This window comes from Actinokineospora sp. PR83, assembly GCF_021056305.1.
Taxonomy (GTDB): domain Bacteria; phylum Actinomycetota; class Actinomycetes; order Mycobacteriales; family Pseudonocardiaceae; genus Actinokineospora; species Actinokineospora spheciospongiae.
In genome coordinates this window covers 1-43980 of the sequence record NZ_JAJCXD010000036.1, presented here as the reverse complement: position 1 = coordinate 43980, position 43980 = coordinate 1, and the positions used below count along the sequence as shown (strand labels likewise).

Below are 43980 nucleotides of genomic sequence, written 5' to 3'. Positions count from 1 at the left end.
CCGGCCACCCCGCTGAGCGCGGGCGGCGCGGCCACGGGCGTCGGCGAGGCGGGCCCCGGCAAACCCGGCGGGATGCCCAGCGGCGGCGCGACCCCCGCCGCCGCCTCGGCGGGCGCGGGCGGTCGCGGCATGGGCGGGATGATGGGCGGCATGCCCATGGGCGGCGGCATGGGCGCCCAGGGCGGCAACAACGAGCACAAGGCCAGGACCAAGGTCGCGGGCAACCCGGAGGACATCTTCGGCAAACCCGGCCGAGCCAGCCCCTCCGTCATCGGCGACGACCCCGCCTGACCCGCTCCTGCGGGTCGCCCCAGCCCCCGCGGGCACCGCAACCCGCGTGGGCGGTCCCGGCTGGGCGCCCCCGCCTGAGCAGCCCCCGAATCAACCCAAGCACAGGGCACCGACGAGGAAGCCGAGCCGGGTCGGACTTGTCCACAGCCCGATCGATGAAGCCCCCGAATCAATCCAAGCAGTCCGCACCGACACGAAGCGCGGCCGGAACCCGGCTGTCCACAGGAGCCGGGCCAGACCAAGCTGGGCCAGGGCCTGTCCGCAAAGCCGCTCAGCCACCCCGCCAACCACCAGCCGGGCGGCCAGCCACCCCGAGCCGTCAGCGGCGCAGCTGCCGACCACCCCGAAAACCGCCGGCCCGGTGACCAACTGCCCGGGTGGGTGGATGTGCTTGGGTGGGGGAAGCGATCATGTGCAAGCCTGCCTGGGCAGTGGGGCACTCTTTTCGCCCCACTCGGTCACACCGGGCACATGATCGCTGTAGGGGCCCCGCCCGAGCAGATCCACCCACCCGGGCACCACCGACAAAATCCCGGCGCTTGGGCCGGCAGCACACGGCAAGATCCCGGCGAAGTGGATCCCGAGCACCACCGACAATCCGGCCCTTGAAGCCACGCCCTAGGCCATCCCGCGCAACTCGTCCTTCCCGCCACCCCGGTTCCGCCGGACCGTGTGCACGACGAACAGCGTCAGCAGCAGCAACAGCAGCCCGCCCGCGGAGCCGATCAGCGCCACCTGCATCGGCGCCCAGTTCTTCACGATCGGGCCCGGGAGCTCGGCCTTCATGTTCAGCGGCTGGTCCGGCTGGATGCCCTTCTCGGCGGGGATCGCCGCGGTCAGCGCCGCCAGCGGGTTGATCATGCCGTAGCCGATGCGGTTGTCCCGGCCCCCGGGCGCGGCCGGGTGGATGGCGGTCAGCTTGATCCGATCCGACACCTGCTTGGCGCTCAGTTCCTTGCGGTGGGAGCGGATCAGCGCGGCCAGGCCCGCCACGTACGGGGCGGCGAAGCTGGTGCCCTGGATCTCCTGGCTCTTGCCCTGCACGATCTGGAGGTTGACCAGCCCGTCGTTCGTGGTGGGGTCCAGGGAGATGATGTTGGTGCCGGGGGCGGCGACGGTGACCCACGGGCCGGGGACGGAGAAGTCGGCCGGGTCGCCGTTCGCCTGGATGGCGGCCACCGAGATCACGTACTCGGAGAACCACGGCGGCAGCACCAGGTGGTCCGGCCGGGTCGGGTCGCCCGCGTTGACGCCGGATTCGCAGTCCTGGCCGTAGTTGCCCGCGGAGGCGACCAGGACGACGTCCATCGTCTCGTAGGCGTAGCGCAGGGCGGCCTGGAGGTTCTTCTCCGACGGCTGGATCGGCCGGTCGGCCGGGCGGCAGCTGTCCACCGACATGTTGATCACGCGCGCGCCCTGGTTCGCCGCCGACACCACGGCCTGGGCCAGCGTCTCCAGGGTGCCCGCGGGCTCGGCGGGCGGGTCCGGGTTGGCCGCGGTGGGGCGCTTGCCCTCGTAGTTGGCGCTGGACTGGCGGATGGACAGGATCTCCGCGCCGGGGGCGATGCCGACGAACCCGATCTGGCCGTCCGCGGGCGGGTGCGCGGCGATGATGCCCGCGACCTCGGTGCCGTGCCCGTCGCAGTCCTCAAGGCCGTTGTGGGCCGCGATGACGAAGTCGCCGCCCCCGCGCACGGTGAGGTAGTCGTGCTTGCGGACACCGGTGTCGATCACCGCGACCGTGACGCCCTCGCCGCGGGAGAACTGGTGCAGGTCGTCGAACTGCATCTCGAGCTGGCCCCACGGCTTGTGCTTCAGGTCGAACCGCTGCCCGGACGCCGGGGCGATGCACGCGGTCTTCGGCGTGTAGGTCGTGTCCGGGCCCCCGACCTTGGGCACCGGCCAGTTCGGCTCCAGCGGCGGCGGGACCGCCTTGGTGTCCACCGGGGACGGTTTGCCCGCGGGCGGTGGCTGCTGCTGCGCGGACGCGGGGACCGCGGGCAGCGCCAACGCGATCGCCGCGGCGCCGAGCACCGCCCCGATCCGCCGCGCCCGCATCAGAGGCTCACCTGCCGCAGGCTGCTGTAGAGGTCCATCACGGCCAGCGCCAGCGGCAGCACGACCGCGATGCAGATGGCCTCGAAGACCTCCACCGTGCGCCGCAGCGGCGGGGAGAAGCGCTGCTCGGGGAACACCACGCCGAGCACCATCGCCGCCGCCGCGATCAGCACCAGCGCGCCGAACACCCACAGCAGCCGCTCGAAGCTGTCGGCCTCGACCAGCCAGCCGACGAGGATGCCGACCGCCGAGAGCATCCCGGTGGCCAGCAGCGCGATCGCCTGGCTGCCGTTGGCGTAGGTGCGGGCGCGCAGCAGCAGCACCAGCGTCGCCACGACGCCCAGGATGACGCCCCAGACCTTCGGGGAGCCCGCGCTGACTATGGCGCCGGTGGCCGCGGCCGCGCCGCAGCCGATGATCATGCCGGTCATGTACTCGTGCGCCAGGCCCGCCCGCCGCTCGATGGAGCGGTAGTCGGGGAAGCCGGTGTCCTCCTTGAGGTCCTCCGCGCTGCCGGGCACGTTCGGCAGCGGCAGCCTGGCGAGCTGGATGGTCAGCCGGGGCAGCACCGACAGCGCGCCGAGGGCCACTGCGGCCGTGCCCGCGCCGATGCCCGCCGCCGGGTGCGCCACCAGGGTGGCCACCGCGAACGCGGCCACGCCCAGCAGCGCGGCGGTGCCCGCCGCGACGAACGTGGTCACCCCCGCACCGATCAGCATGATCGACGCCGAGGCCACGATCAGCACCAGCGAGCAGGCCAGCAGCAGGCTGGCCCGGCCCGGTTCGCCCGGCACGATGTAGAGGCCGCTGACGAACGCCATCGGCAGCCCGCCCGCCGCCGCGACCAGCACCCCGGTCGTCGGCGCCTGGTACGCCTTGGCCAGCACCGCGCCCAGGGCCACCAGCACGACCGCCGCGGCGCCCGCGGTGATCGCCGGGGCCAGGTTGTCGCCGCCGGACAGGGGGCCCGCCATCAGCACCGCCAGCGCGCCGAGCACCAGCGCCAGCGCGCCCGCGATGTGCCCGATGCGGTTCGCGGTCTCCTTCGTCCACGGCCGGTAGCTGTCCGGCGCGGACTCGGCGATCGCGTCGACCACGTCGTCGTACAGCGGCGGCGGCGGGTTCTCCGCGCGCTTGCGCAGTTGCAGCATGTCCCCGTCGACCACGCCGAGCGCGCCCAGCGTCCGGCTGGGGTCCAGCGGGTTGTCGCCCAGCTTGGCCAGGCACCAGCCGCCGTGCCGGGCGCCGCCGTCGGAGGTGGTCTCCTTGGCCATCTCCAGCAGCATCGGCAGCAGGTCAGCCACCGACACGTCCGCCGGGAGGGCGACGTCGATGCGCGTCCTCGGCGCGACCACCGTCACCCGGCTGAACACGGTCGTCCCCGTTGCCAACGCCTGCTCCCTCGAGTTGTCCACAGGTCTGGCCGGACCGACCCCGGTCCGGCGCGGATCGGTCCTAGTATGGCCGCACCGACATCGCCGGGTCCGGCGGTTCCGCAGAAAGTCGCCGAGCACGGGGGTGGGGCGAATGCCCGCAGGGGTTGGCTACCGCGCGCTGGCGGTCCTGGCCGTCGTCGGCGCGGTCGCCATGGGCGCCTTCCTGTTCGAGCTGACCGGGCGGCACCCCGCGGGCGTCCTCCCCGGTCTGGTGTACCTGGTCGCCGCGGTCGTGCTGGTGTGGACGCCGAGCGGGCACGAGCTGGCCGACCGGGTCGCGCTGGGGCTGGTGCTGGTGGTGGCCTCGATCGTGATGATGGGCGTGCTGTTCTTCTTCGGCGGCCGCAACCCCGGCTCGCTGCTGTCCGGGGTGGTCTTCCTGCTGGCCGCGCTCGTCCTGCTGGTCGGCTCCGAGGTGCGGCCGGGGCGCGGGTTCACCCCGCCCGCGGTCCTGCCGGTGCTGGCCGTGCTCGTCGCCGGGGTGATCACCGGGTGGGCGTTCGTCACCGACGACGCGGACCCGGGCGCGCTGGTGCACGGCAGCCTGCTGCTGGTGGCCGTCACCGTCTTCCTGGCCGGGCGGCGCGCGCGGGGGCCGGGGCGGTTCGCCGTCGGGGCCGCGGTGTGCGCGGTGTCGGTCGGGATCGTCTACTTCCTCGCGGTGTCCGGCGGCGGGGTCGTCCCCGTGGTGCTGGGCGCGGTCTTCCTGGCGGCCCTGGTGGGCTCGCTCCCGGCGGTCCGTTCCGCCGAACCGACCGGGCCGGACCCGGCGGTTCGGTAGTTTCACCCCCCAAGCCGCAAATCGAGTCGAAGAGGTGTCCGCCCGGTGAGCACGCTGCAGTTCAAGCGTTCGCCCCGCCTGTCCGCGCCGCGGCAGCCCGGCGGGGAGGTCCACCTGGAGCCGCCGCCGGAGGTGCCCAGGGTCATCCCGGGCAACATCCTGCTCAAGATGCTGCCCGCGGTCATGATCGTGGCCTCGGTCGGGATGATGGTCTTCATGTTCATGGTGGGCGGGAAGAACCCGTCCTCCCTGCTCTTCGGCGGCATGTTCCTGATGTCCACGATCGGCATGATGGCCGGCGGCATGGGCGGCCGGGGCGGTGGCCAGAAGAAGGCCGAGATGAACGAGGACCGCAAGGACTACCTGCGCTACCTCGGCCAGATGCGCGACCGGGCCCGCGAGGCATCGCTGGACCAGCGCGCCTCGCTGGAGTGGACCCACCCCGACCCGCAGGCGCTGTGGTCGATCGCCACCAGCCGCCGGATGTGGGAGCGCCGCCAGGCCGACCCGGACTTCTGCCACCTGCGCGCGGGCCGCGGCTCGCAGCGGCTGGCCACCCGGCTGGTGCCGCCGCAGACCGGCCCGGTCGACGAGCTGGAGCCGATCGCCACGCTGGCCCTGCGCCGGTTCGTCCGGGCGCACTCGATCGTCCCCGAGCTGCCCATCCAGGTCGCCGTGCGCGGGTTCGCCGCGGTCGGCATCACCGGCGACAAGGACCGGTGCCGCGCCCTGGCCCGCGCGCTGCTGGCCCAGCTGGTCACCTTCCACACCCCCGACGACGTGCTGGTCGCCGTGGTCACCTCGGGCAAGGCCAAGGCCGAGTGGGAGTGGGCCAAGTGGCTGCCGCACGTGCAGCACCCGAACCTGCTCGACGGCATCGGCCAGTTGCGGATGATGGCCGGGTCGCTGGCCCAGATCGAGGACTGGCTCGACGACGAGCTGCGCGACCGGCAGCGGTTCACCCGCAACGCCCCGCCGCAGCCGGACCAGCCGCACGTCGTGGTGGTGATCGACGACGGCGAGGTCACCCGCGAGGAGCAGATCATCCTGGAGGAGGGCCTGGTCGGGGTCACCCTGCTCGACCTGTCCGAGTCGCTGGGCAACCTCACCGCCCGCCGCGGCCTGCGCCTGGTGGTCGAGGGCGACCGGCTCGGCGCGCGCAGCGCCAGCGGCGTGGAGTGGTTCGCCTCCCCGGACCAGCTCAGCGTGGCCGAGGCGGAGGCGCTGGCGCGCAAGCTCGCCCCGTACCGGGTGGGCGCCGCGGCGGCCGACTCCGGCGACGAGGAGCCGCTGCTGTCCAACCCGACGCTGCTGGAGCTGCTGGGCATCCCGGGCGACCCGATGACCTTCGACGTTCAGCAGGCGTGGCGGCCCCGGCCGGTGCGCGACCGCTACCGGGTGCCCTTCGGCGTCGGCGAGTTCGGCCAGGCCGTCGAGCTGGACATCAAGGAAGCGGCGATGGAGGGCATGGGCCCGCACGGCCTGTGCATCGGCGCAACCGGTTCCGGCAAGTCGGAGTTCCTGCGCACCCTGGTGCTGGGCATGCTGGCCACGCACTCGTCGACGACGCTGAACTTCATCCTGGTCGACTTCAAGGGTGGCGCCACCTTCCTCGGCCTCGACGGCGCCCCGCACGTCGCCGCGACCATCACCAACCTGCAGGGCGACCTGACCCTCGTCGACCGCATGAAGGACGCCCTCGCCGGGGAGATGAACCGGCGGCAGGAGGCGCTCAAGAACGGCGGCAACTTCAAGAACGTGTGGGAGTACGAGAAGGCCCGTGAGAACGGCGCCGACCTCGACCCGCTGCCCGCGCTGTTCATCGTCGTCGACGAGTTCTCCGAGCTGCTCTCGGCCAAGCCGGACTTCATCGACCTGTTCGTCGCCATCGGGCGGCTGGGCCGGTCGCTGCAGATGCACATGCTGCTCGCCTCGCAGCGGCTGGAGGAGGGCAAGCTGCGCGGCCTGGACTCGCACCTGTCCTACCGCATCGGCCTCAAGACCTTCTCCGCGGCGGAGTCCCGCGCCGCCATCGGCGTGCCGGACGCGTTCGAGCTGCCGTCCATCCCCGGCTCGGGCTACCTCAAGTTCGACACCAGCACGATGCACCGGTTCAAGGCCGCGTACGTCTCCGGGCCCTACCGCCCGGCCGGGATGCAGGCCGCCGGGCCGGTCGCGGCGGTCTCCGGCGACCGGCGGGCCAAGCTGTTCGTCCCCGACTACGTGGAGATCCCCAAGGAGCCGGAGAAGCCGCTGGCCCCGGTGGTCGAGGAGAAGAAGCCCGAGGGCGGCACCGAGGTCAGCGAGCTGGACGTGATCGTCAACCGGCTCGTCGGGCAGGGCCCGCCCGCGCACGCGGTGTGGCTGCCGCCGCTCAACGACCCCAGCTCGCTGGACATGCTGTTCACCGTGCCGCTGCAGGCCACCGAGGACCGGGGCCTGTCCCCGGTCGGGTTCTTCGGCAACGGCAGGCTCCAGGTGCCGCTGGGCATCGTCGACAAGCCCTACGAGCAGCGCCGCGACATGCTGTGGGCGGACTTCTCCGGTGCCGCGGGCCACGCGGCGATCGCGGGCGGCCCGCAGGCGGGCAAGTCGATGCTGCTGCGCACGCTGGTCATGTCGATGGCGCTGACGCACACCGCCGAGGAGGTGCAGTTCTACATCCTCGACCTCGGCGGCGGCACGATGGGCACGCTGGACGGGCTGCCGCACGTCGGCGGCGTCGCGGGCCGGATCGACCCGGACAAGGTGCGCCGGATGGTCGCCGAGGTCACCGGCCTGGTCGCCGAGCGCGAGCAGCGCTTCCGCGACCTGGGCATCGACTCGATGACCGACTTCCGCAACCGCAAGCGCCAGGGCGGGCTCAAGGACGACCTGTTCGGCGACGTGTTCCTGATCGTCGACGGCTGGCTGAACTTCCGCCAGGAGTTCGAGTCGCTGGAGATGCAGGTCGTCAACCTCGCCGCGCAGGGCCTGTCCTTCGGCATCCACGTGATCGTGGCCGCCAACCGCTGGGCGGAGATCCGCCCAGCGCTCAAGGACCTGCTCGGCACCCGCTTCGAGCTGCGCCTGGGTGACCCCAGCGAGTCCGACGTGGACCGCAGGGTCGCGGTCAACATCCCCGCGGGCCGCCCCGGCCGCGGCCTGTCCCGCGACAAGCTGCACTTCCTCACCGGCCTGCCCCGCATCGACGGCTCCAGCAACCCCGAGGACGTCGCGGGCGGCGTCCAGGACGCGATCGCCAAGATCAACGCCGCCTGGCGCGGCAGGCACGCGCCGAAGGTCCGGCTGCTGCCCGAGCTGATGTCCTACGAGGACCTGCTCGCCCAGGACACCCGCAGGGACACCAAGCTGGTCCCCATCGGCGTCGACGAGAACGACCTGGCGCCGGTCTACCTGGACTTCGACGCGGAGCCGCACTTCCTGGCCTTCGCCGACGGCGAGTCCGGCAAGACGAACCTGCTGCGCACCATCGTCCGGGGCATCATGGACCGCTACACGCCCAAGGAAGCGGTCATCATCCTGGTCGACTACCGGCGCACGATGCTCGGCTTCATCAACACCGAGCACCTGCTGGGCTACGCGGTGTCGAGCAACCAGCTCACCGACATGGTCAAGGACGTCCGCGGCTCCATGCTCAAGCGGCTCCCCGGCCCCGACGTGACCCAGGAGCAGCTCAAGAACCGGAGCTGGTGGAAGGGCCCGGAGCTCTTCCTCATCGTCGACGACTACGACCTGGTCGCCCCGCAGGGCACCAACCCGCTGCAACCGATCGCCGAGTTCCTCCCGCAGGCCAAGGACGTCGGCCTGCACGTGGTCACCGTCCGCCGCACCGGCGGTGCCTCCCGGGCCATGTTCGACCCGGTCCTGGGCAAGCTCCGCGAGATCGCCAGCCCCGGCATCGTCGGCAGCGGCAACAAGGACGAGGGCGCCCTGCTGGGCACCACCAAGCCCAGCGCCATGCCCCCCGGCCGAGGCACCCTGGTCTCGCGCAAGGTGGGCCAAGCCCTCATGCAGATCGCCTGGATCAACCCGGAGTAACCGCGCACCCCGAGCCCCGACCCCTCGCCAGAGGGGTCGGGGCTCGGCACTTCCCGGGGCACCGGCGCCGCGCCGGGGCGCCCCGGCTGCCCGCACCGCTCTTGTCCGGGCACGTAGGGTGATCCCGGAGCCGAGCGGGGGGTGGACTGTGGCGCTGCGTGTGGCGGTCGACTTCGGGACGTCGAGCACCTGCGTGGCCGTCTCGGTCAACGGCCGGGAGCCGCAGGTGGTCGTCGTCGACGGGCAGCCCCTGCTCCGCTCGGCCGTCTACGCCGCCACCGACGGCACCCTGTTCGTCGGCCAGGAGGCGGAGCGCCAGGCCGCGCTCGACCCCTCCCGCTACGAGCCCCACCCCAAGCGCCGGGTGGACGAGGCCGAACTCCTCCTCGGCGACGCGGTCCTGCCGGTCCCGGCGGTCTTCCGCGCCGTCCTCAGCCGGGCCGTGGCCGAGGCCAGGCGGGTCGCGGGCGGCGCCCCGGTCGACCAGCTCGTGCTGACCCACCCCGCCGACTGGGGCGGTGTGCGCACCCAGGTCCTGCGCCAGGCGGCCGCGGGCCTGGGCCACCGGATCGCCACCGTCCCGGAACCGGTGGCCGCCGCCGTGTTCCACGCCGCGAGCTTCCCCGGCCCGCCGCAGCGCGCCCTCGCCGTCCTCGACGTCGGCGGCGGCACGGTGGACGTGAGCGTCGTGCGCACCCAGGGCCACCGGCACACCGTCCTGGCCACCAAGGGCGACCCGTCCTTCGGCGGCGCCGACGTCGACCAGCTCCTGCTGGAGCACATCGGCGCCACCTCCGGGCACCCCGAGGCCTGGCGCGACCTGGTGGATGGCCGCGACCTCGCCGAGCGGCGGCGCCGCCGGGTGCTGCGCCAGGACGTCCGCGACGCCAAGGAGACCCTCTCCCGGCACCCCTACACCGACGTCCCGCTGCCCTCGCCGTTCCCGGACGCCCACGTCACCCGCGACGACCTGGAGCGCCTCATCGCCGAACCCGTGGGCCGGGCGGTGCGGCTGGTCAGCGCGGCGGTGGAGGAGTCGGGGCTGACCCCGGCCGAGCTGACCGGGGTGTTCCTGGTCGGCGGCTCCAGCCGCATCCCGCTGATCGCCCGGCTGGTGGCCGAGCGCACCGGCGTGGTCCCGGTGACCCTGGACCAGCCGGAGACCGTCGTCGCCCGGGGCGCGCTGCGCGCGGTCGCCCCCGACCCGGAGGGCACCGGCGTGCTCGCCCCCGGCCAGGACCGCACCGTGCCCACCAACCGCCCCCCGATCAGAACCGCCGAGGAGCGCACCCGCCCCGTCCACAGCCCGGGCGAAGAGCGCACCCGGCCGGTCCACAGCCCGGCCGAGGAGCGCACCCGGCCGGTCCGCGGCCCGGCCCACCGCCACCCCTCCGGTCCGCTGCCGCGCCCGCTGCCCACCGGCCCGCGCCCCCCGGGACCCCCGTCCGGCGGGTTCCCCGCCGCGCACCCCGGGGCCGCCGCGGTCCGACCGTCCACCCCGGACAGCGCGCGGGGGGCGCGCGGGCGCACGTGGCTGCTGGTCGGCCTGGGCGCGCTGGTGCTCGCCGTCGCGGTGGCGGTCACCCTGGTCGTGGTGCTCCGCCGCGAGGAGCAGCCGCCCGCCGACCCCGGCCGGGTCATCGCCCAGTACGAGTACCGGTTCGCGCTGCCCGAGGGCTGGACCCAGACCGGGGGCGACCCGGGCCTGCTGCGCACCGAGATCAGACCGGCCGACGACACCGGTGGCGGGGATGCCGTGCTGGTCGAGGAGAAGCGGCTCAGCTTCGACAGCGGCGCCGAGCGGTCCCGCGCGGTGGACAAGCTGCGCAGCGACTACGAGGCGGGCGGCGACCAGTTCACCGACTTCGCCGACGCGACCAGGTTCGCCGACCGCGATGTCGTGCACTACCGCGAACAGCTCGACGCCGAGAGCGCTACCGTCGACTGGTACGTCCTGTTCCAGGGTGCGGCCCAGGTCAGCGTCGGGTGCCAGTACACCGACGAGGGCCGCGACCGGGTCGCGCGGGCGTGCGACGCGGTGGTCCGGTCCATGGTGGTCACCGGCTGAGCCCGGCCACCGGCTGGGATGAGGGGAGCGGGGATGAGCGCGCCGAACGAGGGCTTCGCCGAGTCGGTGGCCCGGTTCCGGTCCGAGGTGTCGGCCGCGGTCACCCGGGCCAGGCGGGCCTCCGCCGAGGCCGGGGACCAGGTGGCCGCCTTCCGCCGGGAGAACGACGCCCTGGCCGCCCGCGCCCGCGACGGTGGCCTGCGGGTCGGGGCCGACGAGCTGACCGACCCGAAGGCCCGCGAGCGGGCCGCCGAGTGGCGCCGGGAGCGCGGCCTGTCGGTCGACGAGTTCCCCCCGGCGCACCGGCTGGTCGTCGAGCGGGAGCCGGAACCGGAGCCCGAACCCGAGCCGGTGGACGACCCGCTGGCCGAGAACGACCCGGTGGTCCTGGAGCGCGACGACCCCGAGCCGCCCAGGCCCGCCCGCCCGGCCCCGCCGGTCCGGCGCACCGACCCCGAGGACGACGACGGCTACTTCGCCGACCAGCAGATCCTGCTCGAGGGCGGCTGATTCCCCCGGCCGCGTCGCGAACGCACATGGCAGCTTCACCAATGTGAAGTCCCGCTATTGCCGCGCGCCCGGCCAAAGTGCCTCTGACCTGCGGGTTCCCCGTTCCGGCATTTACGGGAGCAACTACCTGCGAACAAGTCGCACGCAGACGGAACCGAACCTGGCAGGGTCATCGTCGTAAGCGGCGTACGAACAAAGAACGCGTACGACCCACTACCACCAGGGGGTTCTCCCAATGTCCGGTTACGGAATCACGCCCGAAGAGATGGCCAAGGCCGCTGTCGACGTCGACAACGTCAACGAGGAGAGCCAGAACGCGCTCAAGAGCCTCGGCAGCGCCCTCGCCCCGCTGCACGACAACTGGAAGGGTGGCGCCGCCCGCGCGTTCGCCACGCTGATGGAGCGCTACAACACCGACGCCCAGAAGCTGCACAACGCCCTCGCGGCGATCTCCGAGCAGCTCAAGCAGTCGAACGCGGCGTACGTGCAGCAGGAAGAGGAGTCCTCCTCCTCGATGAGCTCCATCGCCAACGTCCTCGGCGGCTGAGTTCCCGCCCTCTTCGCTCCGCGGTTGATTTCCAGCTTCCAACCCCAGACTTCGCAGACTTAGGGAGAACCACAATGTCCGGCGACATGATCAAGGTCAACTTCGCGGAGGTCGCGAACGCCTCGGCGTCCCTGGCCTCCACCTCCGGCCAGCTCGAGGGCCTGCTCGGCGACCTCAAGGCCCGCCTGGCCCCGCTGGCCGCAGGCTACACCGGTGCCGCCTCCGAGGCGTGGGCCGCCAAGCAGGCCGAGTGGGACAAGGCCTACGACGAGCTCAAGCAGGTCCTCTCCTCGATCGCCGTGGCCGTGCAGCAGTCCGGTGAGAACTACGAGGCCACCGAGAAGGCCAACGCCAGCAAGTGGGGCTGATCGACCGCTGCCCCCTGGTGGCGGGTTGAGTCGAGAACTCCCGAGTGGGGCCCGGAGCGAGAGCTCCTGGGCCCCACTCGGGTTTTTCGTGTGTCCGAAAACACCCGTGCCCGCCCGGGGTGCTCCCCGGTGCCCCGCCACCCGCCCGCGCCACCCGCCCGCCACCGGCGCCGAACCACCGGTCGACGCCCGCTGAACAGCGGGAAAACACCGCCAACAGGGGGCCGTTTTGACCCTCCGGGAGCGACCCGGTATCTTCTTACGTTGTTGTGCGGCGCGGGGCGTGAAGCTCGACTGGTCGAACGCGAGTCGAGTGGCGTTGCGCGCCCCAGGTTGACCAACTCAACCCGGGGTGATGCCCGCACAGGCACCCATGACGCAAGTTGACGATGAGGTAGACCCGTGCCCACGTACAGCCCTAAGCCCGGCGAGGTCGACCGCGCCTGGCACGTGATCGATGCCGAGGACGTGGTGCTCGGCCGTCTCGCCACGCATGTGGCCACGCTCCTGCGTGGCAAGCACAAGCCCACTTTCGCCCCGCACGTGGACACCGGCGACTTCGTCGTCATCGTCAACGCTGAGAAGGTCGTGCTGACCGGCAACAAGCGGGACCAGGCGTTCGCGTACCGCCACAGCGGCTACCCCGGCGGTCTGCGCAAGCGGTCCTTCGGCGAGCTGCTCGACACCAAGCCCGACCGCCTGCTCGAGAAGGTCGTCAAGGGCATGTTGCCGAAGAACAAGCTCGGCCGCGCGCAGGGCAAGAAGCTCAAGGTCTACGCAGGCCCGGAGCACCCGCACGCCGCCCAGCAGCCCAAGCCGTTCGAGATTGCGAAGGTCGCCAAGTGAGCGAGGACGTCCAGACCCCCGAGACCGACGAGGCCCCCGTGGCCGCCGTCGAGACTCCCGAGGCCGACGCGGTCGAGGAGACCCCCGAGGTCGCCGACACCGACGCCGACGAGTCGGCGGAAGAGGCCCCGGCCGAGTCCGACGCCGTCGAGTACGAGGTCGCGGAGGACGCCGACGAGGCGCCCGCCCTCCCGCGCATCGGCAACGAGACCGCGCAGACCGTCGGCCGCCGCAAGCAGGCGATCGTCCGGGTCCGCATCCTCCCCGGCACCGGCCAGTTCACCCTGAACGGCAAGTCGCTCGAGGAGTACTTCCCGAACAAGGTGCACCAGCAGCTCATCAAGGAGCCGCTGGTCATCACCGAGAAGCCGGAGTCGTTCGACATCCGCGCCCGCCTGCACGGCGGCGGCATCACCGGGCAGGCCGGTGCGCTGCGCCTGGCCATCGCCCGCGCGCTGATCGAGCTGGACATCGAGGACCGCCCGGTCCTGAAGAAGGCAGGCTTCCTGACCCGTGACCCGCGGGCCAAGGAGCGCAAGAAGTACGGTCTGAAGAAGGCCCGCAAGGCGCCTCAGTACAGCAAGCGCTGATCGAGGGCTTTCCCGGGAAGGAGCGGCAGGTGCCAACCTGCCGCTCCTTCCTGCGTCTCACACCCCAGCAGGTCCTGGTCCCCAGGGTCGGCGGCCCGACGGCCCCCGGCCCCACCGCAGCGGAGGATGCACCCCATGGCACGCCTGTTCGGCACCGACGGAATCCGGGGGCTCGGCAACCGGGACCTCACCCCGGAACTGGCCCTGTCGGTCGCCGCCGCGGCGGCGGCGGTGCTGGCCCCCCGGGACGGCTCGCACCGCCCGGTCGCCGTGGTCGGCCGCGACCCCCGCGCCAGCGGTGAGATGCTCCAGGCCGCGGTGTGCGCGGGCCTGGCGTCCGCGGGCGCGGACGTGCTCCAGGTGGGCGTGCTGCCAACCCCGGGTGTGGCGCACCTGGTCGGCGCGCTCAACGCCGACCTGGGCGTGATGATCTCCGCCTCGCACAACCCGATGCCGGACAACGGCATCAAGATCTTCGCCGCGGGCGGGCACAAGCTCGACGACGTGGTGGAGGACGCGATCGAGGCGGCGCTGGCGCAGCCCGCCGAGCGCCCCATCGGCGCCGGGGTCGGCCGCATCTACGACATCACCGACGCCCACGACCGCTACGTCGCCCACCTGCTGGCCTCCACCCCGAACCGCCTCGACGGCCTCAAGGTCGTCGTCGACTGCGCCAACGGCGCCGCCTGGGCCGCCGCCCCGCAGGCCTACCGCGAGGCGGGCGCCGAGGTCATCGCCATCAACGCCCTCCCGGACGGCGAGAACATCAACGACGGCTGCGGCTCCACCCACCTGGAGCCGCTGCGCGCCGCCGTCCTCGCCGAGGGCGCCGACCTGGGCATCGCCCACGACGGCGACGCCGACCGCTGCCTGGCCGTGGACGCCGCGGGCGAGGTCATCGACGGCGACCAGATCATGGCCGTGCTCGCCCTGGCCCTGCGCGACTCCGGCGAACTGGTCGACGACACCATGGTCGTCACGGTCATGAGCAACCTCGGCCTGCACCTGGCCATGCGCGACGCGGGCGTCAAGCTCCGCAGCACCGCCGTCGGCGACCGCTACGTCCTGGAGGAACTGCGCGGCGCGGGCCTGGCCCTCGGCGGCGAGCAGTCCGGCCACGTCGTCCTCCCCGGCTACGCCACCACCGGCGACGGCCTGCTCACCGCCATGCGCCTGATGGCCCGCGTCGTGGCCACCGGCCGCCCGCTGGCCGAACTCGCGGGCGTCATGCACCGCCTCCCGCAGGTCCTGGTCAACGTGCGGGTCGCCGACAAGGCCGCCGTCGCGGGCTCCGCCTCGGTCGGCGCCGCGGTCACCCAGGTCGAAACCGAACTCGGCGACACCGGCCGCGTCCTGCTCCGCCCCTCCGGCACCGAGCAACTGGTCCGCGTCATGGTCGAGGCCCCCACCCACGACCTCGCCCAGTCCTGCGCCGACCGCCTCGCCGCCGTCGTCTCCGCGGCGAGCTGACCTGGTGAGCATCGGCCTCAGCGAAGCCCTGATCGTCCTGGTGCTGCTGGTGCTGTTGGTCGGCGGCGTCATCGTGGCCCGCAGGAGCCGCTGACCGGGGGGCCGGGACACCATTCGGCGAACGGCCCACCCGCGTCGCCGTGACCTCGGTACATTTCCCCCGTACGGAACCGAGCAAGGGGGGACAGGATGCCGGACGGGTCACAGCCCTCGGGCGGAACGGAGATGGACCCGGAGGCGGTCTCCGCGATCGCCGACGAGGTCGACGAGTTGGCGCAGGCACTGACCGCGGCCGCGGCGTACCCCACGCCAGCGGAGGGGCTCTCCGTGGACAACTTCGGCGGCTTGCCCGCCGCGCAGCGCGTCGGAGCCGACTTCCTGGAGATGAACCAGCAGTTGGCCACCTCGTTCGGCTACGTCGGGCAGCTGATGACGGCCACCGAGAACGCGCTCAAGGCCGCCGCAGGCCTGCAGGTCGACACCGAGACCCAGGCCGCGGACACCTTCGGCCGGGTGGGCGGGGCGTTCTGATGGGGGGCATCAGCGCCGCGGCCAACGAGATCTTCGCCATCGTCGACGAGCAGCCGCCGGACGTCGACACCAGCGACACCGGTCAGAAGCTGCTCCAGGACCTCCAGCCCCTGCGCGACATCCTCAAGGAGGAGCGCTTCGGGTACGTCTTCGAGGCGTGGGGGCGCAGCAGCTTCAACCTGGCCCCGTACGACACCCCCGCCTGGGGGAAGCTGACCACCGACGTGGACATCACCAAGCTCGACTCGATGCACTTCGGCAACCTGCGCGACATGGTCGGCCGGGCCACCAAGATGGCCGAGGTCGCCACGCACCTCGGCGACGCCATGGGCGCGGCGAACTCGGGCATCGGCACGGTGTGGAAGGGCGAGGCGGCCGACGCGGCGCTGGCCAAGTTCGCCGAGGTCGTGGCGGGCGCCAAGCAGTTCGAGGACACCTACACCACCCTCGCGGGCGCACTGGACGGCCTGTGCACCAACACCCGTGAGGCCGTGGCCGACCTGGGCGGGTTCGCCGCGGGCGACCAGCGCGGCGGGCAGTTCCTCGGGATCTACGGCGGTACCAGCGGCGACTGGTTCGCCGAGATCAAGCGGAACGTCGACGGGCTCAAGACGATCGCCGGGCAGGGCTTCCCCGACCTGATGGCCATCTGGAAGCGGATGGGCGAGGACAGCGACTTCCTCTACGACATGCTGGAGGACCACTACGGCCCGTTCCCCGCCGGGCTCCGGCTCTACGAGGAGATCCACGGCACGGTCCTGTGGCTCAACGACTTCGGCGGCTGGTACAAGAGCACCGTCGAGGAGCTGCGCGCCCGGCTGAAGTCCACTGTGGACTCGATCAAGCAGGACTTCGGCAACTTCAACTCCCTCATCGGCGACCTCGACGCGCCAGCCAAGGTCGGTGAGCCCTCGGCGACCAACCCGTTCGCCAAGATCGCGCCACCGCCCCCACCCGTGGAGAAGCCGGAGGAGGTCGAGCCGGAGGAGAAGCCCGCAGAGAAGGAACAACCCGTGGAAAAGGCCGACACCGGCGGTGGCCCGCCCGGTGGCGGTCCCGGCGGTGGCCCGGGCGGCGGTCCGGGCGGCGGTCCCGGTCAGCAGCAGGTCGAGATGCCGCCCCCGCCGGACGTGTCCGCGATGCCGGAGGACGTGCCGGGCGCGACGGACCCGGCCACGACCGACCCCGCTTCCCTCGACCCGACCGATCCCGCCGCCGACCCGACCGGCGCGGGCAGCAGCCCGCTCAACCCGGCCGTCGGGCAGCAGCAGACGGTGACGATCGCCGACGGCGATCGGCGGATCTCGGTGTCCAGCCCGGACAGCGAGGGTCACGTGACCGTCACCGTCGACGACGGGTCGGGCGCGCCGAAGACCTACGAACTCGACTTCGGCGCCCAAGGGCAGCCGGGGCAGGCCACCCCGGCCGGGGTGGCCCCGGGTGCCGCGCCGATCCTCTCGGCCCTCACCCCCGACGGCGGCCCGGTCGCCGACCAGTCGGGCCGGGCCGGGCAGCCGGACCAGCAGGCCCAGGTGGTCCAGGCGGGTCCGGACGGCAAGGCGCTCATCCAGGACGGCCCGCTGGCGATCACCGCCGAGCAGGCCACCGGGCCCGCAGGCGGCCTCGTGCTGACCGTGGACGACGGCTCCGGCTCGCCGACCACCTACACCGTCGACCAGCAGGGCGCGACGACCGCGGACGCGCAGCAGACCCCGGCCCAGAGCGGCCCGGCCTCCCAGCAGGTCCCGGCCCAGCCATCGGCTGCCCAGGCCCACGCCGGTCAGCAGGGTTTCGCGGGCCAGGGCTTCGCCGCGCAGGACCAGCCGGGACCGGATCAGCAGTACGCGGCGGGCACGCCCACCCAGTCCACCTTCGCCCAGTCCGCGCTCACCGCGGACAGCGGTGAGAGCTGGGGTGCCGCGGGCGGCGCACTCGACACCGACGGTGCCCCGAGCACCGACCAGGACCACCACCGGGACCGCGGTGGTGACGGGTCGATGACCCCCTCCGGTGCGGGCGAGGCCGGGCTGTCCTCCGCAGGCGGCGCGGGTGGCGACCCGTCCGGTCAGGCCGGTTCCGGTCTGGCGGGCGGTGGGGGCATGGGCGGCGGCATGGGTGCGGGCATGGGCGGCGGCGGTGGGGGTGGCCAGGGCGGCGACTCCGAGCGTGCGGGCAGCCAGTGGCGCACCGTGGGCAACCTGTTCGACGACGACGAGGACGAGACAGTCGGTGGCGCCATCGGCGCGGAGTGGGGGCGGTGACGGTGGGCATCGAGCAGAACCCGCTGTTCCGGATCGCGCAGGCCCGGTTCGAGGAGTCCCGGTACGCCCGGCGGGCCGAGACCGCCCGGATCGACGCGGAGTTCGCGGCCCGCGCCGAGCGGCTGGCCGCCGAGAAGGCCGGGCGCGACGAGCAGTTCGCCGCGCTGCTGGACCGGGCCAAGGCCATGACCCAGCGCAAGCCCGAGCCGGAGCAGGGCAAGTGGGTGCCCAAGGCGTCGCGGCAGGTGGTGATGACCTTCGGCGACGAGGAACTGCAGGCGGAGGCGGCCACGCGGACGCGGCCTATCCCAGTCCAGTCCGCGCCGCAGCAGCAGCCGCTGCCGTCCCTGCCGCCGACCGCGCCCATCCCGGTGCCCGAGCCGGTGCGGGAGCCGCAGCCGCCGCGGTACCTGTCCTTCGGGGGCGAGGAGGACGAGGCGGAAGCCGCGCCCCCGCCGCCGGTGCAGCGGCGGCCGGTTCGGCCGAGCAGGCCCGCCGAGCCCGACGACGACGACCTGTCCGGGCACACCTGGATGCGCTGATCCGTCCACCGCGGACGCCCCGCTGCCGAGTCCACTCGGGAGCGGGGCGTTTTGCGTCCGTTAAGGGATCTGCCCGATCCGGAACCCGCTGCGGTCGCGCCGACGTCGTAGGCGCACGAGCAGGTGCGAGGGAAGAGGGCGATCGTGGCGGACGGGTACAGCACCGGGGGTGAGTTGGCCGGGATCGCCGGGCGCATCAAGGGGCAGGTCGAGCCCATCGGCGCGCAGGCGGACCGGCTCGACGACGGGCAGGTCGGTTCGGCCGACTTCGGGCGGGCGTTCGCCGACCGCGGGGGCGCCTACGCCGAGGCCCTGCGCGGGCACCTCGTCGCCGGGGTGCGCGGGTACGCCACCGCCACCAGCACCTACGCCGACCGGCTGACCGACACCCACCGCGACTACACCGCGGCCGAGCAGGACAACAGCTCCACCGTCCGGAATGCGTGGCAGTGATGGCCGAGTACAGCACCTGGGACGAGGTCAAGGCCGTCCTGGACGACCCCGCCGTCTCCGACGACGACAAGGCCCGCATCCTGCGCGCCTTCGCCGACGTGCACGGCTCCTCGCCGTTCCTCGGGCGCGACCCGGAGTTCTGGGACAACGCCGAGGAGATCGAGGACTACGCCGACCGCTACGGCGTCACCGACGACGTCCGCGACCGGATCGGCGGCTTCCCCAGCCGGGAGGAGCGGGACGCGGGTCAGGCGACGCTGGACCGGGAGCTGGGCCGCGCCGAGTGGGACCGGGCCGTCGCCCGGGCGGGGGAGGACCTGGCGGGCCTGCCCGGCCGCACCGTCGAGGGCGGCGGCGCGGGGGTCGGCACCTCCGACGAGATCCTCGAACCCGGCTCGCGCGGCATGGGTTTCTTCGCGCTGTTCCTCCCGCCCTACCGGGACTGGCGCTGCGGTGGTCCCGACCTGCACACCGACTTCGAGAACGTCTACGACGAGCTGAAGTCCATCAACTTCGGCCGGTTCCGCGCCGACGCCGCCACCATGGGCCAAGTGCACGGCGAGCTGACCGAGGCCACCCTCGACCTGAGCACCGCCGCGGGTGACCTGCGCGGCGTGTGGTCCGGCCCGGCCGCCGACGCCGCCGACGCCTACGGGCGCGCGTTCGTCGGGCACGGCCGGGAGGTCGCCGACAGCGCCGGGACCGCCTCGACCCTGGTCACCGAGGCCGTCGCGCACATCGAGACGGCCGTGCTGCACCGGGCGCAGACGGTGTTCGGGCTGTGGGCGGACACCGTGGACGGCCTGACGCCCCAGGACACCTCCCGGGTCATCCGGGCCGCCCGGCGGCAGGCGGACCGCGACGAGCTGCGCGACATGCGCGGCTGGCCGATGTTCGGCGGGCTCGACGACGACCTGTTCTCCTGGCTCGGCTGGATCCTCTGGGGCGACCAGGTGCAGACGATCATGGCCCAGGCGGCCCAGGAGTGGCTCGACGGCACGTTCGTGGCCCTGTTCGACCAGAAGAAGAAGACCTTCGACGAGATCTGCGCCTCCACCAGGGAATCGGTGTCGGAGGGGTGGGCGGCCGTCGTCGACGGGCTGAACGCCGTTCCGGCCGACCCGTTCGCCGACCTGGCGGGCGGCATCGAGGTGCCGCGGCCGGACACCGAGCAGGGGCCGTCGACGCAGGGGCCGGGCGCGGTGGAGAACCCCACGTCGGGGAGCCCCTCGTCGGGTGGCGGCGGTGCCCCGACCGCGCCTTCGTCGTCGGGCAGCCCGTCCGCGCCCGGCGGGGGCGGATCCGGGTCGGGGGCCTCGGGTGGCGGCGGGTCCCCGCAGGCGCCCGCGGTCCCGACCGTTCCGCAGGGTGCGCTCACGCAGCTCGACCAGACGCCGGGTGCGGGCACGGTGCCCCAGCTCGACGACCTGATCACCGACGGCGTGGGCGGGCACGCAGGCGGTGGGGTGGGCAACGCGCTCGACCCGGCCCCGGACACGGTCACCATCACCGACGGGGACGTCTCGTACACGGTGTCCGAACCGGACGCGGCCGGGCGGGCGACGCTCACCGTGGACACCGGGGACGGCAAGCCCACGACCTACCAGCTCGACTTCGGCCCGACCGGCGCCGACGCGGGCTTCGGGCCCGAGCGGCGCGTCGCGGCGGAGGGCGTCCTCACCCCGGAGCCGGGCACGGACCGGATCCGGGTCACCGACTCGCTCACGGCCGAGCGCACCGAGGACGGGAAGATCGTCCTGAGCACCCCGGGCGCAGACGGCGCGGCCCCGAAGTCCTACACCGTCGACTTCCACGAACCCACGTCCGCCGATCCCGCTTCGCGGCTGACCGGGCTGACCGGGCTCACCGGTGGGATGCCGGTGGACACCGCGACCGCGGGCGGTGGCCCCGCGGGCGGTGGTGCTGCCGGTGGTGGTTCCGGCGGTGGTGGCTCGGCAGGCGGCGGCTCAGTGGCGGGTGGTGGCTCGGCCGGGGGCGGTTCCTCCGGCGGTGGGGCTTCCGCGCCCGCCACGCCCGCGCCCGCCGGGCCGGGGTCGTTCGCCGGGGCCATGCCCGCCGAGGCCGCGCCGGGGAACCCGGTGGGGGGCGGCGTCGCTGCCGCGCCCGCCGCTTCCGGTGGGTCGTCCGGGGGCGGTGGCGGGTTCGGCGCCGCGCCGATGATGGGCGGCATGGGCGCGGGCGGTGGCGGCAACGCCGGGGGGACCGACCGCGAGGCCAACCGCTACCTGGTGGCCAAGGACGTGTTCGAGGAGGACTTCGACCGCTTCGCCAGGGTCAAGGGGATGCTGGACCCGGAGTCGGTCAAGTGACCCCCGGCCTGGACGGGGCGCGGGCCCGGTTGGCGGCCGCCGCGGCGGCCGTCCGGGAGGTGCGGCTCCGGGAGGAGGACGCGCTGGCCGAGGTGCGGCGGCGGGCGGCGGCCAACAGCACCGCCGCCGGTGCCACCGCGCTGGAGGCCGCCAAGGCCATCGACCGTTCCGAGAAGGCGGCGAAGCCCACCACGGCGAAGTCCACCGCGCCGCCCCGACCGGAGCCGAAGTCCTACGTGCTGGACCTCGGACCCGACGAGGACTGAGGTCCCACCGGACCGGGGAGCGACCGCTCCCCGGTCACGTGCCCTGGTCGGCGGCCGATGAGGACTGGGTCCAGTGAGGCCGGGGGCGGGTGCTCCCGGTCACGCGCTCTGGTCGACCGGGTCTTCCAGGGTGTTGTCGAAGGTGATGTCGGCCGACTTGAACGGGGTCTCCAGGAGCGGCAGGTAGTCGCGCTGCCCCGCCAGGTGCACCAGGAAGAACGCCGTCAGCAGGGCCTTGGCCGCCTTGTGCGTCGCCGACTCCGCCTTGCCCGCGACCAGCAGCCCGCTCCAGTGCCTGCCCTCGGTGAACCCAAGGTGGCTGGCCTTGGGCAGGGTGCGCACCTGCGCCGGGCCTGCCCACGCCTCGGCGATCAGCTCCGCGTTGGCCACCGGTGGGGCGACGACGTCGCGCCCGCCGACCAGGTGCAGACCGGGCATGGCGCACTCCCGCGCCGCGTCCGTGGCGAACGGGCGGGTCTGGGCCGCGGCCAGGGTGGCCACCGCCCCGACCTTCGGGTTGGCCGCCGCGGCCAGGACCGCGCTGCCGCCGCCGGTGGAGTGACCGGCCAGGCCGAGCTTGCCGGGGTCGACGCTGATCGCGCCGTCGCCGAGGCGGACCCCCACGCAGACGTCCAGGGTGGTCTGCAGGTCCGCGGCCAGGAGCCGGTGCGAACCGAGCGGGCCCGCGTGGGTGGCCGGGGCCGCCGCGACGACGCCCCAGGACGCCAGGTGGCGCAGGAGGCCGTGGTAGCGGGAGGGGGGTTGCAGCCAGCCGTGGCCGAAGGCGACCGCGGGCAGGCCGAGGCCCGACTCCGGGGTGCAGACCAGTCCGGGCATCCCGACGAGCGCCAGGTCACCGCGCAGGACTCGGTGCGGGCCCTGGCGGGACAGCTCGACGAGGAGGTTCTTGGCCTTGCGTGCCATGCGCGCAGCCTATCCGGGTCCCCCCGGCGCGGCCGGCTACCCTGGTCGGGTGTGCGGAATCATGGGATACGTCGGGCACCGGCCCGCGCTGGACGTCGTGTTGGACGGACTGCGCAGGCTCGAGTACCGCGGATATGACTCTGCGGGTGTTGTCGTCCTCGCGGACGGTGGGCTCGCGGTCGAGCGCAAGGCAGGTCGGCTCGCCAACCTGGAAGCGCGGCTCGACGAGGTGGGCCGGGACGGGTTCGCGGGCACCGCGGGGATGGGCCACACCAGGTGGGCCACGCACGGGGCGCCGGTGGACCGCAACTCCCACCCGCACCGCGACGCCACCGGGCGGGTGGCCGTGGTGCACAACGGGATCATCGAGAACTTCGCCGCGCTGCGCGCCGAGCTGGAGGCGGCCGGGGTCGAGCTGATCAGCGACACCGACACCGAGACCGCCGCGCACCTGGTCGCCCTGGCCTACGCGACCGGGGAGACCGCCGGGGACTTCCCGGCGAGCGTGCGCGCGGTGTGCCGTCGGCTGGAGGGCGCGTTCACCCTGGTGTTCACCCACGCCGACCACCCGGACCTGATCGTCGCCGCGCGCCGGTCCTCGCCGCTGGTGGTCGGGATCGGCGACGGGGAGACGTTCCTCGCCTCGGACGTGGCCGCGTTCATCGAGCACACCTCCCAGGCCGTGGAGCTGGGCCAGGACCAGGTGGTGCTGATCACCCGCGACGGGTACGAGGTGACCGACTTCGCCGGGGAGCCCGCGCCCGCGAAGCCGTTCACCGTCGACTGGGACCTGTCGGCCGCGGAGAAGGGCGGCCACGAGTACTTCATGCTCAAGGAGATCGAGGAGCAGCCCACCGCGCTCGCCGACACCCTGCGCGGGCACTTCGTCGGCGGCCGGATCGTGCTCGACGAGCAGCGCCTCTCCGAGCAGGACCTGCGCGACGTCGACAAGGTGTTCGTGGTGGCCTGCGGCTCGGCCTACCACTCCGGCCTGGTCGCCAAGTACGCCATCGAGCACTGGACCCGGCTACCGGTCGAGGTCGAGCTGGCCAGTGAGTTCCGCTACCGCGACCCGGTGCTCGACCGCGCGACCCTGGTGGTGGCGATCTCCCAGTCCGGGGAGACCGCCGACACCCTGGAGGCGGTGCGGCACGCCCGCGAGCAGAAGGCGCGCGTGCTGGCCGTCTGCAACACCAACGGCGCCCAGATCCCGCGCGAGTCCGACGCGGTGCTCTACACGCACGCGGGCCCGGAGATCGGGGTCGCCTCCACCAAGGCGTTCCTGGCCCAGGTCGCGGCGAACTACCTGGTCGGCCTGGCCCTGGCCCAGGCCCGCGGCACCAAGTACCCCGACGAGGTGGCCCGCGAGTTCCACGAGCTGGAGGCCATGCCCGCGGCCGTGCGGACCGTGCTCGGCACCAGCGAGCAGGTCCGCGCGCTGGGCCGCGAGCTGTCCGACGCCAAGGCGGTGCTGTTCCTGGGCAGGCACGTCGGCTTCCCGGTGGCCCTGGAGGGCGCGCTCAAGCTTAAGGAGCTGGCGTACATGCACGCCGAGGGCTTCGCCGCCGGTGAGCTCAAGCACGGGCCGATCGCGCTGATCGAGCAGGGCCTGCCGGTGGTGGTGGTGATGCCGTCGCCGAAGGGGCGGGCGGTGCTGCACTCGAAGCTGGTGTCGAACATCAGCGAGATCCAGGCCCGCGGCGCGCGCACCATCGTCATCGCCGAGGAGGGCGACGAGACGGTGCGCCCGTTCGCCGACGAGCTGATCGAGGTGCCCGCCGTCCCGACGCTGCTGCAACCGCTGGTGTCGACGGTGCCGTTGCAGGTGCTCGCCGCGGAGATCGCCCGGTCGCGCGGCTACGACGTGGACAAGCCGCGCAACCTGGCCAAGTCCGTCACCGTGGAGTAGGTCGTGCGAGGCGCGTGGTCGACCGGCCGCATCCGCGAGGCCGAGGAGAAGGTACTGGCCGTCACCCCCGGCGGCGCGCTGATGCGCCGCGCCGCCTGGGGGCTGGCCGGGCGGGCGCGGCGGATGCTGGCCGAGCGCACCGGCGGGGTGGCGGGCCGCCGGGTCCTGCTGCTCGTCGGCGCGGGCAACAACGGCGGCGACGCCCTGTGGGCGGGCGCGTACCTGCGGCGCCGGTCGGTCGGGGTGAGCGCGCTGCTGCTCGCCCCCGACCGCGCGCACGCCGAGGGCCTGGCCGCGTTCCGGTCGGCCGGTGGGCGGGTGGTGACCGGGGTGGTCCCGGCCGACCTGGTCATCGACGGGATCGTGGGGCTGTCCGCGCGCGGGTCGCTGCGCCCGGACGCCGCCGCGGTGGTCGAGCGGATCAGCGCGCCCATCCTGGCCGTGGACCTGCCCAGCGGCGTCGACCCGGACACCGGGGCCGTCGACGGGCCCGCGGTCACCGCCGCGGCCACGGTCACCTTCGGCGGGTACAAGCCGGTGCACTTCCTCGCCGGTGCCCGCTGCGGCGAGGTGCACCTGGTCGACCTGGGCCTGGAGCTGACCGACCCGGACTTCGCCGTCCTCGACCGCGCGGACGTGGCCGCCGCCTGGCCGCTGCCGGGGGAGTCCGACGACAAGTACACCCAGGGCGTCGTCGGCGTCACCGCCGGGTCGTCGACCTACCCGGGCGCGGCCGTGCTGGCCACCGGGTCGGCGGTGCGCGCCACCTCGGGCATGACCCGGTACGCCGGGTCGGCCGCCGAGGAGGTCAGCAGGCGCTACCCGGAGGTCGTCGTCACCGGCTCGGTCACCGACGCGGGCCGGGTGCAGGCGTGGGTGGCCGGTCCCGGCATGGGCACCGGCAACGCCGCCCGCGACGTGCTGCGGCACGTGCTCGACGCCGGGGTGCCCACGGCGGTCGACGCCGACGGGATCACCCTGCTCGCCAACCACCCGGAGCTGTGGGACGCCCGCGACCCGGGTGCCCCGGTGCTGCTCACCCCGCACGACCGCGAGTTCGCCCGGATCGCCGAACCGCGCGGCATCACCCTGGGCGCCGACCGGGTCGCCGCCGCCCGCGCCCTGGCCGCGGAGCTGAACGCGACCGTGCTGCTCAAGGGGCACGCGACCGTTGTCGCCGGGCCGGACGGGCGGGTGCTGGTGAACCAGGCCCGCTCGCACTGGCTGGCCACCGCGGGCTCCGGCGACGTGCTCTCCGGCATCGTCGGCGCGCTGCTCGCCGCCGGGCTCGACCCGGTGCTCGCGGGTGGTGCGGCGGCCTACCTGCACGTCCGGGCGGGGGAGCTGGCCGCCGACGGCGCCCCCGCGTCCGCGGCCCGGATCGGGGACGCGGTGACCGCCGCCATCCGCGACCTGGTGTGCGACGATGACCGCCGTCATGGCTGATCAGAACCCCGTGCGCGCCGAGGTGGTGGTCGACCTCGACCACCTGCGGCACAACGTCGCCCTGCTCGCCGCCCGCGCCGGGAGCGCGGACACCCTGGCCGTGGTCAAGGCCGACGCCTACGGCCACGGCGCCGTCCCGGTGGCCAGGGCGGCGCTGGAGGCCGGGGCGACCTGGCTCGGCTCCTGCTCCCTGGACGAGGCGCTGGCCCTGCGCGCGGCCGGGATCGACGCGCCCGTGCTGTCCTGGTTGGACACCCCGGGCACCGACCTCGCCGCCGGGGTGGCCGCGGGCATCGACCTCGGCGTGTCCAGTGTGGACCAACTGCGCGGCCTGTCCGGCGCCCGGCTGCACCTCAAGATCGACACCGGGCTCGGCCGCAACGGCTGCCCGCCGCGGGATTGGCCGGAGCTGGTCGCCGCGGCCGCCGCCTCGGACAACGAGGTCTACGCGATCTGGTCGCACCTGGCCTGCGCCGACGAACCCGACCACCCCTCCGTCGACGCCCAGGCCAAGCGGTTCGCCGACGCCCACGACGTCGCCCTGGCCGCCGGGCTCACCCCCAAGCGGCACCTGGCCAATTCCGCGGCGACCCTGCTCCGCCCGGACCTGCACTTCGACATGGTCCGCGTCGGCATCGCCATGTACGGGCTGAACCCGGTGCCGCAGCGCGAGGACCTGCGCCCGGTCATGTCGTTCCGCTCGTCGGTCGCGCTGACCAAGCGCCTCCCGGCGGGCGAGTCCGTCTCCTACGGGCACACCTGGACCGCCGACCGCGACACCACGGTGGCCCTGGTCCCGGTCGGCTACGCCGACGGCGTCCCCCGGCTGCTGTCGGGGCGGATGGAGGTCCTGCTCGCGGGCCGCCGCCGCCCGGTGCGCGGCCGGGTCTGCATGGACCAGGTCGTCGTCGACTGCGGCGACGACGAGGTGGCCGTGGGCGCGGAGGTCGTGCTGTTCGGCGACGGGTCGCGCGGCGAACCGACCGCCACCGAGTGGGCCGAGGCGATCGGCACCATCGACTACGAGGTCGTCACCGGCATGTACCGCCCCCGCGTGGTGCGGCGGTACCCGGGGGCGGCGTGAACCGCGCGGGCTGGGCGGGCCTGGTCGGCGCCGCGGTCGGCGTCGCCGCCGCGGGCGCCACCGTCGCCGTCCGCGTCGCCAGGGGCCGCGGGTCCGCGGAACCGGACCCGGGTGAGCGCCTGGGCGGGCTGGCCCCCACCCGCGAGTCCACGGTGACCACCGCCGACGGCCTGGCCCTGTCGGTGGAGGAGGTCGACCCCGACGACGGCGGCGAGCCCGCGCTGACCGCGGTCCTCGTCCACGGCTTCGCCATGAGCAGGCTCTGCTGGCACTTCCAGCGCCGCGACCTCGCCGCGCTGACCGACCCCCGGGTCCACCAGGTCCTCTACGACCACCGCAGCCACGGCCGCTCCGCCAGGGCGCGGGCCGACACCAGCACCATCGACCAGCTCGCCGCCGACCTCGGCGAGGTCATCCGCGCCGTCGCCCCCACCGGCCCGCTGGTCCTCGTCGGGCACTCCATGGGCGGCATGACGATCATGGCGCTGGCCGAGCGCGACCCGGCGCTGTTCGCCGACAGGGTGCGCGGGGTGGCGTTCATCGGCACCTCCGCGGGCGAGGTCGGCAAGTCCGGCCTGCCCCGGCCGCTGCTGTCGAAGTACAACCCCACGGTCCGGCTCCTCGGCGCCGTCGCGGACCGGCAGCCCCGCCTGGTGGAGCTGGTCCGGTCGGCGGGCGGGCGCCTGACCCGCCGGGGGACGCGCGTCCTGGGCTTCGGCAGCCGCGACGTGAGCCCCGCGGCCGTCGACTTCCTGGTGTCCATGCTCGACGCCACCCCGGTCCGCGTCCTCGCCGACTTCGCCGACACCCTGGGCAGCCACAACCGCTACGCCGCCCTGGCGGGCCTCAAGCACTGCCGGGTCCTGGTCCTCGGCGGCGACGAGGACCGGATGACCCCCTTCTCCCACTCCGAGCGCATCGCCCTGGAACTGCCCGACGCCACCCTGGTCGAGGTCCCGGGGGCGGGGCACACCGTCATGCTGGAACAGCCCGACCTGGTCACCGGGCACCTGACCACCCTGCTGCGCGAGTGCGCCCGCGGTCGCGGCGCGGACTCCGAGGGCGCGGCTCCGACGAGGAAGTGAGGGACCGTGCCCGAGCAGTTGTCGCTGCGCACCCCGGAAGACACGGAAGCCTTCGGCCACGCCCTGGGCGAGGCCCTGCGCGCCGGTGACCTGGTCCTGCTGGCGGGCCCGCTGGGTGCGGGGAAGACCGTGCTGACGCGGGGAATCGCCGCCGGGCTGGGCGTGCGGGGCCGGGTCAGCAGCCCCACCTTCGTCATCGCCCGCGAGCACCCGGCCGGTCCCCGGGGCATCCCGCTCATCCACGTGGACGCCTACCGCCTCGGCGGCGACCTGGACGAGCTGGACGACCTGGACCTCGACAGCGAACTGGTCGACTCGGCCGTGGTGGTCGAGTGGGGCGAGGGCAGCGCCGACCGCCTCACCCCCGACCACCTCGTCGTCCGCCTCACCCGCCACCCCGACGACACCCGCACGCTCACCCTGGAACCGCACGGCACCTGGGTGGACCGCGTCGATTTCCCTTTCCCCCGACCGAACCCGGTCCCCTAGGCTGCCCCCATGCGCGCAGTGATCTTCGACTGGGGCGGCACCCTCACCCCCTGGGTCACCATGGACCACCTGGCCGCCTGGCGCGCCTACGCCGACGTCGTCCACCCCGACGACCCGGACCGGGCGTCGACCCTCGCCACCACGACCCTCGCCGCCGAGGACGCCCTGTGGCTGCGGGTCCGCGAGGAACACCGCGCCTTCACCCTCGCCGAGGTCCTGGAGAACGCGGGCGGCCCACACGACGACCAGGCCCTCGACGCCTTCCGCCGCTACTGGGACCGGGCCACCCACACCGACCCGCAAGCCGCCCCCATGCTGCAAGCCCTGAAGGACAGGGGCCTGCTCACCGGCGTCCTGTCCTCCACGGCCTGGCCCGCCGACTGGCACGAACACGTCCTGCACCGCGACGGCGTGCGCGACCTGTTCGACGCCCGCGTCTGGAGCAGCGACCTCGCCCACACCAAACCCCACCGGGCCGCGTTCGAGGCGGCGATGCGCGCGGTGGGCGTGGACAACCCCGCCGAGTGCGTCTACGTGGGCGACCGCCCGTACGACGACATCAGCGGCGCCAAGTCGGCGGGGATGAAGGCGGTCCTCATCCCGCACAGCACCATCCCGGCGGTCCAACAGGTCCCGGTGGACGTGGCCCCCGACGCGGTGATCCAGTCCCTGTCGGAACTCCCCGACGTCCTGGACACCTGGCTCTAGGACCTGGCAAACCGCCCAGCACCCAGAACCCCACCCCGCGCAGCCGCCGATCACCCAACGAACCGACGGCCAGGCGGCCAGCCACCCGCAACCCCACCAGGCGCAGCGAAAGCCGACCACCCCACCAACCGCCGGCCCGGCTACGAAATGCCCGGGTGGGTGGATGTGCTTGGGTGGGGGTGCCGATCATGTGCAAGCCTGCTTGGGCTGTGGGGCATCTTTTCGCCCCACTCGGTCACACTGGGCGCATGATCGGCGTAGGGGCCCCGCCCAAGCAGATCCACCCACCCGGGCACGCCCCGAAAACTCCCGGGCTTGTAAACCAATACGGCTGAGCAGATCCACCACCCGAGCACGGCCTAACGAGCGGCGATCCCCCGAACCACCCCAAGCTCAACCAGATCCTGCGGCCGCAACCGCAACTGATCGGACAACGCGGCCACATCCTCCGGCACCCGCTTGAGGATCGCCGCGCTCAACTCCGGTGCGATGACGGAGAAGTAGGCGTCCGGCGCGATCCACGTCCGCTCGGGCGCGGCCAGCGCCAGCGCCCCACCGGACCCGCCCTCACCGATGACCAGCGTGGTCACCGGCACCCGCGCCCCGCCGACGACCCCGAACAACTCCGCGATCGCAGCCCCGACCCCCGCCCGCTCGGCCACCGCGTCGTTCGCGGCACCCGGCGTGTCCACCAGGGTCAGCACCGCCAACCCGAGCCGCTCGGCCAGCCGCACCAGCCGGGACGCGGTCCGGAACCCGGCGGGTGTGGTGGCCGTGCCGGTCTGCGCCGCGAAGGCGACCGCGTGCCGCCCCCGCAGCCCGATCCCGCACAGCATCCCCGCGTCCACCCCGCCCGCGCGGTCCCCGCGGATCTCCCGCCGCAGGTCGAAGTAGTCGTCCAGGTACGCCTCCGCCCGCGGTCGGGACGCGGCCCGCGCCCCGGTCACCGCGGCCCACCCATCAGCGGGCAGTTCCACCGACCCCAGAGCCCGGGGCACCTCGGCCGGGTCAGGTGTCCCGGAAGTCAGCAGCCGCAACCACTCCGCCACCACCTCACCCAGCGACTCCGCCGAGCACACCTCGTCGACGTGGCCCCCGGCGAACTGCCCCTCCGCCGTGTACGCCGGGTCGTCGGTGACGGCGGGTGGCCGGACCCGCCGCCCGGCGAACCCCACCTGTGCCCCCTCGACGGCGAGCACCACGTCCGCCCCGGCCCCCAGCGACGCCCACAACCCGCCCGTCGTCGGGTCGCGCAGCACCGAGACCTGCGCGACCCCGGCCTCCCGCAGCAGCACCGACTGCCGGGCGATCCGCTGCAACTGCCGCAGCGACAGCATCCCCTCCTGCATCCGGCTGCCGCCGGTGGCGATCAGCGACACCAGCGGTGTCCGCGTCTCCCTGGCCCGGCGGAACGCGTACTCGATCCGGTCGCCGGTGGCGGTCCCCACGGACCCGCCCAGGAACCGGAAGTCGAACGCCACCAGCACCGCGGGCACCCCGCCGACCCGCCCCACCCCGCAGACGACCGACTCGCTCTCCCCGGACCGCTGCACCGCCCGCACCCGGGCGTCGTCGTACCCGGCCCACCCCAGCGGCCCGTCCACCGCGGCGGAACCGGCCGGGGCGGTGAACTCGGTGAACTGCGAGGCGACAGCGGCCAGGACCTCCCGGGCCCCGCCGTCAGGCACCGAGCGCTCGCTTGGTGACCTTGCCCATCTCGTTGCGCGGCAACGACTCCAGGTACCGCACCACCCGGGGCCGCTTGTGCGGCGACAGCAGCCGCGCCACGTGGTCGGCCAACTCCGCCAGGGCGGGCGGCGGCCCCGCGGGCACCACCCAGGCCACGATCCGCTCCCCGAGGTCGTCGTCCGGTTCCCCGGTCACCGCGACCTCGGCCACCCCCGGGTGCTCCAGCAGCGCGTTCTCGATCTCCCCGGCGCCGATCTTGTACCCGCCGCTCTTGATCAGGTCCGTGGCCCGCCGCCCGACGATCCGCACGTACCCGTCCGCCTCGCGCACCGCCATGTCCCCGGTCCGGAACCACCCGTCGTGCAGCGCCGCCGCGGTGGCGTCCGGCCGGTTGAGGTAGCCCAGGAACAGGTTCGGCCCGCGGACCTCGATCTCGCCGACGGTCTCCGCCTCGGCGAACGGCACCCCGTCGTCGTCGACCAGGCGCAGCTCCACCCCGTCCACCGGCAGGCCCACGGTCCCCGGGCGCCGGTCGCCGGAGGCCCGCACGCTGGTGTTCATCAGCGTCTCGGTCATCCCGTACCGCTCCACGACCGCCAACCCGGTGGCCCGGGTGATCCGCGCGTGGTCGGAGGCGGGCAGCGCCGCCGACCCGGACACCAGCAGCCGTGCCCGCCCGACCCCGGCCGCCACCGCCGGGTCGGCCTCGCAGTCGGCGGCCAGCCGGTGGTACATCGTCGGCACCCCGAACATCATCGTGGCCGGACCGGCCAGCTCGGCCGCGATCACCGCCGAGTCGAACCGGCCGATGTGCCGGACCCCGCCCCCGCGCCGCAGCGGCCCGAGCACCCCCACCACCAGCCCGTGCACGTGGAACAGCGGCAGCGCGTGCACCAGCACGTCGTCGGCGGTCCACTCCCAGGCGTCGGCCAGCGCGTCGAGGTTGCTCGCGATGGCCCGCCGCGGCATCAGCACGCCCTTCGGCGGCCCGGTCGTCCCCGAGGTGTAGACGATGAACGCGGGCGACTCCGGGTCGGCCTCCTCCGGCAGCGGCCCGGATTCGCGCGCGGCCAGGTCCACGTCCACCCGCGCCAGCCCGGCCAGCCCGCCGGACAGGTCCGCGCCGGGTGCCGCCAGCACCAGCTCCGGGGCGCTGTCGGTGCGGATGTGCGCCAGCTCCCGCTCACCGACCTTGGGGTTCAGCGGCACGACCGTCGCCCCGGCCACCAGGGCGCCGACGACGGCCAGGCAGGTGTGCGGGCTCGGGGTGGCCCACACCGCGACCCGCCGGGCACCGCCGAGCCGGGAGACCACCGCCCTGGCGGCGTCGGCCAGCTCGGAGAAGGTCAGGACCTCGTCGCCGAACCGGACCGCCTCGCGCGTGGTCGGGTCGGACAGGGTGGGCAGCAGCACCGTTCGGACTGTAGTGGGGGCCGGGCTCGCGGGCAGTTGCCACGATCACGTCGACGAGGGCACCACTCGGCCGCTAGGGGCGGCCTCGTACCCTTGACGACCGTGCTGGTCCTCGCTGTCGACACCTCCACCCCCGCGGTCACCGCCGGTGTCCTCGACCTGCCCGCGGACGGGCCGCCGACCCTGCTCGCCGAGCGGGTGACCGTCGACGCCAAGGCGCACGGCGAACTGCTCTCCCCGCACGTGCGCGACGCCCTCGCCGCCGCGGGGAAAGCGCTTGCGGAGGTCGACGCGGTGGTCTGCGGCACCGGGCCGGGACCGTTCACCGGGCTGCGGGCGGGCATGGTCACCGCCGCCGCCCTCGGGCACGCCCTGGACCGCCCGGTGCACCCGGTCTGCTCCCTCGACGCCATCGCCGCCGAGGCGACCGGCGACCCGCTGCTGGTGGTCACCGACGCCCGCCGCCGCGAGGTCTACTGGGCCGCCTACGGCCCGGGCGGCACCCGCACCGCCGGTCCGGACGTCGTCGCCCCCGCCGAGTTGGCGGGGCGCCTGGCCGAGCTGGGCGTGACGCGGGTGGCGGGGGCCCGGGTCTTCGACTTCGGCCTGCCGGTGGTCGGGCCCGAGCACCCCACCCCGGTCGGGCTGGTGACCGCCGCCGCGGCGGTGCTGCGCGCGGGCGCCGAGCCCGGCGACCTGACCCCGCTGTACCTGCGCAGGCCGGACGCGGTCGAGCCCGGGGCGCGCAAGCGGGTGACCAGGCCGTGAGCGAGCCGGGCCCCACCGTCCGGCTGGCCCCGCTGCGCCGGACCGACCTGCGCCGCTGCGCCGAGCTGGAGCAGCAGCTGTTCCCCGGTGAGGACCCGTGGAGCGAGCACGCCTTCGCCACCGAGCTGGACTGGGGGCACCACTACCTCGGCGCCTACGCGGGCGATCAGCTCATCGGGTACGCGGGGCTGTCCCTGGCCGGGCGGCCCGGCGACATGGAGGGCAGCGTCCACACCATCGGCGTCGACCCGGCCCACCAGCGCCGCGGTGTCGGCAGGATGTTGCTGCGCGCCCTGCTCGACCGCGCCGACCGAGAGGCCGCCGAGGTCTTCCTGGAGGTGCGCACGGACAACGCGGGCGCCATCGCCCTGTACGAGGCGCACGGTTTCACCACCGTCGGACTCCGCAAGCGGTACTACCAGCCCTCCGGCGCCGACGCCTTCACCATGGCCAGGCCCGCCCGGCTGAAGGAGAGCACGTGACGATCATCCTCGGCATCGAGAGTTCCTGCGACGAGACCGGCGTCGGCGTCGTCCGGCTCGACGGCGACGGTGGCATGGAGCTGCTGGCCGACGAGGTGGCCTCCAGCGTCGAGCAGCACGCCCGCTTCGGCGGCGTGGTGCCCGAGGTGGCCAGCCGGGCGCACCTGGAGGCGATGGTGCCGACCATGCGCCGCGCCTTCGAGGTCGCCGGGCTGGGGCTGTCCGATGTGGACGCCATCGCGGTCACCAGCGGGCCAGGGCTGGCGGGCGCGCTGCTGGTCGGCGTGTCGGCAGCCAAGGCCTACGCGCTGTCGCTGGGCGTGCCCCTCTACGGCGCCAACCACCTGGCGGGCCACGTCGCCGCCGACACCCTCGAACACGGCCCGCTGCCCTCGCCGTGCCTGGCGCTGCTGGTTTCCGGCGGCCACAGCCAGCTCCTGCGGGTGGACGACCTGGCGACCCGGATCACCGAGATCGGCTCCACCATCGACGACGCCGCGGGCGAGGCCTACGACAAGGTCGCCCGCGTCCTCGGCCTCCCGTACCCCGGCGGCCCGCCGATCGACAAGGCCGCCCAGCGCGGCAACCCCAGGGCCATCGCCTTCCCCCGCGGCCTGACCGGCCCGCGCGACGCGGAGTACGACTTCTCCTTCTCCGGCCTCAAGACCGCCGTCGCCCGCTGGGTGGAGGCCCGCGAGCGCGACGGCGAGGAAGTCCCCATCGATGACGTCGCCGCGTCCTTCCAGGAGGCGGTCGCCGACGTCCTCACCGCCAAGGCCGTCCGCGCGGCCGAGCGGTTCGACATCGGCACCATGGTCGTCTCCGGCGGGGTCGCCGCGAACTCCCGGATCAAGGCCCTGGCCGCCGAGCGCTGCGCCGCGGCCGGGATCACCCTGCGCGTCCCCAAGCCGAGGCTGTGCACCGACAACGGCGCCATGGTCGCCGCCCTCGGCGCCCACCTGGTCGCCGCGGGCGTCAAACCGTCCTCTTTGGACCTCTCGGCCACCCCGGGTCTGCCGGTGGGCACCGTGTCGGTCTGAACGCGGCTAAATCCGTTGCGGGCGGGGCGGTCCGCCCGCCATAGTCGTCCACGACAGCGACCGACCCGGGAGGAGCACGATGCGGTACTGCAACGCCGAGCGATTCGGCCAGCACCCACCGGGCTTCCCCGTGACCGCCTGACGGTCACTCGGAAGCCGCCCCCCGGTTCGCCGGCCAGGGCGGCTTTTTCGTTGTCGGTTCACCCCGCGCACGGGCGGGAAACCTTGTCCGCAACAACATCTCGGTCCGGTGCGGTCGACCGGGGGAGCGTTCCGTGCGCCGCGCTCCCGGTCGATTGTCCCCATGGTCCAACGGAGAGGGCGCCGGTCTACGGAACCGGCGGTCCAGGTTCGATTCCTGGTGGGGACGCAGCCCGCGCCTCGCGAGCGCGGGACCAAACACCGAGCGGCCCCGGGGTTTCCCCGGGGCCGCTCGGGTTTGCGGGAACCGGCCTACGAGAACACGACGTCCGCCGCGCGCACGTACGCGACCCGGTGGCCGAACTGGATCTGCACGTACCGCTCACCCCGGACCACGGTGTGCGTGGCCGGGTCGAACGTGGTGGCCCAGTAGTACTCCGACGGCGTCGTCAGGCCCACCGCGTACCGCTGGCCCGCGGGCAGCGAGTACTGCAACGGGGTCACCGCCTGCGCCGGGATGCCCGCCGGGTACGCCGACGCCTCCGGGTACGCGCGGCCGTACACGGGAACAGCGGCCCGCCCGGGTTTCGCGGACACGGTCGCGGCGCGGCCGGGGATGGCGTCGCGGCTGTGGAACCAGCCCTTCCGGCCCAGGTACCAGATCGCCGTCCAGTCACCGCGGCGGTCGGCGACGGCGTACTGCTGGCCCGCGTCGACCCGGCTGCCGATGTCGGAGACGCCCAGGGTGGCGGGGGAGCCGTCCGGGCGCAGGGCCACGTCGTTGAGCAGCGGGGCGGTGTCGCTGGGGGCGCTGCGCAGGACCACCGAGCTGGAACCGCGCGGCGCGCACGGGGCGCCCGCCTCGGTGCAGCCGGTGAAGGCGGGCTTGTTCGCGGCGAAGTCCGGCTTGATCGTGACGACCCCCGAACCCCGGCCCGCCGGGCGGAACGGGGCGCCGAGCAGGTCGAAGTAGTGCGACCAGTCGAAGTAGGGGCCCGGGTCCCAGTGCATCCCCGCGACCGTGCTCGGAACGGTGCCCGGCACGTTGTCGTGGCCGATGACGTGCTGGCGGTCCAGCGGGATGCGGTACTTCTCCGCCAGGTACCGCACCAGCTTGGCCGAGGTGCGGTACATCGCCTCGGTGTACCAGGTGCCCTGGGCGGCGAAGCCCTCGTGCTCAAGGCCGATGGACTTGGCGTTGACGTACCAGTTGCCCGCGTGCCAGGCGACGTCCTTCGTCGGCACGTGCTGGGCGATGTGCCCGTCGGCGCTGCGCAGGGAGTAGTGCCAGCTCACGTAAGTCGGGTCCTGCACCAGCCGCAGCGTGGTGTCCCAGGTGGCCTCGGTGTCGTGGATGACGATGTAGTCGATCTTCTGGCTGGCCGGGCGGTCGGCGATGTCGTGGTTGCCGTAGTCGCCGTCGAACTCCTCGTACGGCGCCGGGATCGACTCGCAGCCCAGGCTGCGCGGGCACTCGACCCCGGAACCGCCTGCGGCGGTCAGGCCCATCCGGCCCAGCACCGAGCGGTCCGGGGTGACCGGGGTGGCGGCCAGGTGCACCCGCTGCCCGTCGTCGGTGGTGCGGTCCGCGCCGGTGGCCAGCACGGAGAAGACCTCGTCGGCGAAGGCGGACGCGGCGCCCGCCTCGGTCGCGCCGCTGTAGCGGGCCACCGCGCCGTACCAGCGGGCGGGATCACCGGTCGGGCCGCCGAGGTCGCGCTGGTGGGCGGCGAGCAGGGCGGCGCCGCCGCGGATGTTGGCCACCGGGTCCGACCGCAGGGTCGCGGGGTCGACGCCGGTGAGCGAGGCGGCCAGGTCGACGGTGCGCAGCGCGGGCGCGTCGGTGTCGAGGTCGCCGGGCTCGGGGAGCAGCGCCGGGCGGGCCGCGTCGCCGCGGGCGTCCTCGGTGCCGTCGTGGTGGTGCCCGCCCGGGTTGGCGGCGCGCACGTCGGTCAGGTGCATCGGGCCGTAGCCCGCGGCGGTGCTGGGGGTGCCGCCGTTGGCGTCCCAACGGGACTCCAGGTAGGACACGCCGAGCAGCACCGGCTCGGGCACACCGAACTCCGCGGCGGCGGCCCGGAACGCGGCTTGGCGCTGGCTGGTGGGCTGGGGCGGTGCGGCGTGCGCGGTGGGTGTGGGGTGCGTCGAGGGTGCGGCGTAGGCGGTGGGCGCCGCCACCCCCGCCACCGCGATCGCGGCGACGGTCAGGGCCAGAGTGCGGGACACGGGGGCCTCCCGGCAGGCAGGGACGGTCGAATCGCCGTTCACTCTCCTGCCGGGAGGCCGCGCCAGTCAATCGTTCGCGCTCTTACGGCCTACCAGGTGGGGCGTTCACACCCGGTTGAGGGTGGGAACGCGGTCCTCCACCACGAAGCTCGCGGCCGTCTCCACGGGGGCGCCCGCCGTCCGCACGTACGGCAGGGTCCGGAAGTCGGCCCGCAGCTCGCCCGCGCTGAACTTCGTGCGCACATACCCGCGGCGGTTCTTGAAGAACTTGAGGTGCGGGTTCTCCGCGAGCACGGTCGCGCTGGTGCTCTCGTCGCCGTCACCGGTCGAGGTGATGGAGGTGGTGACCAGCTCGGTGGCCACCCCGCGCGAGTCCGGCCGGTCGTAGCTCTCCTTGACCTCACCGGCCCAGTGCCGGTGCACGTCACCGGTCAGCACCACGCCGTTGCGGGTGCCGCCCAGCGCCGAGGCGACCTTGTCGCGGCTGGCCTTGTACCCGTCCCAGGAGTCCATGCTGAAGCCCTGCCGCTCACCGGCGGTGAGGTCGCGCTGGGCGAAGAACACCTGCTGGCCGAGCACGTCCCACCGGGCCCGCGAGGTGCGCAGCCCGTCGAGCAGCCACCTCTCCTGCTCCGCGCCGGTGATGGTGCGGGTCGGCTCCAGCCGCTCCCCGCAGTCGACCTTCGTGCCGTCGCCGCAGGCCTGGTCGTCGCGGTACTGGCGGGTGTCGAGCATGTGGAAGGTCGCCAGCGAACCCCACCGGACCCGGCGGAACAACTGCATCTCCGCTCCGCGCGGCCTGCTGACCCGGCGCAGCGGCATGTTCTCGTAGTAGGCCTGGAACGCGGCGGCCTTGCGCGCCGGGAACGCGGGGTCCGGCGCCTCGGGGATGTCGCTCGCCCAGTTGTTCTCGATCTCGTGGTCGTCGAACACGACCAGCCACGGGGCCACCTGGTGGGCGAACTGGAGGTCGGCGTCGGACTTGTACTGCGCGTGCCGCAGCCGGTAGTCGGCCAGCGTCCGCGTCTCCGGTCCCACCACCACCCGCACGTCGGCGGCCTTGGCGGCGTACTCGTACTGGTAGTCGCCCAGGTGCAGGACCAGGTCCGGCTGGTCCTCGGCCAGGCGGCGGTAGGCGGTGAAGAAGCCCTCGCCGTAGTGCGAGCACGACGCGAAGCACATGGTCAGCCCCTGGCCCAGGGCGCCCGCGGCGGGGGCGGTGCGGGTCCGCCCGGTCGCCGACAGGTGCCCGTCGACGCGGAAGCGGTAGAAGTACTCGGTGCCCGGCCGCAGCCCGGCCAGTTCGACGTGGACGCTGTGCGCGGTCTCCGGGCGGGCGAACTCCACCCCGGCCCGGACCACCCGGGTGAACCGCTCGTCGGTCGACACCTGCCACTGCACCGGCACCACCCGGTTCGGCATCGCCCCGTGGCCGTCCGGGGCCAGCGGGTCGAGGGCCAGCCGGGTCCACAGGACCACGCCGTCGGCGGACGGGTCGCCGGAGGCGATGCCCAGGGTGAACGGGAAGGCCAGCCGGGGCGTCGTGCCGGTGGCGGCCAGGGCGGGCAGCCCGACGGCGGTGAGGCCGACGGCGGCGGCACCACCGAAGAGGACGGAGCGGCGGGTGGGGAACATGGTGGGGGACCTCCGGTACGTGGTGGTTACCGGTTCGCCATGCTCGCCCGTGGTCGGTGACCCGCGCCCCACTTCCGGGTGAGGACTTGGTGAGGGTTGGGCGTCGCCCAGGTCATGCGCGCGTACACGGGCTTCTCGGCATGACCTGCGCCGTGGCCTAGCCGGGGTTGTGGTGGGTGTGCCCGGCTGGGTGGATGCGCTTCGCCTGGACTACGCCGTGTGCTCCGGCTCAAGGCCGGTCGTTTGGTGGGGGTGCCCGGCTGGGTGGATGTGTTTGGCCGGGGCCCCTATGGCGATCATGTGCCCAGTGTGACCGAGTGGGGCTGAAGGGATGCCCCACAGCCCGAGCAGGCTTGCACATGATCGCCACCCCCGGCCAAACACATCCACCCACCCGGACATCTGCGTAGCCGGGCTGGCGGTTGCGAGGGTGGCCGGTTAGCGGCTGCGCCGGTGAGGTTTTGGTGACTGGCAGGTGGTTGCGGGGGTGGCTGGTTGTCGCTGCGCCGGTGGGGTTTGGCGTGGCGGGTGGCCGGTTTGTGGGGTTGGCGGGGTGGCTTCGAGGACAGGCCCTAGGTTCGGTCTGTGCACCCGGTGATCTCGCTCCTGCAATCCCGCCGCGCCTCGGGCACCCGCGCCGACGGCCACCGCCTGGCCCTGGCCGTTGAGGGCGGCGGCAGCCGCGGCGCCTTCTCCGGTGGCATGGTCGTCGCCCTGGCGGAACTGGGCTACGCGGCGTGCTTCGACGCGGTGTTCGGCTCGTCGGCGGGCGCGCTGAACGGTGCCTGGTTCCTCGCCGGGCAGGCCCGGCCCGACGTCATGGCCTGGGACGACCCCGCGGTCATCCGCCGCGTCACCAACCCTTGGCGGGCGCTGCGCCTCGGTCCCGTGGTCGACACCACCCACCTGGTCCAGGTCGTCTACGAGAGCATCCCGATGGACTTCGCCGCGATCCTGGCCAACCCCACCACGTTCCACCCGCTGGCCACCGACACCGCCACTGGGGCGGCGACCGACCTGCACCCGATGATCACCGACCAGCGCACCCTGCAACTGGCCCTGCGCGCCAGCACCGGCCTGCCCCTGCTCTCCGGGCCCCCGGTCCGCCTGGGCGGGCGGACCTTCATCGACGCCGGACTGGCCGAGGCCATCCCGTTCCGCACCCCGCTGGCGCAGGGCTTCACCGACGTCCTGGTCCTGCGCACCCGCCAGACCGGCTGGACCGCGGGCCCGCCGTCGCGCCTGGAGGGCCGCGTCGTCTCCCGCTACCTCGACCGCGTCGCCCCCGGCGCCCTCACGTCCTGGGAGGGCCGGGCGGCCCGCCAGGAAGCCGACGACCGCGACCTCGCCACCGACCCCGCCGTCCTGGAGGTCCGCCCCGCCGCCGGGGTGCCGGAGGTCGGCAGGCTCACCCGCGACACGGCCCTGATGACCACGGCCGTCGCGGCGGGCCGGGAGGCCGTGTTGCGGGTCCTCAGCCCCTGACCATGCACACCCGGGTGGCCGGGTCCAGCCCCGCCTCGGCCTCCCGCCGCACGACCTCGCGCAACCCCCCGGTCGGCTCGACGACCCGGAAACCGATTCGCCGGTAGTAGGGCGCGTTCCACGGCACGTCGGCGAACGTGGTCAGCGTGACCCCGCCCCCGTCGTCCACGTGGTCGATCAGCGCCGCCCCCAGCCCCAACCCCCGGAACACCGGGTCCACGCTCACCTGCGCGACGTGCACCCGCCCGTCGACCCGCTCGGCCACCAGGTAGGCCGCCACCACGCCGTCCACCTCGGACACCCACGCCGCGCCCGCGTCGACGAACACCAGCAGGTCCGCATCGGACGGCGGCGCGTCCTCGGCGATGCCGGGCATCCCGACGTCGCGGAACGCCGCCCCCGCCGCCACCTCGATCTCCCGCAGCCGGGGGAAATCACCCACCCCGGCCCGCCGGATCACCCCCGCGCCCACCGCTTGGTCGCCCACGGAGCCGCTATCGCCGAAAGTCACAGCCCCGTTACGCGGAGCTTTCCTGTCCCATCTCGGTGGACCCCGTTGCAGCGTTAGCAGTCGCGTGGGTAGAGTGCTAGATGCACGGCGCCAGTACCGCCCCGGCACCCGCGACGGCGGGGTGGCAGGAGCCGTTGGTGGAGCCTCGTGAGGGGTTCCGCCGCCATCAACCTGCCAACGCTTTCGACGACCCGTGGAGGTCACAGCGGTGAGCGTGAACATCAAGCCGCTCGAGGACAAGATCGTCGTCCAGGCGAGCGAGGCCGAGGCTACGACTGCCTCCGGCCTGGTCATCCCGGACACTGCCAAGGAGAAGCCCCAGGAGGGCAAGGTCGTGGCGGTGGGCCCGGGCCGGATCGACGACAAGGGCAACCGCGTCCCGGTGGACGTGGCCGTGGGTGACGTCGTCATCTACTCCAAGTACGGCGGCACCGAGGTCAAGTACAACGGCGAGGAGTACCTCATCCTCTCCGCCCGCGACGTGCTGGCTGTCATCAACTAAGACGTACCCACACGCTGAACGCCCCGGCGGCCCCGTTCGGGGGCCCGACCGGGGCGTTTCGCGTACAGGAGAGGGACAATGCCCAAGCAGATCAGTTTCGACGAGGACGCTCGTCGGGCCCTCGAGCGCGGTGTGAACAAGCTCGCCGACGCGGTCAAGGTCACCCTCGGCCCGCGCGGGCGCCACGTCGTGCTCGCCAAGAAGTTCGGTGGCCCGATGGTCACCAACGACGGCGTCACGATCGCCCGCGAGATCGAGCTGGAGGACTCCTTCGAGAACCTCGGCGCCCAGCTCGCCAAGAACGTCGCCACCAAGACCAACGACGTCGCCGGTGACGGCACCACCACCGCGACCGTGCTGGCCCAGGCGCTGGTGCGCATCGGCCTGCGCAACGTGGCGGCCGGGGCGAACCCGACCGCCATCGGCAAGGGCATCCAGGCCGCGTCCGACGCGGTCGTGGAGGCGCTCAAGGCCAAGGCCACCCCGGTCAAGGGCCGCGACAACGTCGCCCAGGTCGGCACCGTCGCCTCCCGGGACGCCTCCATCGGCGCCCTGCTCGGCGAGGCCATCGAGAAGGTCGGCGAGAACGGTGTGATCACCGTGGAGGAGTCCTCCACGCTGGCCACCGAGCTCGTCGTCACCGAGGGCATCCAGTTCGACAAGGGCTACGTCTCCGCCCACTTCGCCACCGACCTGGAGGCGCAGGAGGCCGTGCTGGAGGACGCCTACGTCCTGCTGCACCGGGAGAAGATCTCCGCCCTGGCCGACCTGCTGCCGGTGCTGGAGAAGGTCGCCGAGAGCGGCCGGTCGCTGCTGATCGTCGCCGAGGACGTCGACGGCGAGGCGCTGTCGACCCTGGTGGTCAACGCGCTGCGCAAGACCATCAAGGCCGTCGCGGTGAAGGCGCCGTTCTTCGGCGACCGCCGCAAGGCGTTCCTCGACGACCTGGCGATCGTCACCGGCGGTCAGGTCATCTCCGCCGAGATCGGCCTGAAGCTGTCCGAGGCCACCCTCGACTCGCTGGGCACCGTCCGGCGCGCCGTGGTCACCAAGGACGACACCACCCTGGTCGACGGCGCGGGCGCCAAGGCCGACATCGACGGCCGGGTGGAGCAGATCCGCAAGGAGATCGAGGCCACCGACTCCGACTGGGACCGCGAGAAGCTCCAGGAGCGGCTGGCGAAGCTCTCCGGCGGCATCGCCGTGGTCAAGGTCGGCGCGGCCACCGAGACCGAGCTGGCCGAGCGCAAGCACCGCATCGAGGACGCCGTCGCGGCGACCAAGGCCGCGGTCGAGGAGGGCATCGTCCCCGGCGGCGGTTCCGCGCTGGTGCAGGTGGCCAAGGAGCTCGACGGCGACCTCGGCTTCACCGGCGACGAGGCCACCGGCGTGCGCATCGTCCGCGAGGCGCTGTCCGCGCCGCTGTTCTGGATCGCCGCGAACGGCGGCCAGGAGGGCGCGGTCGTGGTCAACAAGGTGCGCGAGCTGCCCTGGGGCCAGGGCTTCAACGCCGCCAAGCTGACCTACGGCGACCTGCTCGCCGACGGCGTGGTGGACCCGGTGAAGGTCACCCGCTCCGCGGTGGCCAACGCCGCCTCGATCGCCCGCATGGTGCTCACCACCGAGAGCGCGGTCGTGGAGAAGAAGGAAGACGAGCCCGCCGACGCAGGTCACGGGCACGGCCACGGCCACGGGCACTGACCCCGGCCGCACGGACGAAGGGCCCGACCGGCGTGGTGCCGGTCGGGCCCTTTCGCGTTCCCGGGGACCTCAGTGCGAGGCCACCGCGAGCGAGCGCTTGTCGGTCTTGATGATCGCCTCGCGCTCGGATTCCGAGAGCCCGCCCCAGATCCCGTAGGGCTCGTGCACCGCCAGTGCGTGGGACCGGCACAGCGACAGCACCGGGCAGGCCTGGCAGATCGCCTTCGCCTTCGCCTCCCGCCGGGCCCGCGCCGGTCCGCGTTCGCCGTCCGGGTGGAAGAAGAACGCGCTGTCCATGCCCCGGCAGGACCCGTCGAGCTGCCAGTCCCACACATCGGCGTTCGGCCCGGGAAGCCTGCGAGTGTCCGCCATTGCCGCCGCCTCCATAGTCACAGGGAATCTGTGTCTGTCCGCCGTCCCGAGTGGAGCGAATTACTCCATTCGGCTCAACGTGTTACACGCTAGAACCGCGCCAATGCTTGTTCAAGGGTGATCGACTCATCGGTTGCGCGGTTCAGCCGATCGGCATTCGCCGGTTGACGCAGCGTGTTCGTCCGTCCGGTTGCCGGTCGTCCGGAGTCACCCGACGATGGGGGAGTGCCGACCGAAACCGCGCCCGGGAGTCCCGGAGAGTCGGCGTCCGGGGCGGAGCCGACGCTGCCGGTCGCCGCCGTCGCGCGCAGGCTCGGCGTCGCCCCCGCCACGCTGCGCACCTGGGACCGCCGCTACGGCCTGGGCCCGAGCGGGCGCACCACCGGCAGGCACCGCCGCTACGCCCCCGCCGACCTGGCCAGGCTGGAGCTGATGCGCCGGGCGCTGCTCAAGGGCGCCGCCCCTGCCGAGGCCGCCGAGTACGCGCTGCGCGTCTCCGCCGACCCGGCCGCGCTGGTCGACCTGGAGCTGCCCGACCCGGACGCCGTCGCCGCCCGGGTCCGCGGCGGGCCGCCCGGTGGTGGGCCCCGGGTGCGCGAGCTGGTCCGCGCGGTGCTGGCCATGGACGACGCCACCGTGACCGCCGCGCTGGCCGCCGCCCTGGCCGACCGGGGCGTGCTGTGGGTGTGGGACGAGCTGGTGGGGCCGGTGCTGGCCGCGGTCGGGGTGGGCTGGACGCACCCGGCCGACGAGGGCACCGAGGTCGCCCACCTGCTGACCGAGTGCGTGCTGACCGAGGTGGTCCGGGCGGCCCCGCCGGTGCGCGGGCAGGCCCGGGTGCTGCTGTGCGGGGCCCCGGGGGAGCGCTACGGCCTGCCGCTGTACGTGGTGCGCGCCGCGCTGGCCGAGCGCGGGGTCGCGGTGCGGCTGCTCGGCGCCGCGCTGCCCGCCCCGGCGCTGGCCGCCGCCGCGGGCCGGACC

37 protein-coding genes, 1 tRNA gene and 1 pseudogene are annotated in these 43980 nt (G+C 73.8%); 30 read left to right on the top strand and 9 right to left on the bottom strand.

What is annotated here, in order from left to right:
• Positions 1-291, top strand: a pseudogene (locus L6E12_RS12710) (hypothetical protein); the annotation flags it as partial.
• A gap of 618 nt (positions 292-909) precedes the next feature.
• Here L6E12_RS12710 and mycP read toward each other — a convergent pair.
• Both mycP and eccD read right to left on the bottom strand, forming a co-directional pair.
• On the bottom strand, positions 910-2349 hold the full coding sequence (gene mycP / locus L6E12_RS12705; RefSeq protein ID WP_236228104.1) for a type VII secretion-associated serine protease mycosin: 1440 nt from the start codon (positions 2347-2349) through the stop codon (positions 910-912).
• Positions 2349-3740 carry a type VII secretion integral membrane protein EccD gene (gene eccD, locus L6E12_RS12700; protein ID WP_236228103.1) on the bottom strand — a complete coding sequence of 464 codons (1392 nt, stop codon included), beginning with the start codon at positions 3738-3740 and terminating at the stop codon, positions 2349-2351. Before eccD ends, mycP begins: the two co-directional genes overlap by 1 nt.
• A 136-nt stretch (positions 3741-3876) precedes the next feature.
• On the opposite strand from eccD, the gene L6E12_RS12695 reads away from it, so the two are divergent.
• From L6E12_RS12695 to L6E12_RS12625, 15 genes are all read left to right on the top strand, one after another.
• Positions 3877-4566 (top strand): hypothetical protein, encoded by a 690-nt coding sequence (locus L6E12_RS12695; RefSeq protein ID WP_236228102.1) that lies wholly within the window; start codon positions 3877-3879, stop codon positions 4564-4566.
• Positions 4567-4611: 45 nt separating this feature from the next.
• Positions 4612-8607 (top strand): type VII secretion protein EccCa, encoded by a 3996-nt coding sequence (eccCa, locus tag L6E12_RS12690; RefSeq protein WP_236228101.1) that lies wholly within the window; start codon positions 4612-4614, stop codon positions 8605-8607.
• 148 nt (positions 8608-8755) lie between these two features.
• Positions 8756-10675 (top strand): type VII secretion-associated protein, encoded by a 1920-nt coding sequence (locus L6E12_RS12685; RefSeq protein ID WP_236228100.1) that lies wholly within the window; start codon positions 8756-8758, stop codon positions 10673-10675.
• Positions 10676-10708: 33 nt separating this feature from the next.
• A complete protein-coding gene (locus L6E12_RS12680) occupies positions 10709-11185 on the top strand; it encodes a hypothetical protein (protein WP_236228099.1) in 477 nt (158 codons plus the stop codon).
• A 235-nt stretch (positions 11186-11420) separates the two neighbouring features.
• Positions 11421-11732: a WXG100 family type VII secretion target gene (locus L6E12_RS12675; RefSeq protein WP_236228098.1), complete on the top strand. Its 312-nt coding sequence runs from the start codon at positions 11421-11423 to the stop codon at positions 11730-11732.
• A gap of 74 nt (positions 11733-11806) precedes the next feature.
• Positions 11807-12100, top strand: coding sequence for a WXG100 family type VII secretion target (locus tag L6E12_RS12670; RefSeq protein WP_236228097.1), 294 nt, complete (start codon positions 11807-11809; stop codon positions 12098-12100).
• Between the two features lie 402 nt (positions 12101-12502).
• Positions 12503-12946, top strand: a complete 444-nt coding sequence (rplM, locus tag L6E12_RS12665; protein ID WP_035290612.1) for a 50S ribosomal protein L13 — start codon at positions 12503-12505, stop codon at positions 12944-12946.
• On the top strand, positions 12943-13536 hold the full coding sequence (rpsI, locus tag L6E12_RS12660; protein WP_236228096.1) for a 30S ribosomal protein S9: 594 nt from the start codon (positions 12943-12945) through the stop codon (positions 13534-13536). The genes rplM and rpsI overlap by 4 nt, the downstream gene beginning before the upstream one ends.
• Before the next feature lie 135 nt (positions 13537-13671).
• Positions 13672-15006 carry a phosphoglucosamine mutase gene (glmM, locus tag L6E12_RS12655; RefSeq protein WP_035290614.1) on the top strand — a complete coding sequence of 445 codons (1335 nt, stop codon included), beginning with the start codon at positions 13672-13674 and terminating at the stop codon, positions 15004-15006.
• A gap of 225 nt (positions 15007-15231) precedes the next feature.
• Positions 15232-15537 carry a hypothetical protein gene (locus tag L6E12_RS12650; RefSeq protein WP_236228095.1) on the top strand — a complete coding sequence of 102 codons (306 nt, stop codon included), beginning with the start codon at positions 15232-15234 and terminating at the stop codon, positions 15535-15537.
• On the top strand, positions 15537-17798 hold the full coding sequence (locus tag L6E12_RS12645) for a hypothetical protein (RefSeq protein ID WP_236228094.1): 2262 nt from the start codon (positions 15537-15539) through the stop codon (positions 17796-17798). The genes L6E12_RS12650 and L6E12_RS12645 overlap by 1 nt, the downstream gene beginning before the upstream one ends.
• Positions 17795-18340, top strand: coding sequence for a hypothetical protein (locus tag L6E12_RS12640; RefSeq protein WP_236228093.1), 546 nt, complete (start codon positions 17795-17797; stop codon positions 18338-18340). The genes L6E12_RS12645 and L6E12_RS12640 overlap by 4 nt, the downstream gene beginning before the upstream one ends.
• Positions 18341-18484: 144 nt before the next feature.
• Positions 18485-18793: a hypothetical protein gene (locus L6E12_RS12635; protein ID WP_236228092.1), complete on the top strand. Its 309-nt coding sequence runs from the start codon at positions 18485-18487 to the stop codon at positions 18791-18793.
• Complete coding sequence (locus L6E12_RS12630) at positions 18793-21123, top strand: WXG100 family type VII secretion target (protein WP_236228091.1); 2331 nt, start codon at positions 18793-18795, stop codon at positions 21121-21123. The genes L6E12_RS12635 and L6E12_RS12630 overlap by 1 nt, the downstream gene beginning before the upstream one ends.
• Positions 21120-21389 carry a hypothetical protein gene (locus L6E12_RS12625; RefSeq protein WP_236228090.1) on the top strand — a complete coding sequence of 90 codons (270 nt, stop codon included), beginning with the start codon at positions 21120-21122 and terminating at the stop codon, positions 21387-21389. Before L6E12_RS12630 ends, L6E12_RS12625 begins: the two co-directional genes overlap by 4 nt.
• A 99-nt stretch (positions 21390-21488) precedes the next feature.
• Here L6E12_RS12625 and L6E12_RS12620 read toward each other — a convergent pair whose 3' ends face one another.
• Positions 21489-22313 carry a dienelactone hydrolase family protein gene (locus tag L6E12_RS12620; protein WP_236228089.1) on the bottom strand — a complete coding sequence of 275 codons (825 nt, stop codon included), beginning with the start codon at positions 22311-22313 and terminating at the stop codon, positions 21489-21491.
• Between the two features lie 49 nt (positions 22314-22362).
• Here L6E12_RS12620 and glmS point away from each other — a divergent pair, with 49 nt between their 5' ends.
• From glmS to L6E12_RS12590, 6 genes are read left to right on the top strand one after another with little or no spacing between them, the layout of a single operon-like run.
• Positions 22363-24222, top strand: a complete 1860-nt coding sequence (glmS, locus tag L6E12_RS12615) for a glutamine--fructose-6-phosphate transaminase (isomerizing) (protein ID WP_236228088.1) — start codon at positions 22363-22365, stop codon at positions 24220-24222.
• A gap of 3 nt (positions 24223-24225) precedes the next feature.
• A complete protein-coding gene (locus L6E12_RS12610; protein ID WP_236228087.1) occupies positions 24226-25668 on the top strand; it encodes an NAD(P)H-hydrate dehydratase in 1443 nt (480 codons plus the stop codon).
• Complete coding sequence (alr, locus tag L6E12_RS12605; protein WP_236228086.1) at positions 25661-26752, top strand: alanine racemase; 1092 nt, start codon at positions 25661-25663, stop codon at positions 26750-26752. The genes L6E12_RS12610 and alr overlap by 8 nt, the downstream gene beginning before the upstream one ends.
• Positions 26749-27837, top strand: coding sequence for an alpha/beta fold hydrolase (locus L6E12_RS12600; protein ID WP_236228085.1), 1089 nt, complete (start codon positions 26749-26751; stop codon positions 27835-27837). Before alr ends, L6E12_RS12600 begins: the two co-directional genes overlap by 4 nt.
• Positions 27838-27843: 6 nt before the next feature.
• Complete coding sequence (tsaE, locus tag L6E12_RS12595) at positions 27844-28326, top strand: tRNA (adenosine(37)-N6)-threonylcarbamoyltransferase complex ATPase subunit type 1 TsaE (RefSeq protein ID WP_236228084.1); 483 nt, start codon at positions 27844-27846, stop codon at positions 28324-28326.
• A gap of 9 nt (positions 28327-28335) precedes the next feature.
• Positions 28336-29034: an HAD family hydrolase gene (locus L6E12_RS12590; protein ID WP_236228083.1), complete on the top strand. Its 699-nt coding sequence runs from the start codon at positions 28336-28338 to the stop codon at positions 29032-29034.
• A 359-nt stretch (positions 29035-29393) separates the two neighbouring features.
• Here L6E12_RS12590 and L6E12_RS12585 read toward each other — a convergent pair whose 3' ends face one another.
• Positions 29394-30722, bottom strand: coding sequence for a carboxyl transferase domain-containing protein (locus L6E12_RS12585; protein WP_236228082.1), 1329 nt, complete (start codon positions 30720-30722; stop codon positions 29394-29396).
• Positions 30715-32136 (bottom strand): acyl-CoA synthetase, encoded by a 1422-nt coding sequence (locus tag L6E12_RS12580; RefSeq protein WP_374201864.1) that lies wholly within the window; start codon positions 32134-32136, stop codon positions 30715-30717. The genes L6E12_RS12585 and L6E12_RS12580 overlap by 8 nt, the downstream gene beginning before the upstream one ends.
• Positions 32137-32238: 102 nt before the next feature.
• Between L6E12_RS12580 and tsaB the strand changes: the two genes are divergently transcribed.
• From tsaB to L6E12_RS12560, 4 genes are all read left to right on the top strand, one after another.
• A complete protein-coding gene (tsaB, locus tag L6E12_RS12575) occupies positions 32239-32904 on the top strand; it encodes a tRNA (adenosine(37)-N6)-threonylcarbamoyltransferase complex dimerization subunit type 1 TsaB (protein WP_236228081.1) in 666 nt (221 codons plus the stop codon).
• The gene (gene rimI / locus L6E12_RS12570) at positions 32901-33386 is read left to right on the top strand and encodes a ribosomal protein S18-alanine N-acetyltransferase (protein WP_236228080.1); all 486 of its coding nucleotides are present in this window, start codon (positions 32901-32903) and stop codon (positions 33384-33386) included. Before tsaB ends, rimI begins: the two co-directional genes overlap by 4 nt.
• Complete coding sequence (gene tsaD, locus L6E12_RS12565) at positions 33383-34426, top strand: tRNA (adenosine(37)-N6)-threonylcarbamoyltransferase complex transferase subunit TsaD (protein WP_236228079.1); 1044 nt, start codon at positions 33383-33385, stop codon at positions 34424-34426. The genes rimI and tsaD overlap by 4 nt, the downstream gene beginning before the upstream one ends.
• A 298-nt stretch (positions 34427-34724) precedes the next feature.
• Positions 34725-34796: transfer RNA gene (locus tag L6E12_RS12560), tRNA-Arg, on the top strand.
• Positions 34797-34879: 83 nt separating this feature from the next.
• Here L6E12_RS12560 and L6E12_RS12555 read toward each other — a convergent pair.
• Positions 34880-36793, bottom strand: coding sequence for an N-acetylmuramoyl-L-alanine amidase (locus tag L6E12_RS12555; protein WP_236228078.1), 1914 nt, complete (start codon positions 36791-36793; stop codon positions 34880-34882).
• 105 nt (positions 36794-36898) lie between these two features.
• Positions 36899-38428, bottom strand: coding sequence for an alkaline phosphatase (locus L6E12_RS12550; protein WP_236228077.1), 1530 nt, complete (start codon positions 38426-38428; stop codon positions 36899-36901).
• Between the two features lie 585 nt (positions 38429-39013).
• Here L6E12_RS12550 and L6E12_RS12545 point away from each other — a divergent pair.
• Positions 39014-39913 (top strand): patatin family protein, encoded by a 900-nt coding sequence (locus tag L6E12_RS12545; protein ID WP_236228076.1) that lies wholly within the window; start codon positions 39014-39016, stop codon positions 39911-39913.
• On the opposite strand, the gene L6E12_RS12540 is transcribed toward L6E12_RS12545, so the two are convergent.
• Positions 39903-40400 (bottom strand): GNAT family N-acetyltransferase, encoded by a 498-nt coding sequence (locus L6E12_RS12540; protein ID WP_308074760.1) that lies wholly within the window; start codon positions 40398-40400, stop codon positions 39903-39905. The two genes, L6E12_RS12545 and L6E12_RS12540, sit on opposite strands and share 11 nt — an antisense overlap.
• 232 nt (positions 40401-40632) lie before the next feature.
• Between L6E12_RS12540 and groES the strand changes: the two genes are divergently transcribed.
• Together groES and groL are read left to right on the top strand one after the other, a co-directional pair.
• The gene (gene groES, locus L6E12_RS12535) at positions 40633-40926 is read left to right on the top strand and encodes a co-chaperone GroES (RefSeq protein ID WP_035279986.1); all 294 of its coding nucleotides are present in this window, start codon (positions 40633-40635) and stop codon (positions 40924-40926) included.
• A gap of 78 nt (positions 40927-41004) precedes the next feature.
• Entirely contained in the window at positions 41005-42627 is a 1623-nt protein-coding gene (gene groL / locus L6E12_RS12530) for a chaperonin GroEL (RefSeq protein WP_236228075.1), read from the top strand.
• Between the two features lie 69 nt (positions 42628-42696).
• On the opposite strand, the gene L6E12_RS12525 is transcribed toward groL, so the two are convergent.
• The gene (locus tag L6E12_RS12525) at positions 42697-42999 is read right to left on the bottom strand and encodes a WhiB family transcriptional regulator (protein ID WP_035279988.1); all 303 of its coding nucleotides are present in this window, start codon (positions 42997-42999) and stop codon (positions 42697-42699) included.
• Positions 43000-43224: 225 nt separating this feature from the next.
• Here L6E12_RS12525 and L6E12_RS12520 point away from each other — a divergent pair.
• Positions 43225-43980 (top strand): MerR family transcriptional regulator (locus tag L6E12_RS12520; protein WP_236228074.1); only part of this gene is annotated, 756 nt, incomplete at its 3' end.

What these genes read in the sequence shown, in the direction of transcription:
- L6E12_RS12525 (WP_035279988.1), bottom strand. Translation starts at nt 42,999, where the DNA reads ATGGCGGACACTCGCAGGCTTCCCGGGCCGAACGCCGATGTGTGGGAC.
- L6E12_RS12620 (WP_236228089.1), bottom strand. Translation starts at nt 22,313, where the DNA reads ATGGCACGCAAGGCCAAGAACCTCCTCGTCGAGCTGTCCCGCCAGGGC.
- mycP (WP_236228104.1), bottom strand. Translation starts at nt 2,349, where the DNA reads ATGCGGGCGCGGCGGATCGGGGCGGTGCTCGGCGCCGCGGCGATCGCG.
- L6E12_RS12550 (WP_236228077.1), bottom strand. Translation starts at nt 38,428, where the DNA reads ATGTTCCCCACCCGCCGCTCCGTCCTCTTCGGTGGTGCCGCCGCCGTC.
- L6E12_RS12695 (WP_236228102.1), top strand. Translation starts at nt 3,877, where the DNA reads ATGCCCGCAGGGGTTGGCTACCGCGCGCTGGCGGTCCTGGCCGTCGTC.
- L6E12_RS12590 (WP_236228083.1), top strand. Translation starts at nt 28,336, where the DNA reads ATGCGCGCAGTGATCTTCGACTGGGGCGGCACCCTCACCCCCTGGGTC.
- L6E12_RS12630 (WP_236228091.1), top strand. Translation starts at nt 18,793, where the DNA reads ATGGCCGAGTACAGCACCTGGGACGAGGTCAAGGCCGTCCTGGACGAC.
- glmM (WP_035290614.1), top strand. Translation starts at nt 13,672, where the DNA reads ATGGCACGCCTGTTCGGCACCGACGGAATCCGGGGGCTCGGCAACCGG.
- L6E12_RS12645 (WP_236228094.1), top strand. Translation starts at nt 15,537, where the DNA reads ATGGGGGGCATCAGCGCCGCGGCCAACGAGATCTTCGCCATCGTCGAC.
- L6E12_RS12680 (WP_236228099.1), top strand. Translation starts at nt 10,709, where the DNA reads ATGAGCGCGCCGAACGAGGGCTTCGCCGAGTCGGTGGCCCGGTTCCGG.
- groL (WP_236228075.1), top strand. Translation starts at nt 41,005, where the DNA reads ATGCCCAAGCAGATCAGTTTCGACGAGGACGCTCGTCGGGCCCTCGAG.
- L6E12_RS12670 (WP_236228097.1), top strand. Translation starts at nt 11,807, where the DNA reads ATGTCCGGCGACATGATCAAGGTCAACTTCGCGGAGGTCGCGAACGCC.
- L6E12_RS12675 (WP_236228098.1), top strand. Translation starts at nt 11,421, where the DNA reads ATGTCCGGTTACGGAATCACGCCCGAAGAGATGGCCAAGGCCGCTGTC.
- L6E12_RS12650 (WP_236228095.1), top strand. Translation starts at nt 15,232, where the DNA reads ATGGACCCGGAGGCGGTCTCCGCGATCGCCGACGAGGTCGACGAGTTG.
- alr (WP_236228086.1), top strand. Translation starts at nt 25,661, where the DNA reads ATGGCTGATCAGAACCCCGTGCGCGCCGAGGTGGTGGTCGACCTCGAC.